Source organism: Lysinibacillus sp. GW821-FHT14F06, assembly GCF_058803665.1.
The window spans coordinates 1-57,671 of sequence record NZ_JBXAPF010000009.1 but is presented as its reverse complement, the minus strand read 5'-3'; the positions used below and the strand labels follow the sequence as shown (position 1 = coordinate 57,671).

Here is a 57,671-nt window from a genome sequence, read left to right as displayed (position 1 = left end):
GTCCAAAATACAGTGGTACAGCCTTTAATTTTACCGAGTGTTCACGCTCGATTATATGTGGTTCTCGTTATTCTTTTTACTATTGCACTAATTTTGATAGCAATTGTCAGTCGGTATATGATTCGTAATTTCACTGCGCCAATCGATAATGTAACAGAAACAGCGCTGGAGCTGGCAAAAGGGAACTACCGTGCACGTGCCCATGAGAACGAGCAGGAACGCATGATGCCATTAAGTCATTCTATTAATATTTTAGCGCGAAATTTACAGGACATTACGACAATACGTGAAGTAGAAGAGGAGCGTCTAAAAACATTAATTGAGAATATGGGAAGTTCACTTATGATGATTGGACGTGAAGGCAATATATCAATCGTGAATCGTGTATTTTTAGAGCGCTTTGGTATGCAGATTGACGATGTTCAAGGGAAGGTCTTTCGTACAATAGGCTTACCTAAATCACTGGAGCAATTTATTGACCATGTCTTTCTAACAGAAATGCCTTATCGACAGCAAATTAAAATGGAAGTACAACAGGAGCTATACAATAAGGAAGTGTATGGTGCTCCTGTTATTGGCGATCATGGTCGCTGGCTTGGTGTTGTCATTGTCATGCATGATATTACAGAGCTTGTCCGTTTAGAGCAAATTCGGAAGGACTTTGTGGCAAACGTTTCCCATGAATTGCGTACACCAATTACATCGATTAAAGGTTTTTCAGAAACTTTATTGGACGGTGCCTATAAGGATGAAAAGATGTTACTATCCTTTTTAGAGATTATTTATAAAGAAAGTAATCGTCTACAAATGCTGATTCAGGATTTATTGGAATTATCGAAAATCGAACAGCATGGTTTTACCGTGAATATTATGTCGATGGGCTTGCAGGACGTACTTATTAGAGGTGCTGAATTAACAGGACCACGTTTGGATGAAAAAAATATGAGTTTCCATGTAGATATCGAACGAGATGTTGAAGTGATGGGAGATGCCAATCGTATTATCCAAATCGTAACGAATTTAATTACCAATGCGATTACGTATTCTCCAGAAAATACAACTGTAACAATCCGTTTAAAGGAAAATGATAAGTATGGGATAATTGAAATAGAGGATCAAGGAATTGGTATCGAAAAACACGAAATTGCTCGTGTCTTTGAACGATTTTATCGTGTGGATCGTGCCCGAAGTCGAAACTCTGGAGGGACAGGCTTAGGGCTTGCTATTGTGAAGCATTTAGTAGAGGCACATCATGGACGTATTCAGGTAGAAAGTGAAGTTGGAGTTGGAACTAAAATGATTGTCATGATTCCGAAGAATTAACAATCTCTTTACAAAAGCAACATGTAACATTCACAAAGGGAGCTTATACTTATTTAGTAGAAACCCCCTATATAATCGACAAGTCTGTAAATAAATTATGTATCATTCATTACATTTTGATGGCGCAGCTTTGCAATCGCCACGGAAGAATCTATTGCCAAATTTTTTTGGTGATAGATTCTTTTCTGTTTTACACTTGATGAAAATAGGTGTAAAGTATAGTAGCATAAAGTTTAACTTACAATTTCATTGTTAAGTTGAACTAAATAATTGGGCTTTTATGGACAGTGAAATGAATACAGCTATTACTGTGTTTTCCTTAGAAGCAGGACAAAATTGAAAGAAGGATGACCATGAAAATCGTCAAAAGTATCGTGCAAATCGGCTATCTTTATATACTATTATTTGTTGGAAATAGTATTGCACGTCTACTTCACTTGCCGATTCCTGGGAGCATAATTGGACTAGTTTTATTGTTTTTACTTTTGCAGTTTCATGTGATTAAGCTTGAATGGATTGAACTAGGAGCAGGATTATTGCTAAGTGAGCTATTGTTGTTTTTTATTCCATCTGCAATTGGTGTAATCGATTATGATGCACTATTTGGTGTACAGGGTGTGAAGGTTGTGCTAGTGATTGTCGTGAGTGCTATTGTTGTTATGTTTACAACAGGCTTTACAGCACAATGGCTAGAGCAACGAAAGAAGGGTGATACTGCATGAGTTTTTTCGTAGCTATAGCAAGCTTAGCGGGGACCGTTGCCATTTTTTACGTGTGTAAAATGTTTTATGTAAAATATAAGAAAGAGTGGCTAACGCCTATGCTAGTCACACCAATAATAATAATTTTACTATTATTATTAACAGGTACATCCTATCAATCCTATAATGCAGGAGCAAATATTTTATCTAATTTATTAGGACCAGCAACAGTTGCATTTGCTGTTCCAATTTATAAAAATTTTAATTTATTAAAAAAGCATGCTCTTGAAATATTACTTAGCATCGCAGTTGGTTCAGCCGTCGCTATTATCTCCTCATTTATGATGGCATTAGTTGTTGGCCTAAATAATGAGCTTGTTCATAGCCTAGTACCACGCTCAGTTACTACACCAATTGCGATGGATATTTCTAATATGATAGGCGGCTCTCCTACCCTGACTGCGGTTTTTGTGATGACAACGGGAATATTAGGAAGTCTGCTTGCTCCGTTAATCATAAAGGTTTTTCGCTTTCATAGACCCTCATCTAGAGGTTTAATGTTAGGAATGGGAGCACATGGTACAGGTACCTCTAAAGCCTTCGAATTTGGTGAACTTGAAGGAACCTTTGCCAGCCTTGCGATGATTGTAGCAGCCTTAATTAGCCTCGTGCTTTCTACAACATTGTTCCCAGCGTTTGAGCATTTAGTTGTTAATATCCTGTTGCCTTAAATGGTGACAGGATATTTTGTTTTGGATGGAGATGCTGACAAACGAGTTAGTCAAAAAGAAATCGGTATGTTAGTCAAGAAACACTTGATGAACCTCACCTCAATATTAATGTAATAGGGCATATGTCAAACTGCCTACAATAAAATATTAGTTTATTAAAATATTTTGAAACCTTTTAAAAAGTGTTCCGTATACAATAGTACTAAGCATAAGGGAGGAACAGACATGAGTGTGAAAAGGACACTAATGATGGTGGTACTTGGAATTTTCGGCATTGTTGCACTTATTGCTGTATTTACATCTTGGTACACAGTAGATGAATCAGAACAAGCAGTTGTTATAACATTCGGTCGTGCTGATGATACAGTAACAGAACCAGGTTTACATTTTAAATTACCTTGGCCTGTTCAATCAGTTGAGATTTTATCAAAAGAAACATTTAGTTTACAGTTTGGCTATAAGCAAAATAAAAAAGGGGAATTGGAAGCTTATGATGCTGAAACGAAAATGATAACGGGAGACGAAAATATTGTCTTAACAGATCTTGTCGTTCAATGGAAAATTACAGAACCGAACAAATTTCTATTTAATGCTCAGGACCCAGAAGAGATTTTACATAGCGCTACGTCGAGTGCAATTCGATCAATTATCGGAAGCTCCAAAATCGATGCTGCGTTAACAGAGGGAAAAGCGGACATAGAAGCAAACACAAGAACATTACTTGTTTCGCTTATTGAAAAATATGATATCGGGATAAGCATTTTGGGTGTTAAATTGCAGGATGTAGAATTACCAAATGCTGATGTACGTGCTGCTTTTACAGCAGTTACAGATGCACGTGAAATGAAAAATACAAAAATCAATCAAGCAGAAAAATATGAAAATCAACGTACAAATGAGGCAGAAGGTGAAAAAGACGCCATTATTTCGAAGGCAGAAGGTGAAAAAACAGCCCGTATCGAGCAGGCTCAAGGGGATGTAGCTGTCTTTAATAAAATGTATGAGCAGTATAAAGGCAATCAGCAAATTACCCGTGAGCGTTTAATCTTAGAAACACTTGAGAATGTGTTACCGAAAGCACAAATTTACATGATGAATGATGATGGCAGCACAATGAAATACTTACCTCTTCAAGCACTACAGCCCGTAGAACAAAAGCAAGAGCAGAAGCAAGAGCAGAAAAAAGAAGGGAGCGGTAACTAATGGATCAAAAAAATAAGGATCTTGAAAAATTCCTACATTTTTTATCAGGCAAATCCAAAAATACTACTCCAAAAGAAGGGAATTCAGAGGATAATGTAATCAAGATGTCGAAAAAGGGTCCGATGAATCCAAAGAAATATATTTCCATTGTTGTAACCTTAACAGCTGTTTTTGCCATTGCTATAATATTATTTGCAAATATTTATATTGTAAAAGAATCTGAGTATGCTGTAGTTAGGCAGTTTGGGGAAGTAGTGAAATTTGAACGTGAGCCAGGTCTTAAAATGAAGGTTCCATTTATTCAAAGTGTAACGAGATTACCAAAAAACCAAATGACTTATGAAATATCGGAAGAGGAAATTAATACAAAGGATAAAAAGAGAATTATTATTGATAATTATGCGGTATGGCGTATTACAGATCCAAAGTTATTAATTTCAAATGCAGGTACGATTGAAAAAGTAGAATCTCGTATGGAAGAGTTTATCTATTCTGTTATTCGCTCTGAACTTGGACGAATAGAATATACACAAATCATTAATGATGAAAACTCTTCTCGTGGGAGTATAAATGACCAAGTTACTGAACGTGTAAATGAATTACTGGCACAAGATAAATATGGTATAGAGGTTGTAGATGTTCGAATTCGTCGTATTGATTTGCCAAAAGAAAATGAGCAAGCTGTATTTACAAATATGATTTCAGATCGTGAATCAATCGCTCAAAAATATCTATCAGAAGGTGATGCTGGGAAGCGTCGTATTGAAGCTCAAACAGATAGAAAAGTGCAAGAAATGCTGGCAACAGCTAAAAAAGATGCTGCATTAATTCAAGCAGAAGGAGAAGCGGAGGCAGCGAAAATCTATAATAAGTCATTTTCACAAGATCCGGAATTCTATTCACTTTATCGTACATTAGAATCCTATAAGAAAACTGTCGGTGAAGATACGGTTATTATTTTGCCATCTACTTCACCGTATGCAAAAATATTATCTGGCTATATCAAATAATTTTCTAATCCTTGCAGGGATTCACATAAGAAGTCGCCACCATTTTGGTGTGGCGACTTCTCTGCTTTTTGATAATGTGTAAACTTATAAATTTTTATTATTATAAATTCATATATTAAGAAAATAATAGAAATTTATAATTTTATATATCGTAGATTACTATAATCTGATAGAATAATGATGTTTAGAATGAAAAAATGGAGGTAATAGCTGTGAAATTTCAAATTAGCACCTGGCTACAAAATTTAGGCATAGCCTGTAGTATTGCATCGTTGTTTACACTTTTCTTCCGTCTATCAGATTTTGAATGGTTAACGAAAAGTGTTTATCATATACCAGTATTTTTTGTCACTTTGTTTTTATTAAGTTTAATTATCGCTGAGGATGTCCGAAAAATATGTAAAAGAATATTTTGGTATGAAAAAAGAAAGGTCAAGCGTCCTATCTGGCAAGTTGGTATTGGTTTTATTTTCTTTTTAGCACAAATTAGCACGGTAATGGTATTTAGTAAGGAGCTGACACAGCCACAATTGGGTGGGATGCCCTTATTTTTAGTGTTTGCTTTTATGAATGCGTTTATCTTAACCGTTATATATGAAGAAATTTTTTATCGTACATCAAATTAATAGCATGGATCAATGAACTTTCATTCAAAAGAATCTTACTTTTGAATGAAAGTTTTTTTATTATTGTGAGCGAAGGGCTGACCAACTACAGCTTGAGGTTATGGTTGTATGGACACAGCGCTTTCTGATTAATCATAGCTAAATCGAATCGTATATTCTATTTGATAGAGTGCTCATTTTAAATATTAATACTGAAATCATTAACATTCATCAGTATTGCCTTCTTTTTATCTATAGTACATTTAGGAAGTATTTACTTACCACTATAAGTAGTTATTACATGGATTAAGAAAAAAAAGAAAAGGTGGAAGTTTTTAAGTACCCATTATCCTGTGCAACCAGAGCTAACGAAGGGAGTTTGGTTGTGACAAAAATGGTAGTAAAGTGTGGAGATGTAATGTCGAAAAGCGTCACAAGTACAGGGAACTTAAACAATTGTGGTCTAACTAATTATTAGCGTTCGTTTTAAGAAAATTCTTTTTTTTAACCTAATTTTAACCTTTATTATGTATGATGATGAGGATTTTCCAATTGTAGATAACATTAAAAGTTTTAGGAGGTAATGATGAAGAGGTAGCTTTTCAACAAAGAAATCAACAAATAGCTAAGCTTAATGCACAATTTGTAGGATTAAATAAGGAAAAAGCCCTTTATCTAAAGAAGATTTAGAAAATCATACAGCACTGGATAAACAAAGCACCGACCTAAAAAATCATAATGACAGCCAGAGTAACTCGCAGCAAATGGAGTTACTGCGTCTACAAAGCATGAATAATAAACGTAATGAGGATTTTGATAAAAAGATGAATTTTATAAAAATGTAGGACAGTCGCTCATCTACTTTAAACATTATGTGTTAAGGTGTGATGGCTTTCTTGCTAGGAGGAAAATTATGAAAAAAAACAAGCTATTTATTGTAGCGGCATCTACTGTGGTGGGAGTAAGTACTATAATAACAGGCACAAGCACTACAGTAGAGGCAGCAACGACCAATTTTTCAGATGTACAAGAGACAAATAGTCATTATGCAGCCATTATGGATTTAGCACAGCGTAATATTATTCATGGTTTCCCAGATGGCACATTTAAGCCAAATGAGTTTGTCACATTTAAGCAAACAGCGAAAATCATTGCAGGTATACTCAATTTAGATGCAAGTGATGAACAAGAATGGGCAGCTTTGCAAGCAGCAGGTCTTATGGATAGCACAGTAAACCCAAATGATTCTATTACACGCAATGACATGGCAAAGGTTATTGCGAAATCATTAGGGCTTACCCCATCTGGTAGTGTGTCAATCCCCTTTACAGATGTGATGGCAGAACATCAGCAGGCAGTGGCAGCACTATTTGAATATGGGATTACAAAAGGAACATCAGCTACTACTTTTAGCGGAGACAAATTTGTGACAAGAGGACAGCTTGCTTCCTTCATTGTAAGAGCTGAGCAGTTCATAAAGCGAGCATCGACAGATACAAATATTGCGGGAGCAACCGTTACAGTGGAGCGCATCCACAACAACAAGATAACAATTGAAGGGCATGAATGGTCAATTGGCAAGAATGCAAAGACTATTTTAAATGATAAAAACGCTGCTGCTTTAGTAAATGCACAGCTAGATGTGATTGTGGTCAATGGTGAAATCACTGAGGTATTAGCGATTGACTTACACACATCTGGACAGCAAGGTGCAAAAGTTGTGCTAGATGGTGGCAATACCTCTATCGGAAATATTGCGGTTCATGCAGATTTTGTTGAGCTAAAAAACATGGTCGTTACAGCGGATTTACGTGTCACAGGGCGAGCAACACATTTAACACTGAATCAGCTAAAGGTAAAAGGGGAGCTACTACTAGAAGAAGCTGAAGCATCAAGAACGGCATCACTTACTAAAGTAGCCGTTATTAATGAAAATCCTATTTCGGTGGAAATGACTAGAAGTGAATTAGTAGCTCTAATTGTAAAAGGAAGGGCATTTATTAATTCAGATTCACCGTTACCAGTCGTAACTCATTTAGGCAGTAATTTACAGATTATTGCACCTAGTGTGAGCATACTTAATTGGGAGTCACCACCTGAAGGTTCACAATTAAGTGGGACGGCGACTATTGGAACAGTCGTGATTGGCGCTGAGTATGAATTTAGGTTACAGCAAATGCAAAAGCAGCTCGAAGCCAGTCAAGACTTTTTACGAGAACAGCAACAATTGCAGGAGCAGGCAAAAAAAGCAATATTGACTAAAATTAGTGATTTAACAACTGAGACAGTAGGCTTGCAGCAGCAGATTAATGATTTAACAAAGGTAAAAAGGACACCAGCACAAGACAATCAATTAGCTCTATTAAGACAAAAATTGCAACAGATAGAAAATGAGCTACTTTCTCTAAGAGTACTATCAAACCAGCCGCAACCTAGCAATAACCCAGCAGGTATACCCAATTTGCCAGGATTATTTCCTTCTGTCGAACAAACAAAACAAATAGAGGAAATAATACGACAGATACAAGAAGCGTCAAGAAAGCAGCAACAACAAAATGAAGACTTTAAAAATCTAATTCAGACTGCTTTACAAATTAATGGGACATTAAACATTGGGAATTTCATTGTACCATCACCTGCTGTTTCAACCGTCACTCTAGGACCAGATGTACGCATTAATAATGTGATGACAGATATTTCTAGAGAAGCACTACTTGCAATGTTTTCCAATGTTCGTCAAGGGCAAATTAAAACATTAACATCTGCGAAGGGTCAACAAACACCTTTTAACCCAACGCCTTTAGAGGCTACAGACAGTGGTTCAAGTAGTAACAGTGGTAGTATCTCGGGAGGTAATAACACGGGTGGAGGAAATACAACAACACCTGTAGATACGACAACCCTGAAGAAGATGATTAGTAATGCCAAGGAACGACATGCAGCATTGCAAAATGGAGATCACCCTATATCTGTAAATGGCTTCGATGTACCACAGGCACAGCAATGGCTACCTAAAAAAGCAACAGATGAACTGCAAGCAGCAATTACAGAAGCTGAAGCAATGGTAACTAAAGCAGCGCAAGGACCAATGGGTTACCAACGGGTAGCTTCTTTAACAAATACAAATATTTTACTAGCGAATACACAAACAGATATCAATTATATGGCAGAAAAATTAGAGAAGTTAATGAATATACAACCAATCAATGGGTTGAAGGAGATAGCAACGATTCAACGCCTATTAAATGACAAGGAGATTACGAGTATCCCAGACATCGAAGAAATGACTGTGGGTAGGGTATATGAAGCGATAGAACAAATGTTAAGGGATGAATTCGAACAGGAACCTCTAACTGTAGAGGAGCAGGAATTGATTGTCGCAATGTTAAGGGAGTTTAAATTTAATATTCAAATCATTGACAATCAAGTAACAATTCCATTAAATGAAGCCATTTCATATACAGAACCTGTGACAGGGCAAACTTCAGAGCTTGTACCAGCAATATCAGCACAATTGACAATTGTTCAACCACTACCGCTTGTTATTAATGAAGTCTCTTATGTAGATGCTGAGAATATAAGGCTAACATTCACTTCAAATATTGAGATACCGGAAGGGGAGCAATTTATATTTATGATAAATGATTCATTAACCCCGCTTTATGGAACAGTAAGTAGCAGTACAGATAATAGTGTAGTCATTCGAATTGATGGTCCTGTCCCATTATTTGCAACCTTTGTGCACATTGAACGTGAAAGTAAACCTGAATATAATCTTTTGAAAGAACCATTTACAATGGAGAACACAAACGTTTGATAGTAATAAAGAAAGTCAATCGCTATGAGCGGTTGGCTTTTTTAATATGAATGGCAATCCTAGGGGACTAAGATCGCACAATAAGGCGCATAAGGTTTTTTTGTGTGAAATGCATTGTTATTGTTGGCAAAATGGCTGTTTTCTCGATAAAGTAGAAAGAAGAAGCATTTTCAAACATACGTTTTCGTTTTACAATGAGTAGAAGACAATGCAGGAGGATAAAATCATGACAAAGGAAAAATTACTATTATTGGACGGTAATAGTTTAGCATATCGCGCATTTTTTGCGTTGCCATTGCTAACGAATGATAGTGGCATTCATACTAATGCTGTGTACGGCTTTACAACAATGCTACAAAAAATATTAGAGGAAGAACAGCCAACGAAAATATTGGTTGCTTTTGATGCTGGGAAAACAACATTCCGTCATGAAACCTTTACAGAATATAAAGGTGGGCGACAAAAGACACCACCAGAATTATCTGAGCAATTCCCTTATTTACGTAAGCTCATTGACGCATATGGTATTAAACAGTATGAATTAGAGCTATATGAAGCGGACGATATAATAGGAACACTTGCTAAAGAAGCTTCATCACAGGACATCAATGTCATCATCGTTTCAGGAGATCGGGATTTAACACAGCTCGCTACTGAGCAGGTAACGGTGTACATTACTAAAAAAGGTATTACTGAAATTGAGAAAAATACACCAGCTTTTATCCAAGAAAAATACGGTTTAACTCCCCAACAAATCATTGATATGAAAGGCTTAATGGGGGATTCTTCTGATAATATTCCTGGTGTACCTGGCGTCGGAGAAAAAACGGCAGTTAAATTGCTGAAAGAGCATGGTTCAGTAGAGTCGTTATATGCAGCAATGGATACTTTAAAGGCCTCAAAAATGAAAGAAAAATTAGTAGCCAATGAAGAGCAAGCAATCATGAGTAAAAAGCTTGCAACCATTTTTACGGATGCACCGATAGAGGTTGCACTTGCTGATCTTGCTTATACTGGCCCGAATGAAGAAGCGTTAATGAATGTTTGGCGGGAGCTTGGCTTTAAATCACTGCTAGAAAAAAGTGATTTTTCTGTCCAAGAAGAAGAACAAGCACCATTTGACTATGAAATTGTGCAGGAAGTAAAGCCAGAGCACTTAAAGGATGTTATGGCAGTGCATTTGGAGCTAGAGGACGAGCATTATCACACATGCCAACAACTAGGTATTGCTCTAACAGATGGAGCGAAACCAATTTACGTACCTTTTGATATAGTAGCTAAATCAGATGTACTTCGTCTATGGTTAGAAGATGCGACAAAAATAAAGTATATGTCAGATTCAAAGGCTGCCCAAGCAGCATTAAGACGAGCGGGGATTCGTTTAGCGGGTGTTGATTTTGATTTATTGCTTGCTTCTTATATCAATAATCCCGGACTAAGTGGAGATGATGTAGCAACACTTGCGAAGGAACTTGGCTACCGTGATGTGCAGGCAAATGAGACCGTTTATGGTAAGGGTGCCAAACGAGCTATACCTGCCATTGATGCACTAGCAGAGCATGCTAGCCGCAAAGCCTTCGCTGTGTGGTCAGTACAGCCAAAACTTGAATCATTGCTAAAGGAAAACGAACAATTTGAGTTATATAAAAACCTTGAACTCCCGCTAGCTTCTATATTAGGCGAGATGGAAAGTGAAGGGATTACAGTTAATCGTGCTACTTTAGAAAAAATGGGACAAGAATTGAATGACAAGTTAGTTGTAATTGAGCAAGAGATTTATGCGGAAGCTGGTGAAGCCTTTAATATTAATTCACCAAAGCAATTAGGCGTTATTTTATTTGATAAGCTTGGACTGCCAGTTATTAAAAAAACAAAAACAGGCTACTCGACGGCAGCAGATGTATTAGAAAAATTAAAATCGGAGCATGCGATTATTGAGCATATTCTTTTATATCGTCAGTTAGGTAAATTACAATCAACCTATATTGAAGGTTTGCTTAAAGAAATTCATCATGAGGATGGCAAGGTGCATACCCGCTTCCAGCAAGCATTAACAGCTACAGGACGTCTAAGCTCTACGGATCCAAATTTGCAAAACATTCCTATTCGTTTAGAGGAAGGGCGAAAAATCCGTCAAGCATTTGTACCATCAAAAGAGGGCTGGATACTGTTTTCTGCTGACTACTCACAAATCGAATTACGTGTTCTGGCACATATGTCAGAAGACAAAAACCTTGTAGAGGCCTTCCGTGAAGGGATGGACGTTCATACACGTACTGCTATGGATGTATTCCATGTATCAGCAGATGAGGTTGATAGCAATATGCGTCGTGCAGCGAAGGCCGTTAACTTTGGGATTGTCTATGGAATCAGTGATTATGGTTTATCTCAAAACTTAGATATTACACGTAAGGAAGCAGCGACATTTATTGAAAAATATTTCGCAAGTTTCCCAGGCGTTAAACAGTATATGGATGATATTGTGCGGGATGCGAAGTTTAATGGTTATGTCACTACGATTTTAAATAGACGTCGATATTTACCTGATATCACGAGCTCCAATTTCAATATACGTAGCTTTGCAGAGCGTACTGCCATGAATACACCTATTCAGGGAAGCGCTGCAGATATTATTAAAAAAGCCATGATTGATATGGATGCTCGCTTGAAAAAAGAGAATATGCAGGCAAAACTTCTTTTACAAGTGCATGATGAACTAATTTTTGAAGCACCTAAGGAAGAAATTGCATTGCTTGAAAAAATTGTTCCTGAGGTTATGGAGCAAGCCATAGAGCTTACAGTGCCGTTAAAAGTGGACTTCAACCATGGAGCAACTTGGTACGAAGCAAAATAAGGAGGGGTTCAAATGCCTGAATTACCAGAGGTTGAAGGTGTCGTCCAGGCATTAAAACCTAAAATTGAGGGACGCACAATCCAACAGGTGCAGCTATCTGAGGTGATTCGTTTTTCCTTTGGAGAAGGAAAACAATGTATTGTCAAGCAAGCTGAGCCTGATGCTTTTGAAATGTCCTTAACTCAAATGACCATAACAAAAATTGAGAGACGTGCAAAGTATATCTTTTTCCATATGCTGAAAGAGAATGTACCTTATGTGCTTGTTAGTCATTTAGGGATGACAGGTGCATGGTTCGTAGTAAATTCGCCAGAGGAAATCAATGAAGCGAAATTTCAAAAGCATATACATGCAACTTTCCAAATGGCAGATGGTGGCTATTTAATTTATTCAGATATTCGCCGTTTTGGTGAACTTCGTTTTTTAGAAAAAATTGAAGACCATGTACCGTTAACAAAAATGGCACCAGAGCCATTTGATGAAATAGCTTGCGATTATTTTATTGCTCAATCAACATCACCGAAATATGAGAAAAAATCCGTAAAGGAAGTCATAATGGATGGACAGGTAATTTCGGGTTGTGGCAATATTTATGCAACTGAGGCATTATTTGCTCAGAAAATTCATCCAGCTCGCAAAATGAACCGTATTAGTGAAAAGCGTAAGCGTGCACTATTTGAAGCGATTGTTACGGTTTTACGCCAAAGCATTGACGCAGGAGGTTCAACGATTTCAGATTATCGGAATATTAATGGTGAGGCTGGAAGCATGCAGAATCGACTGCAGATGTACGGGAAGAAGATGTGTCCAGTGTGTGATACGGCAACGAGCCAAATGACGATTGGAGGGCGCACGTCCGTCTTTTGCCCAAATTGTCAACATTAAAGGGGATTAAGCAATGATTATCGGATTAACAGGAAGTATTGCGAGTGGAAAAAGTACTGTTGCGAAAATGATAACAGCTCTTGGTTTGCCAATTGTCGATGCAGATATTGTAGCACGTGATGTTGTGGAACCAGGAGCAGAGACACTTACATTAATCGCTGAACAATTTGGACAAGATATTTTGCTAGAAGATGGCACTTTAAATCGGGTTAAACTTGGTGATATTATTTTCCATGAGCCTTCAAAGCGCAAAATTTTAAATGATATTATGCATCCAGCTATTCGTCAGGAAATGCTGCGTCAGCGTGATGCTTATATAGAGGCTGGCAACAAGCATGTAGTAATGGATATTCCACTCCTATTTGAAAGTAAGCTGCAGCATTATGTTGAGCGTATCATTGTGGTATCGGTGAGCGAGGAGGTTCAGCTTCGCCGCTTAATGAAGCGCAACAATCTGTCGAAAGAGGATGCATTAGCACGAATGCATTCACAGCTCCCGATGTCAGTGAAGGAAAAGGGAGCGGATGCAGTAATTTACAATAATGAAAATTTAGGACAGACAGAGGAGCAATTGAAAAAAATCCTTACAAAATGGAACGTTTTAGAAGTGAATTAAAGTACCTGTAAATAAAGTCATTTTTTCATTATTTGATGCGTAGCAAGCAAATCTTGCTATGCATTTTTTATGTTTGCATACACATAATAAGGACAAAATTTGACAAAATTATTTTTCAGAAAATAAGAACTTTAATATTATTAGTATATAATGTTCATCTTTTTTAAAATTGTGTTATACTAATCACCATAAAGTATATAATTAATCTGAGTATGTACTCACAGGAGGATTTTGTAAATGACAGTATCAATTGCTATTAATGGTTTCGGACGTATCGGACGTATGGTTTTCCGCCAAGCGATCGTACAAGAAGGTTTAAATATTGTTGCAATTAACGCGAGCTATCCAGCAGAAACGTTAGCACATTTGATTAAGTATGACACAAATCACGGAACATTTGAAGGTACGGTTGAACCAGCAGGCGATGCTTTAATTGTAAATGGTAAACGTGTTCAAATTATTAGCGAGCGTGACCCATTAAAATTACCATGGACTACAATGGGTGTAGATATTGTTATCGAAGCAACTGGTAAATTTAATGATCGTGAAAAAGCAGCAATGCACTTAGAAGCAGGTGCGAAGAAAGTTATCTTAACAGCACCAGGTAAAAACGAGGACGTAACAATTGTTTTAGGTGTAAATGACGATAAGCTTGATATTGCAAAACATGATGTTATTTCAAATGCTTCTTGTACAACAAACTGCTTAGCGCCAGTTGCAAAAGTGTTAAATGACACATTTGGTATCGATAATGGCTTAATGACAACTGTTCATGCTTATACAAATGACCAAAAGAACCTAGACAATCCACATAAAGATTTACGTCGTGCACGTGGTTGTGCACAGTCAATTATTCCAACATCTACAGGCGCTGCAAAAGCATTAAAATTGGTATTACCAGAATTAGAAGGAAAAATTCATGGTATGGCACTTCGGGTTCCAACACCAAACGTATCTTTAGTGGACCTTGTAGTGGACTTAAACACAGACGTAACAGTAGATTCTGTCAATGCTGCATTTGTGAAGGCTGCTACTGAAGGACCAATGAAGGGAATTTTAAACTTCTCAGTTGAGCCTCTAGTATCGTCTGATTACAATACAACAACTTACTCTTCTACAGTCGATGGACTTTCGACAATGGTAATGGGTAGCCGCAAAGTAAAAGTACTTGCTTGGTATGACAATGAATGGGGTTATTCTGCACGTGTAGTGGATCTTGTGAAAAAAGTGGCAAACGCTTTAGAAACAGTTAACGCATAATAATTATACTTAGCACATTGAAATCCAGGTGGTTTCAGTGTGCTTTTTTGTTAGAGTAATAGTTTCTTGGATTAGCTTTTAATGGAAATTTCCTTTAAAAATTGATGGCATCTATACTTGTACTTTCTGCTTTCAGGGTTTATCATGAGCACACTAGCGTGAATGCGCTTTTCTTACATGTGGAAAATTTGTTATAATAGGAATATTAAATTGTTGTGAAATCAGGAGAGTAATGATATGAGATGTCCATCTTGCCATTTTAACGGAACGCGTGTAGTGGATTCGAGGCCAGTAGATGATAATAAAGAAATTCGTAGACGTCGTGAATGTGAGTCATGTGGCTTCCGCTTTACAACGTTTGAAAAAATTGAAGAGACACCACTTGTTGTTGTAAAAAAAGAAGGTTCACGTGAGGAGTTTAGCCGTGAGAAGGTACTTCGTGGGCTTATTCGTGCATGTGAAAAACGTCCAGTTGCTCTAGATGTACTTGAGGAACTAGTATTATCAATTGAAAAAGATCTTCGTCGTATTGGTAATTCAGAAGTACGCTCTGAGGATGTTGGGGAAATGGTAATGGACCGCCTAGCGAAAATCGATGAGGTTGCTTATGTCCGCTTTGCATCTGTTTATCGTCAATTTAAGGATATCAATGTCTTTATTGAAGAAATTAAAGACATCATTCAACGTCAGACAGAGCAAAAATCTTAAGAAATTCAGAGAGGGTGAATGTCGTTGATTCATTTGTATAAGGAATTGCAGCCTGCCGATTCTTTTGACATTCGTTTACCTCATGCACTTTCTACACAGGAACGTCAATTAGTAACATTATTTTATCAGCCATTAACTGGAGCAGAGCCGATTAGCCTTTATTTAACACTTTGGGCAGAAGCCGAGCAAATGCCATATCAGCAAATGACACATTATTATTTAATGAATGTTTTAGGGCTTCCGATTGGTAAAATATTTGAGGCACGAATAGCGCTTGAAGCGATTGGCTTATTACGTACATGGAAGAAAGAAGATGCTGGAGAGCGAAGTTTTTTATATGAGCTGATACGTCCACTTGATGCAGATAGCTTTATGAAAGACCCGCTGTTATCCATGTTTTTATTTAGTAAAATTGGAGAGCAAGCTTATCGGAAGTTACGTCAGCGCTATATTGCTCCTGCAAGAGATGCTGAATTTAAAGATGTATCTCGTGCTTTTATTGATGTTTATAAACCTGTAAATTCAAATATCCCAGATGATTTACAAGCTAGTAAGAGTAGCAAGGATAATCAGTCAAAAATATATCCATTTTATTTTGATCAGTTTGATTTTGAACTTCTTAAAGCAGGGTTATCGGAGCAATTAGTGCCTGCCAGTTTACTTACATTAGATGTTCGTGAATCGATTGCCAAGCTTGCATTTTTGTATCATTTAACTGCACTGGATATGCAAAAAATAGTGATTCTGGCTTTAGATGATGATGTAGGTATTTCACAGGAACGGCTTCGTAAGGCTGCGGCAGATTTTTATAAGCTGACGGTTTCAAAAGAGCCGCCAAAATTGATGAAAGTAAACGAGCAGGCCCCTATAGAAGGAATAGGACAAAAAACAAAGGATCAGGAGCTACAGCAATACCTAGAAACTACACCTCCTATTCAAGTACTGCGAGATATAAATAACGGAAAAGAGCCTCTACAAACCTCTGTCCAACTTGCTGAAAGCTTAATTGTCCAGCACGGTATGCCAGTAGGGGTTGTCAATGCTCTTTTAGAATATGTAATGCTTACTACGGATATGAAGCTACCTAAAAAGTATGTAGAGACGATTGCGGATCATTGGGTGCGCAAAAATATTCAAACAGCTAAGGAAGCAATGGAACTCGCACGTCAGGAGCATGATAAATACACTACTTGGAAAAACAAGCCGCAAACACCAAGTAAAAGTAGTCAAAATATCAAAGGTCGTTCAGGAAAGCAACGCGAAGAGAAGGTACCTGAATGGTTTTACAAACGTAACGATCAGCCAGAGGAAAGCATCTCAAGCACGATAGATTTTGAAAAAGAACGTCAAAAGATATTAGAAATGCTAGGAAAAAGTGATAAGTAGGGAGGGTGAACGACAATCGAACAAATTAATGGACCATTAAAAAGAGTAGTTAATGTACCATCATTTCAAGAGCGATACGAAGCGATGCGTCGAGAAATTTTAGAAAACCCTCGTGTGCAAGATTTTTTAGCAGCGCATGCAAATGAATTAAGCTATGATTCCATAGAGCGTAATTTACCGAAGCTTCATGAATTTATAAGTCAATCTACTGTTTGCTGTGGCTGTGACAATACAGATCATTGTACAAACTATTTAAAAGGTTTTATACCAACTTTACGTGTAATTCGAAATACTGTTGAAATGGATTATGTGCGTTGTGAGCAAAAAATACGTGAGGATGAGCACCGGAATGTAGCCAATATGATTGCGAGTATGCATATGCCTAAAGATGTGCTCCAAGCTACCATTCAAGATTTAATGATTGACGACGAATCTCGCGTTATGATTGCGCAAAAAGCGGCGCAATTTGTCAAGACTACAGTGGAATTAGGGAAGCTTCCTGCGAAGGGCTATTATTTATACGGAAAGTTTGGGGTAGGAAAATCCTTTGTGCTGGGTGCCTTGGCTAATGAGTTAGCCGCTATAAAAATCCGTTCAGTAGTCGTTTTTGTGCCTGAATTTTTACGAGAAATGAAAAATGCCATTGGCGATAATACATTGAATGAAAAAATAGACTATGTGAAAAAGGCACCTGTGCTGATGCTTGATGATCTTGGAGCCGAAACGATGACCGCTTGGACAAGGGATGAAATTTTAGGAACTATTTTCCATTATCGTATGGCAGAGCAATTACCAACATTTATAACTTCTAATTTCAATTATGATGAATTGGAACATCATTTAGCACAATCACAAAAAGGTGATATCGAAGTTGTTAAAGCAGGACGAATTATGGAACGTATTAAAGCTTTAACAGAGCCGATTGAAATGCGTGGCAAAAATCGACGGATGTAAGATTGTCAGTTGCATTTTACGACAATCGAGCGTATACTGTCTCATATAATAATTAACTTCTTTCAACAGTTTCCAAACACCTGTAGCTGACGCTTCGCTTTCGCTACAAAAAACACTTGCTGAATGAAGTAAAAGCCTTTGGCGGATGTTATGGAATCGGAAAGGAGTTCATAAAGGATGTTAGCCTAAAACCATCGCAACCATGCGATAACGGTTAACTGACCTGCATCGTGCAGGTCTAAGCACAAAGCCGATTCCAGACGCAATATGCCGAGGCATAATTGATCAAAAATGCATTGATGAGGATAAGAATTTTGTGTATCAACTTTTTAGAGAGGGAAGTCATTGGCTGTAAGCTTCCTAGTATGAGCACATCATTTACTACCTACTGAGCAGCGAAAGGGATAATCTTTCGCCGGTCCCTAGCCCGTTAGCTAGCCTTGAGCTTCGTCTGACTATTTAAGGAGTCGGAAGGAAGAAGGGTGGAACCACGAGCATACGCTTCGTCCCTTTTGTGAGGGACGAGGCTTTTTTATTGTTGAAGAGATAATAGTGCTCAAATAGAGATGAAAGTCGCTCAAAAAAAGTGTGAATCAGTTCCGGACCAAAACCTGAAAAAAAGCAAACCCGCTTCATTCAAGAGTCAAAAAGGCTTTGTTTCTCATCATTCATTACGTATTTTATAAAACCGAGGAGTGTAAAGATTATGTCAGAAATGATTAAATTAACTTTCCCAGATGGCGCTGTGAAGGAATTTGCAAAAGGTACATCTACTGATGATGTAGCACTATCAATCAGCCCAGGGCTACGAAAAAAAGCTTATGCAGGTAAAGTCAACGGTATCTTAGTGGATTTAAAAACACCAATCGAAGAGGATGCAGCAATTTCAATCATCACGCAAGACGATGAGGAAGCACTTGAAATTTTACGTCACTCAACAGCACACTTAACAGCGCAAGCGATTAAACGATTGTTCCCAGATGTGAAACTTGGCATTGGTCCAGTGATTGAGGGAGGCTTCTACTATGATATTGATGCTCCGACACCTATAACTGCTGAAGACTTACCAGCCATCGAAAAAGGAATGAAAAAAATTATCGCTGAAAACTTAGAAGTTGAACGCAAAAATGTAAGCCGTACAGAAGCACAAGCAATCTATGAAGAAATCGGCGATGAATATAAACTAGAATTACTGGAAGCGATTCCTGAAGATGAGCAAGTATCAATTTATTATCAAGGGGAATTTTTTGACCTTTGTCGTGGTATTCATGTACCATCCACTGGAAAACTTCGTGAATTCAAGCTTCTTTCATTAGCAGGTGCTTACTGGAGAGGGAACTCTGATAACAAGATGCTTCAACGTATTTATGGAACAGCATTCTTCAAAAAAGAGGAATTAAAACATCACCTACAAATGCTAGAGGAAGCAAAAGAGCGTGATCACCGTAAAATTGGAAAAGAATTAGAGTTATTCACGAATTCACAAAAAGTCGGTCAAGGTTTACCACTTTGGTTACCAAATGGTGCAACAATTCGTCGTGTCATTGAGCGTTATATTGTGGATAAAGAATTATCACTTGGCTATAAGCATGTTTATACACCAGTATTGGGTTCGAAAGAGCTTTATCAAACTTCTGGTCACTGGGATCACTATCAAGATTCTATTTTCCCGCCAATGGAGATGGACAATGAGACATTAATTATGCGTCCTATGAACTGTCCTCACCATATGATGGTTTACAAAAATAGCATGCATTCATATCGTAACCTCCCATTACGTATTGCAGAGCTTGGAACAATGCACCGTTATGAAATGTCAGGAGCTGTTTCTGGTTTACAACGTGTACGTGGGATGACTTTAAACGATGCCCATATCTTTGTTCGCCCTGACCAAATTAAAGCGGAATTCCAAAAAGTTGTGCAGTTAATTTTAGAGGTTTATAAAGATTTCGACTTAAATGATTATTCATTCCGTTTATCTTACCGAGACCCAGCAGATACTGAGAAATACTTCGATGATGATGAAATGTGGGAAAAAGCACAAAGTATGTTAAAAGAAGCAATGGATGAGCTTGGTTTAGACTACTTTGAAGCGGAAGGTGAAGCGGCATTCTATGGCCCTAAACTTGACGTGCAAGTAAAAACAGCAATTGGTAAAGAAGAGACTTTATCGACAGTTCAACTAGACTTCTTATTACCTGAACGATTTGATTTAACATATGTTGGGGAAGATGGTAAACCACATCGTCCAGTCGTTATTCACCGTGGTGTAGTATCAACAATGGAACGTTTTGTTGCCTTCTTAATTGAAGAATATAAAGGTGCATTCCCAACTTGGTTAGCACCAGTTCAAGTAGAAGTGATTCCAGTATCGAATGAAGCTCACTTCGACTATGCAAAACAAATTGAAGAGCAATTAACAGCAGCAGGCTTACGTGTTGAAATGGATGATCGTGAAGAGAAGTTAGGCTATAAAATTCGTGAAGCACAAATGAAAAAAATCCCTTATATGCTTGTCATTGGTGACAAGGAAGTAGAGGCTAATGGTGTGAATGTACGACGTTACGGCTCTAAAGATTCAGAAACAATTAGCTTTGAGGATTTCTTAGCAAACATTAAAGCAGAAATTACAAAATAGCATCTATAAAAAATGGCTGGGGTACTTTTAATAGAAATGTCTTATTTTTGCGGCATTGAATTGCCCCAGCTAGTAATTTAGATGTTTAGATTAAAAATGATTTGGCTATTTTATTAGCAATAAGCTAAATTACCATTTGACAGTTTATCCTATACATGCTAATATAATTAAGGTTAATGAATACAAAGTTTGTGGTTGAAGTAGAGGCTGCCCGCTTCTCACCTGATACAACGCTTTAAAAGCTGTGAACAGGTATGACACGTTGAATTGTTTTGCGCAGACTTGCGCATGCACATATAGCGGGCGGACATCTTCAAAGTGTCCGTCCTTTTTTTATGGACATGACAAGAGGATGTACCGTTCAACCGGGCAAGGCTTTGCCCAAACCATGTATTCGCGACAATTACTTGGAGGTGGATTACTATTAGCAAAGACATGTATGTAAACGAAGGCATTCGCGCACGTGAACTTCGATTAATCGATCACAATGGTGACCAGCTTGGTGTAAAGACACGTAATGAAGCGCTAGAAATCGCCGCTCGTGTAAACTTGGATCTTGTCCTTGTGGCCCCTCAAGCCAAGCCGCCAGTCGCTCGTATCATGGACTATGGTAAATTTAAGTTTGAACAGCAAAAGAAAGACCGTGAAATTCGTAAAAATCAAAAGGTCATCGTTATGAAAGAGGTTCGCTTGAGCCCAACAATCGATGAGCATGATTTCCAAACGAAGTTACGTAATGCGATTAAATTCCTAGAAAAAGGCGATAAAGTTAAATGTAGCCTACGTTTCAAAGGTCGTGCGATTACACATAAAGAAATTGGTCAACGTGTGCTAGATCGCTTTGCTGAAGCTTGTGCTGAAGTATCAACGGTAGAACAAAAGCCGAAGATGGAAGGCCGAAGCATGTTCTTAGTTCTTCAACCAAAGAACGAGAAATAATATTAGACGAACAGTTTAGGAGGAATTTGACATGCCAAAAATGAAAACTCACCGTGGAGCTGCGAAACGTTTCAAAAAAACGGGTTCAGGTAAATTAAAATATGACCGTGCTTATGGAAGCCACTTATTCGCAAACAAATCTACGAAACAAAAACGTCACCTACGTAAAGCAAACGTTGTGTCATCTGGTGACTTCAAACGCATTAAATCATTACTTGTTTACATGAAATGATTAACTACACAAAATAAACTAACATTCATTTTTTAATGAAAAGCAGGAGGTAATTTCTATGCCACGCGTAAAAGGCGGAACAGTGACGCGCAAACGTCGTAAAAAAGTTTTAAAATTAGCTAAAGGTTACTATGGTTCAAAACATACATTATATAAAGTTGCTAACCAAGCAGTGATGAAGTCAGGTCAATATGCATACCGTGACCGTCGTCAGAAAAAACGTGATTTCCGTAAATTATGGATCACTCGTATCAACGCAGCTGCTCGCATGAACGGTCTTTCATACAGCCGTTTAATGCACGGTTTAAAAGTTGCTGGTATCGAAGTTAACCGTAAAATGTTAGCTGACTTAGCTGTAACTGATGCAACAGCATTCACTCAATTAACAGATGCTGCTAAAAAAGCAGTCGCTAAATAATTAAGTGATATAATGCTTCTTACGTGACTGAAACGAAGCGAATCTCAGTTTAAATCTGTGACGAAAGCGAAGCGACAGTCGCAAAAAAAGCAGTCGCAAAATAATATGTGATTTCTCAGGACTGATGGATTTATCCGTCAGTCTTTTTTATGTTAGATTAGTAGTAAATCATTTGCAAAGGAGACTTTAATGGGACAAGCATTAGTAGCCTATATGGCAATTGTTTCTATAGTCCTGCTTATAATGATGGGCATGGATAAATCCAAAGCGAAAAAGCATGAGTGGCGAATTGCGGAACGTACGCTTTTTACACTGGCGATTGCTGGAGGTGCAGTAGGCGGCGTGTTAGGAATGTATTTATTTCGTCATAAAACACGCCATAACAGCTTTGCTTTTGGCTTCCCACTGTTAGCAGCTGTTCAAGTTTTTATCGTTGTACAGCTATGGTGAGATTGGGGAGACAATAATACGTTAATTAAAAACACATCCTCATGAGGAGGATGTGTTGCGCATAAGCTGTTCAATGGGCTGCTTCCAATTAATTTTTGCGCTTGGATAGTTCAATAGAATTTCTTGCTGTAAATATTCAAAATCACTTTTATTGAAACCCTGCAGTGTCGCAGCATCACGAGCACCAACGAAAATTGTCACAACCTCAAAGGCTTCTTCAGTAGTACCGAGGTATTTTTCACCTTCAAAAAGTGCACCCTTATAGGAAATAAAGAAATTTTTTCGGACATTTTTAACATCATCGTAAAAATAATAATGGCCTTTTTCATAGGCTTCATCAAGTTTTCGCTTAGGATCGGTTATATAACGAATCGCTTTGTAAAATACATAGATTATAAGCGCAATTACAGCAAGTCGAATTAGTAATGGCAACATGTTTCATTTCCCCCTTGAAGAAAGGTTATTCTTCCCTATACGATTGAAGGGGGAAATTAGTTTCACTTTTTATAAATTATTTTAGAAATTTAGGAGAAAAAAATGAATTTACAACAATTGTTTAAAATGCAGAAAGAGCTTGATGATTTTATTGAAAAAACACAAAAAATTGAGCAGGATGTTTTTAATGAAAAAGGTTTAGCATTAATGGTTGAATTAGCAGAACTAGCTAATGAAACACGCTGCTTTAAATTCTGGAGTACAAAAGGGCCTTCAGAGCGTGCTGTTATTTTAGAGGAGTATGTGGATTCGATACATTTTATACTATCCCTCGGTCTATTAAAGGGTTATACAACGCTAGAAAAATGGCCAGTGATTGAAGAAAAGCGAGATTTAACAGAAATTTTCTTAATGACACAGGACTATATTTTAACCTTTATTCGTCAGCCATCAGAGGATAGATATTTAACGATTTGGCAATGCTATGGTTTACTTGCGTATAATTTAGGCTTTACGTTTGAGGACGTGGTGGCAGCGTATATAGAAAAGAATGAAGAAAATTATAATCGCCAGCGTTCAGGATATTAATGTGAGAAATACATCAATTTTCAGACGATTATACTAGGAATATTTCGGTAAACGAAGTATAATAGAGAAGATTTCGAAAGTAGGAGGCAAAAGGATGACACAGCTAGATCCAACATTACAAATGTTTAAAGATTTAACGGATGCGAATGGAATTGCAGGGAATGAACGTGCACCACGTGAGGTCATGAAAAAATACATTGCACCATACGCAGACTCAGTAGAAACAGATAACTTAGGAAGCGTTATCGCAAAAAAAGTGGGCGAAGAAAATGGTCCCAAAATTATGGTGGCAGGGCATTTAGATGAAGTCGGCTTTATGATTACACAAATCGATGATAAAGGGTTTATCAAATTCCAAACTGTAGGTGGCTGGTGGAGCCAGGTAATGCTTGCACAGCGTGTTACAATTACAACGCGAAAAGGCGATGAAATCATCGGGGTAATTGGTTCAAAGCCACCGCATATTTTACCAGCAGATGTACGAAACAAAGTCGTAGACATTAAAGATATGTTTATTGATGTGGGTGCAGCTTCAAAGGAAGAAGTGCTTGAATGGGGCGTGCGTCCTGGTGATATGGTGACACCATATTTTGAATTCAATGTCATGAAAAATGACAAGTATCTTTTAGCAAAGGCATGGGATAACCGTATTGGCTGTGCAATTGCTATTGATGTTATGAAGGCGTTGCAAAATGAAAAACATCCTAACATCCTATATTCTGTAGGGAACGTACAAGAGGAAGTCGGTCTTCGCGGTGCGAAAACGGCGACTCATAAAATCCAACCTGATATTGGCTTCGCTGTCGATGTAGGTGTAGCTGGAGACACGCCAGGGGTAACAGCGAAGGAATCAACAAGTAAAATGGGCGCTGGTCCACAAATCGTTGTCTATGATGCATCAATGGTATCTCATCGTGGCTTACGTGAATTCGTATTAGATGTGGCTGATGAGCATAATATTCCATATCAATTCGAGGCCATGGCTGGTGGCGGTACAGACGCTGGCTCTATTCATGTAACAGCTAACGGCATACCTGCACTATCAATCGGTATTGCAACACGCTATATCCACTCACATGCAGGTATTCTACATCGTGATGATTATGAGAATGCTGTAAAATTAGTGGTAGAGGTTATTAAAAAATTAGACAGAGATGCTGTGAATAAAATTATTTTTGACTGATACTGTAAAAGAACGTAGGAAAGAACTAAATAGATACATCATATTTTGCCTTCTAACAAAAATGTTAGGAGGCTTTTTTATTGATCCAAGACAAATTATTCCTAGGAACCTGTATAGTAGAGGTTAAAATAAACTACCTATACTAAAAAGTTATCGGCACTGCAACTCCTTTTGTTTATCAAGGGCTATGTGCTAAATTACATGGTCAGTTGTGAAAGCATAACAAAAGGACTTGCGATTATGAAAATTAATCATAAACACAAGTCCAATTCTTATTAAACTAAAGTGCCCTATTAAGGAATATAGATTTTTATGAATAACTTTCCTCTTTATTGCCATAAATTACATAAGAAAAATATCCGAGTAGTAAGCCTAGCCCTGAACCAAAACTTAGTGTAGATAATAATGAAATTGAGAAAAACATGCTAAGAATCAAACCGATTGTACAACCAAAAAGCATTCCGAGTGGCATTAAACTATCTAATAAATTTTGAGCCACTTTTGATTTTTTCTTACCTAATTTTCCTTGCTTATGTTTATGTTCAAGCCTTTTAATAACAAAGACCATAATTCCTCCGATTATTGCAATGGGTAGAACAATACCAACAAGTTCCGTGAATAACTCCATGCTGTCATCTCCTTTCATTGTATCACCTAACATTACACTTTCCGCAATCTATGGCTACTAAGTGTGAAGAACCTACATGTTGGATTTAAAAACTGAATAATCAGCTATTTAATTAAGATAGTATCACTTTATTGTTGTTTCTTCCATTTATAAGGGATATTTGCCCAATCATACAACATTGCAAACAGAAATATGAAAATTGTGATTGTTATAGTTTCTACCCACTTAATATCATTTTGAATAATTATTTTCCATCCAATTGATAATATGAAAAATAACAACGCAAATCGAATGTTTTTCTTTAACATACATACCTCGTTTCATTTTTTACCTGCCATAAAAACTATTCCTTTGTTAATTTGGAGCGAATGTTGGTGACTGCATATACATTGACTGTTACCATAGGCGATAATTGCCCTGTTATTGAGTTCGCTCAATTGTTTTCATAATCATTAATCAGATAATACTTGTAGATGCAATTACATACCATACTGTTTTAGATAAGTTTCCCCAAGAGTCAACTATTGCAATAAATATCATGATTAGTAATAGTGTGTAAACTAAATAACTTCGCATACAGTAACCTCCAAAATTGCCCTTTTCAAAACTGATTGAAAAAATAATAACTTATAGAAATCATAACATAGCGGAGAAAAAGTGCAGTAAGGGTGACGTTGGACAGGGATAAAACAGACTGTCCATAGATAGCCTATTTAATAAATTTATCTAGTTTTTTGCATTTCTTCATTAGATTCTTTAGCAAATGGTGTTAATATAATCCCTGCAAAAAATAAAATGTAACCTGTCCATTTTATCCATCTATAATATTGGTGGTCTTTTAAAAAATAAAATGAAGTAAGGATAATAAAGATACCCATAATAATAATACCGATAGCAATCATCCACTTTAAAGTAATCGGAATTTTCGACATTCTTATGTCTCCCCTTTTATGTATATTTTTGGAGATAATTTAACATGTTCAGATGTACCATATATAGGGTTATCTGTAAAAAATATATACTATATAAATGTTTTTTTACTATATCATCCGAAATTTATAGGTAGTTAATAAAGAAAATGTGTAATAAAGAGACAGTAAAGGGTAATGAATCCCCTTAATCTTTCTTACGTTTAAATATTAATTCAAAAAAAGAAGGAAAACCGGTACCTTTTGTTCCTGGTGCAAAGATTTGTATTAATTCCCAACCTTCTTTTTCATAATCAAAAACAACTTTATGATAATCTTCCTCAGGAGTTAGTTTGAATGAAGATAATTGAATTTTCACGAATTTATGTTCGTACAAGATTCAACCTCCTTATTATTACTTTCATTTACGTTTTTTAGTAATGTAAAGTTTCAATAAATATATTGAAGTTGATGAATAGTTCGAGGTTTTTTCGAAAGACATTGTACAGAAAGGTGATTAAGTGAAAGAAACAAAAGTCAAATATTGTGCTGAATGTGAGAAAGATTTCATTGATAGTGAAGTGGTCTTTTATACATGGTATGAAAACCGATGCTTCTGTGATAAATGCAAACAACTTATGAATGAGCGTGTCACACCATCATATTTAGATTGGTAGCCACGAAAAGTTGTTAAATAGCTGAACCATTAGAAGATCATGTTAGAAAGAAATTGTCCAGCAAGGGAGTAAGTGAAATGGCAGTTTACGAATTTGAAAAGGTGATATTGCAGAATTCCCTCATTGTGGTAAATAGTTCGAAATGAATGATTTAAATGAAGAAGATTACAACGATTTTGACAAATATTTTGAACACGTTTTGCGAAGGTTAATTAACACTTGATAAATATTGTTCAGCAGCATTAAGAAAAGCGTTGCCATAAAGCAACGCTAAGTTCGAGGGTTTCTAAATAAAATTACTACACTAGAAACAAAGCATATCAATCCAATATATATGCTACTTGTATTGACATATCTTCTATGTTGTCCGTAAAGATTCTATATCCCCCTACTGAACATATTGCCAAACTACTAACCGAACTAGTTAATGTACTACGTTTACGTTTGTCAGTCAAAAAAACATCTAAATAATGGTATTTGTATTATGTTAACACGAAATTAATCATTAGTTAACTTATTCGAAGGATTTCCCCTGGTGAATAATATAAAGACTAGAACCTTAATGAACAATATGAGGTTTAATCGATAGATATTTTTCAGTCAAAAAGCCGATTAGAATATTCCAATCAGCTGCTTTTTTAATTTAATGACTTTACCTTCAATCCCAACAAAGAAGCAAAACCAATAGCTTGTTCAGTGGAAACTTCACATCCATTCAAACTTTCTGGGGTTACATTAAGTTTTTCAAAATTACATGTACTAATATCAATTCCTTTTAAAGAAGTTTGAGAAAAATCAACATCATTAATATCACTTTCATAAAATTTCACCTTATTTAGTGAACATTCATAAAAATTTGCACCTCGAAGTATTGAATTGTCAAATATCACATGCTTGAAACGGGTTACAGCAAAATTGCATAGATTTGCAATACAATTTTCAAAAGAAACATTTCCAAGATTAGTTTCAGAAAAATCAGATCCTAATAATTTGCAGTTTTTGAAATTGACTCTATGTATAATACCTTCACTTAAGTTTGCATTAGATAGATCACAGTTTTCAAAAATTACATCAGTTAAATCAATTTTTCTAAAAGAAACATCAATGAATTTTGCATTTTTAAAGATAACTTTAGATACAACTAATTTTTCAACAACCTCTTTTTCAATTACTGTATCAGCAATAATACAATTTGATAAATATGGGTCTTCATCATAAAAAATATCTTGAAAATTAGCTTTTTCTAGATCTGAGAGAATTTTTGGTAATTCAATATTGAAACCTTGTGACATTTCAGCACACCTTTCAAAAAGTTAGTAATATCTATACATAAATTTAAAGTAAAAAAATAAAATGAAAAGACTTTCATATTAAGTAAAAGTATGTGCAAATCTAAATTTCTATCACATTACTGCACAATATGAAAGATGTTCAGTAGTAAAGATAATTGCTAGAAATAGGTGTTTATAAAAAGAAAAGGTGTCTTACCTAGATGAAAACACCCGAAGATAGATTAATCCCAAATATCTGGGATTGTAACTTTTGCAGATCGTAAATAATCGAGTAATTGACCAGTATGAATTGATTCATGATAGGCAATTCTCAGCAACATATCTCCTAAGTCTCTTATGTACCCAACATCTGAACGGTCAATTTTAATAATTTTTAAATCTTCATCTGAAAATGATTTAATAGTTTCTATAAATTGATTTCTAAACGGTACTGCAATAATTAATTCATCTTCAACAGTGTTGAATGGTAGTTTTTCAAATGGGGATTCAAATACAGGTATACTGCCTTTATTTTTAATAGCCTGATGATAATAATATTCACTTTCTAGAACATGTCTAATCATCTCAATGCAAGACATAGCTTTATCATCTGGTCTCCAATTTAATTTATCTTGGGGGATAGACGTCCAAAGCTTAATGCTACGTCTTCGGACTTCATTGAAATTTAAAAGAATTAAATCGATTGTGTTCATTATTTACCCTCCACTTGTTAGTATATTTTAAATTATATACGAATGTACGTTCTTTTAGAAGTCGGTTTTTTAGTTTAGAATTTTTCGCTTGTTTTAATAAATGCTACTAAACAATTTGAGCAAAAACTATTAAAGGGTCACTTTGGTGGAAGTGACCCTAAGTAACAATTCGGGAGGGACCAAGTTAAACTAGTTTAGCTTAACACTACTATTTATATGCTTAGCTAACTTAGGTTATATAGTTTATTGCCCTTGAAAAAAGATTTAAAAATAAAAAAGCTATGACGGTCAACCAACGCCATAGCCTATATAAAGTGCGTGCGATACACTCAAATTATTGTGTGTAAAATAAGGTTCTTTATACATTAAAAAAACCCAGCTTTAAACTGGGAGACGGTTTGTCAGGTAAATATATTATTTTTCAGGATAAGCTACATGTAATGGTGGAGGTACAAGCCAACCTTTATTTTTGTTCAAACGTAAAAGTTTAGCACCAAGTTGAGCTTTTGCCATATGGAATTGACCATACATTAATGCGATATCTTCACGAGTGGAAATACCCATTGCTTGACTACATGCAACTAATCCAGCAGCTATGTCAGCAGTAAGAGCAGCGCTTATTTCTGGGTCATTAAACTTTGCACCTGGAGGGATATCTTCCAATCTTGCTACAGGTCGTTCAGGTGAAGCAGGTGGTAAAGCAATACCATTCGTTTTTAGAATTTTTTCTAATTGTTTTACTTCTTCTCTGCAAGTTTCGATGATATCTTCAATAATTTTTTTTAGATCTTCATCACCAGCGTGATTATAAAACGTTTGATAGCCAGAAATCATTCCATAGTCTGCAATTAAACTTGACCAAATACTAAATACTTCACCGTAATGCAATGGTTCATCTTTTGGATTACCACCAAGAATACCCATACTTACACTTCCTTTTCTTGTTTTTCGCCACTAAAGCAAAGTTAGTATGGATATAATTAAAAAATTAATACACAAAATGCAATATTGCTGAACAATAAAAGAAACAAAATAATGGTCTTTAACAAATTGTTGTGTTTTTTTATAGTTGTAACTTAAAGAATAGAGTATTCCTTTACTCCATTCAAGAAACACCCTATTGTCACTATAAAGAATTTTGTAAAAGCTGTAAGATATCTTTCCCCATATGAACAGGATTTGTTGCTAGTATAGGGGATCGATAATTGGATAGAATCACAACACCTGTTTGCTGTTTTATATTAAACCCTAGATAACTAGAGAAACCTTTCGTGGAGCCATTATGCCAAATAATATCATCTTCAAGTAACCATCCTAATCCGATGCTTACATCTTTTGAAATAGTATGAGTAGCTTGGTGTGTGAATTGATAGCCTGAATTTTGATTGCCTACATGTATTTTTATAAATTTTAATAAATCATCAACGGTGGATCGTATAGCGCCCGCTGCCATAAATTCATTCATTTGAAGTGGAGGCTTATTATGTCCTCGAATAGAGTGTCCCTGTAATATAGTATCTTCTTTAGAGGAGGGGATAGAAATAAAGGTATTTGTTAAATTTAATGGTTCTACGATTCTACGTGTGATAGCTGTTTCAAAGTCAGTATGAAGTTCATTTGCTAATAAATATCCTAAAAGGCCCATTCCCACATTAGAATACCTAAACTTAGCTTTAGGCTCATGGATATGGGTTTTAAAATAATGTATTGTCTCATCCAATGAATAGGGACAAAAAGGGTCACGAGGTGTTTGGCTATCAAAAAGATTATAGATGTTCTTCAGTACACCTATTCCCGGTAGACCAGATGTATGATTTGCTAGATGTTTCAACGTTATGGGATGATTATCTGGAATTGCAGAAAAATAGTTGCCGATGGAGTCATCTACCTTCACGATTTCTTCCTGAATCATTTCCCCAAACATGGATGTAGTCAAAACTTTAGAGATTGACCCAATTTCATAGATGTAGGGCTTTTTATCATACTTGACATTTGAGCCATTGAACATAAACGTAGCATCTTGGTCACGATAAATAACACCTATGGATAAAGCTACATTCGGGCGAGATTTTATGTAAGGATAAGCAATTTTAAAGATATCCTTTTTTAAATCATTTAAATCCACAAGTATTCCTCCTTTTCACTCGCTAAATTTTTTCCTGTGCCTTCGAGATAATAGCGTGTAGTTTCGTCATTATTTCTTTTAGTTGTAATAAATCCTCTTTTGGGAGCTGTGAATAGTATTTATTGATAATGGCAAGCTCGATTTCTTCCTGCTTCTGAAAATAATCATGCCCCCTCGTGTCTAACTCGATAATAATTTCTCTACGATCCTTTTTACTTATGGTTCTTATAATAAAGCTTTCCTGCTCTAGTCTGCCGATTAATTGACTAACAGCACTAGCAGATGTCCCCATCAGTTTTGCTAATTCAAAGGTCTGCAAGGGACCATGTGTCTGAAGAAGACTTAAAAATAGTGCTTGCTTTGTAGTTAATGTTTCGTCTAACAAGGCGGAGAACTCCTCTGTTAGCATCGCATTTGTTTCATATTCTACTTGGTTAAGCTCTCTCACAAGTTGTATAAGCTCATTGTCCATTTATTTCACCACCTAAATAGTTAATTTGTATTAATTATAAATGTATGTTAATAATATGGCAAAGATCTTTAGAGTGAAATGATTGAAAAATGGAAATATGCATAAAAATTCGTTATGACGCATTATTGACACATTTTATTGTAGATTTCTAATTTTTAAAAATAAACATAAAAATTCAGTTGATTTTATATTTATGCATGCTATACTTATTTTAACAGCAACAGAACAAGGAGCGAAGGCTATGAAATTACTTGAGGAAGTACAGTTAAAGTTAGTGTCTAGCTTAAAGGGTAAAGACCTACTAACTTTGTTAGACTATACAAGTGAAGAGGTTCAGCAGCTAGTTGAATTAGCAACACAGCTGAAAATCATTACAAAAGAAGGAAAATGTCCGAAGCTATTAGAGGGTAAAACACTTGGTATGATCTTTGAAAAACATTCAACTCGTACTCGTATTTCATTTGAAGTAGGCATGAATCAATTGGGCGGAAAAGGTATGTTTATGCATGCACGTGATTTGCAAATTGGACGTGGCGAGTCAATCTATGATACGGCACATGTGCTATCAGGCTATTTAGATGGTATTATGATTCGAGCAAATTCCCATGCTATGGTGAAGGAGCTTGCCGAGCATGCAACTATACCAGTTATTAATGGATTAACAGATATTTATCACCCATGTCAGGCATTAGCAGATTTAGAAACAATCGCTGAAAATAAAGGTGAACTAAAAGGACTTAAAATTGCATATGTTGGAGATGGCAACAACGTGGCGCACTCATTAGTAGTCGCTTCTGCACATGTAGGAATGAACGTGGCAGTGGCAACGCCAGTTGGCTATGAATGTGATACAGAGGTTATCGCAAAGGCACAAGCTATCGCAATGGCAAATGGCAGTACAATTACCATCACGAATGATCCAGTAGAAGCGGTATTAAACGCGGACGTAGTGTATGCAGATGTTTGGACATCCATGGGACAAGAAGAAGAAGCTGCAAAACGTCTTCAGGACTTTGCAGGTTATCAAATTAATGATGAACTTGTTTCCTATGCAAAGCCAAATTATATGTTCTTACACTGCTTACCTGCACATCGTGAAGAAGAAGTGGCGACATCTGTTATTGATGGCCCTAATTCTTATATCTTTGAGCAAGCAGAAAATAGACTACACGCACAAAAAGCAGTACTTGCATCTATTTTAGCTTAATTTTTGACATATGCTTCTCGGGTTGAGAAGTACTATATATACAAAGTTCACATTGATAACAGAGGGTGTCAATGTGAATAACATAACAGTGGTGCACAGACAGAGGGATGTAAGCCACGCGCGATGTACGTTGTCAAGATGGATGGCCACATCGCTACATAGTAAAGTAACCTGGGAGACGCTGGGTTACTTTTTTGTTGTGTTATTTTTGTGCGTATACTTGTATAATCGTAAATCAAACTAGTACATTACCTAGTTTTCCAATTTTATTTATAGAGAATAAAAGCATTTATCTATATAATAGGATAAATAAGTAATTAGGGGAGGGCTTTAGGTGAATATTGATCATATTGAGGCATTTTTATATGTCGTGCATTATAAAAGTATCCATAAGGCTGCTAATGCGTTATTTTTATCCCAGCCAACTGTAACTGCTCGCATTAAATCACTAGAAAGAGAGCTAAATGTTGAATTATTTCATCGAGATGGGCGCAGTGTAATTTTATCGGATAAGGGCAAGGATTTTTTACCATTCGCGACACAAATTGTGCAAACCTTCCAGCAGGGAAAGAAGCAGTTAGAGGAAACTCAGGAGACTGACGAAGTATGCATTGGCACGAACGGGGTGACAGCACAATATTTTTTAGCGTATGCATTACCTAAATGGAAAGAAAGCTTTCCACATTTACGCTTTCAGATTGTGACAGGATCAACAAATATGATATTAGAAAAGCTGCAAAGTCATCAAATCCATTTTGGGCTTATCCAATATGTCCATCGAGAAGGAATTAGCAATGAGCTATTATTAAGTAATGCAGTTAAACTCGTGATGCATCGCGAACATTCTTTTCAGCAGAATTCGCTAATTAAGGTAAGGGAATTAGCTCGGCAAAAAATGGTGTTTTTTGAATGTGGGGCCTTTGATTGGAATTATGTCCATAAGCTATTTGAGGTAGAGGGTGTCACTGCTAATATTGAAGTACGTACAGATCATTTAGAAGTAGCGAAAGAATTTATTCGGACGAAAGGATATATGAGCTTTTTACCACATCTCTGTGTAAAAAAGGAGCTTGAAAGTGGGGAATTTGTAGAGATTGATGTCAAGCACTTACTGGATATGAATCAACATATTTTTTTAACATATAACAATAAAGATAAACTGGCTCCTGCCTTTTGGGAAAAGGTAACAGAAACTGCTGAGCAATTTGAAGGCAGTTATGAAAAAATAGATTGATAAAATATTTTATCAAACAGTAAATTTTTTTCTATTATGTAGCCTATTGCATATTGCTGCAATGAGCTGTAATATCTTCCTCAACCTTATTTTATTTATGGAACCATAAATGAAATATTATTTTTTCATCAAAAACATACTTAACCACTATGTTTAGTAAAAATAAAATTCGAGGAGGAAATGAATATGGTGAGACAGGACAAAGTTCGATTTGGTGCAATTATTCACGGTGTAGGTGGCAATATTTCAGGCTGGCGTCATCCAAAGGTCGCAAGTAATCAAAGTGTAAGCTTACCGTTTTATATCCAACAGGCACAAAAGGCAGAGCAAGGAAAATTTGATGTAGTGTTTATTGCTGATGGTTTGTTCATCAACGAAAAATCCATTCCTCATTTTTTAAATCGCTTTGAGCCTCTAACGATTTTATCAGCATTAGCAGTAGCGACAAAAAACATTGGGCTAGTTGGCACCGTATCTACCTCCTACAGTGAGCCTTTTACAGTTGCACGTCAATTTGCCTCATTGGATCATATTAGTGGAGGACGTGCTGGATGGAATGTAGTGACAACGCCATTAGAAAGCACTGCATTGAACTACAATAAAACACTGGAACAGCATCCTAATCACGCAGAGCGCTATCAAATTGCTGAAGAATATTTGGAAGTGACAAAGGGCTTATGGGATTCATGGGACGATGACGCTTTTATTGCGGATGTAGAACAGGATGTGTTTTTTGATCCAGATAAACTGCATACCTTACACCATCAGGGACAATATTTTTCTGTACAGGGACCACTTAATATTGCGCGTTCTAAGCAAGGTCAGCCTGTTATATTTCAAGCAGGCTCGTCTGATGCAGGTATCCGCTTAGCTGCTAAGGATGCTGACGCGATTTTTACACACGGTGCATCCTTAGAAGAGGCACAGAAATTTTATCAAAGGGTAAAAACAGAGGCTGCAGCCTTTGGACGTGATTCACAGGAAATTAAAATCTTCCCAGGGATTTCTCCAATTATTGGTGAGACACTGGAGGAGGCTGAAGCTAAATATCAGGAAATCGTTGAGCTGGTTTCGATTGAACGTGCACTTGCTTATTTAGGACGATACTTTGATCATCATGATTTTACACAGTATGATGTGGATGCTCCATTCCCAGAGCTTGGTGATATAGGAGCTAATAGCTTTAGAAGTACAACTGACTATATAAAAAAATATGCCAAACAAGAAGAACTGACATTACGACAGGTTGCTTTACGTGAGGCAACACCTAAAACAGCTTTCTTTGGAACAGCAGAGCAAGTCGCTAATCTAGTGCAGGAATGGTTTGAAAAAGAGGCTGCGGATGGCTTTATTATTGCTGTAACTGTACCTGGTGCACTTGACGATTTTGTAGATAAGGTTGTACCGATTTTACAAGCAAGAGGGCTTTATCGTGAAGAATATGAGGCGGATACATTACGTGGTAATTTAGGTTTACCATTTAAGGAAAGCCGTTATGTCAAACATACTGTCTCTTAAAACCTAGTAAATTTATTTGAATAAAAAGATTAAGGAGGGAATGTATGAGCTATTCATTAGGCATATTAGATCAAAGTCCAATTATTGAGGGTGCAACAAACGAACAGACCTTACAAAAAACAGTGGCACTTGCACAAAAAGCTGAGCAATTGGGCTACTCACGCTTTTGGGTATCAGAGCACCATAATACAGATTCATTAGCAGGAACATCTCCTGAGGTTTTAATATCTTATTTACTAGCTAAAACAAAATCAATCAACATTGGATCGGGTGGGGTTATGCTACAGCATTATAGCCCCTATAAAGTAGCAGAAAATTTCCATGTTTTAGCATCCTTGGAGCCAGGGCGAGTAGATTTGGGTATTGGGAAAGCACCCGGAGGCTTACCTCTTTCTACAAAGGCCCTCCAATATGGCACGCTCAATAATGGAGAGGATTTTGAAGAAAGATTAATATTTTTACAGCAATTAATTGAGCAATCAATACCAGAAGAGCACGAATTACATGGCATAGAAGCAACACCGATTCCGAAGACAAAGCCAGCATTATTTTTACTCGGTGCTAGCCCAGAAAGTGCTGCTCGTGCAGGTAAACTAGGAATTGCATTCGTCTTTGCTCGCTTTATTAATAGTGACAAAAACATTTTGGCACAAGCGGCTACAACCTATCGCAGTCACCATCCAAACGGACATTTTGCGATTTCCATTGCCGCACTTGCTGCTCCAACCAACGAGGAAGCGAAAGAGCTAGTTGGTGATCAAAAAATTACAAAGGTGCATTTAGCAAGTGGCAGAAGCCTGACACTACAATCAGTAGAGCTAGCAGAGAAATTTGGTCAGGAATCTGGAGAGGAATATACGGTTGAGCAGTATGAGGCCGATATTTTATATGGTACATCAGAAGAAATTAAAGCCATTTTAGATGACTACCATGTGCAATACCAAATCGACGAATTTATTTTGCATACGCCAGTCTTAAAGCATTTTGAGCGTGAGCGATCTTTTGAGTTATTGAGTCCAGTACATTTACAGCAAAAAGAAGCGGTAAGCTAAGGAGGAAAACATCATGAAAAAAAATAGAGATGTAATAGTTTGGTCGAAGCAGGGCTGTAGTTACTGTAATGAGGTAAAAACGTATTTACAAGAGGTGGGTATACCTTACAAAACAGTGGATGTAACACATAATGATGCCTTCCGTGATATTCTCGATACAAAATATGGAATTCGCTATGTACCTGTTGTAGAAATTGGTTCAAGTGAAGATGGTATCTATCAAGCAGTTACAGAACTTGGTCTTGAGCATTTAAAGGCTGCACTAGCAGGAGAAAAAATACAGTCATAGGACGCAGATATAATTTTAATCATGGTTAAGTAGCACTATTTGAACTAATGAGCGCCTTTTTTCAGTTTTTTCAATCAATTATTTTTTAACCCACTGATATCGTTTGACAATTACCTGCAACTGTTGTTCTAACAGTTGCAAGTTTACTTATTGCAGTAATTGAAGGTATTACACTTTGCTGGGTTCATCACAGGCTGTTGTAGGTGCAGGAGCACGAGGTTTATACATTGCTAATACAAATGAGGAAGCGTTTGAGAGGTATCGGCCCTATTATGAAGGCTTTATGAGCACTGAAGCCTCAAAGGTGAATAATTCCCCATTTAAAAATTTAGAGGATCATATTGAGCGTGGCTCCGCATTAGTTGGTAGTCCAGATGCAATTATTGAAAAAATGATCAAGTATCATCATGCATTTAAGCATCAAGTCCAGATGCTTAGTGTAGAAGGGCTTGAATTGTCTGAGCAAAGTGAACAACTAGAGGCTTTGCAACCGAAATCATGCCTGTACTCAAAAAAGAACTTCCAAGCACGATTTGGGACAAAAACAAAATTTCACACTGCAATAAATACTACTATTCAACTAAGTTTATATTGATAAAAGCGAGGGATATTATGAAAAAAATAACATTTTTGAGTTTACTGCTGTTTACGTTACTTTTAACGGCTTGTACCAGCACAGAAAAGCTTGAGGGAGATACAAGTAAAAATGATACGGCACAGAGTGGAAAGGAAGTTCAAAAAATTATTGTAGGTACAGGTACACAATTTCCAAATATCTGCTTCTTAGATGACAAGGGAAATTTAACTGGTTATGATGTGGAGCTTGTTCGTGCAATTGATGAGAAGCTGCCAGAATATGAGTTTGAATTTAAGACAATGGAATTTTCAAATTTATTACTTAGTTTGGAAACAAGAAAAATCGATTTTATTGCGCATCAAATGGAAGTGAATAATGAACGCGAGGAGAAGTTCCTATTTAATAAAGAGCCTTATAATGTATTTCCATTAAAGGTAACGGTTAATGCAAAAAACAATGATATTCAATCTATTGATGATTTAAAAGAAAAAAATGTGAGTGTTTCTCCAACTAGTAATTCAGCAGTCTTTATTGAGAAATACAATAAGGAGCACAATCTAGGTGCTAATATCGTCTATTCATCAGGCTCAGTTGATGTAAATAATCAACTTGCGACAGGCCGTGTGGATGCCATTATTACAACACCATTTGCCGTGAAGTATTATAACGAAAACAATGAAGCACAGCAAAAGGTAGTGGGAGATGCATTATTAAATTCAAAAGTGTATTTCTTATTAAATAAAGATGAGGTTACCTTACAGCAACGCCTTGATGATGCTATCCGTGAATTGAAGGAAGATGGCGTTGTTAGTGAGCTAAGTAAAAAGTGGTTAGGTGATGATTATTCGGTGGACTTCTAAATAAATCAGAGAGGATGAAGGAAGTATGGCAAATGACTTTGACTTCGTGCTTATAGCAAAAGTACTTCCAATATTACTTCAGTATTTACCAGTAACACTTGAAATTTTAGTGTTCTCTATTCTTTTTGGCATGCTGCTTGGTATAGGTATCGCTATACCAAAGCTGCTTCATATCAACATTCTAAGGCAAATAATAACAATCTATATTTCGTTTATTCGTGGCACACCGATATTAGTACAATTATTTTTGGTATTTTATGGAATACCTGCTTTATTAAAGATTGTGCATATTGATGTAACAAGAATGGATGCCATGTATTTTGTCATTATTACTTACACGTTAAGTAATGCTGCTGCATTTGCAGAAATCTTTAGAGCCTCGATTTTAACGGTGGACAGAGGGCAAATAGAGGCTGCATATTCAGTAGGCTTAAATGGTACACAGGCATTTGTGAGGATTATATTTCCTCAGGCTCTTCGTGTTGCCTTTCCCAATATAGCGAACACGATGATTAGCTCCTTAAAAGATACATCTCTCGCATTTTCAATTGGTGTCATGGATATGGTCGGGAGAGGAGAAACGCTTATTGCCTCTACTACAAGGGCCCTAGAAATTTATTTGGCACTATCTATTGTCTATTATGTCATTGTGATGCTACTAGAAAAGTTATTAAAGAGTAATGAGCGCTATCTTAATCGCTATATGCCAAAGGAAGCTGTATCTAGTTAGGAGGTAAAAGTTATGACTATAGATTCTGCATTTATTTTCGAAGCTTTTAAAGAAATTAGTAAAGTATTGCCGTTGACCTTATTTATGACAGTTACACCAGTCTTATTGGGCATTATCATCGGTGTCATTGTAGCCTTTGTTCGAATCCAACAAACTAAATTTTTCGCACCGTTGTTAAACTTTTATGTATCTTTCTTTAGAGGCACACCTATTATTATGCACATAATGCTCGTTTATTTTGGAGTACCTATCATAGTGGATGTCCTTGCGAAAGCATTCGAACTAGATATTCAATCAAGCTCTATCCCTATACTATTTTTTGTTTTACTTGCATTGACATTGAGTGCAGGTGCCTATGCCTCCGAAATAATTCGATCAGGGATTTTAAGTGTACCTAAGGGGCAGTTAGAGGCAGCTTATGCAGTTGGTTTAACATTTTCGCAGGCAATGCGACGGTATATATTACCTCAAGCATTTAGTAAGTCAATCCCTAATTTTACCAATGTTTTTATAGGCTTTTTACATGCCACATCGCTAGCTTTTTTTCTTTCAGTAAAAGAATTAACAGGTGTAGCAAATATTGTAGCCTCTATTAATTTGAAATTTTTGGAGGCATTTATCGCTGTCGGTCTTATCTATTGGGGCGTTTCAGCCATCGTTGAATGGCTTGCTCATCGCCTTGAAAAAAGAGTGACTGCCTATAATAAGGGCGGCATATGACGAAATATTTCTGGTTCAACAATAAAGAAAGGGGAATAAACAATGACAGTAGTGGAAATAGTGATTGAACAGTTGAAAGATGAGGACCATGCACGTTATTTAGAGGTTCTTGTAGAGAGTTATTCACAATATGAGAAAGAATATAATAACCCAGAGGATTGGGCTTCATATTTAATTGCTATTCGTGCATCTGTAGGCAATTCTGATGCAGAAACAATTTTAGTGGCAAAGCAGGGAGATGAGATTTTAGGAGGGCTTCAGCTATTTACGGATTCTGAAAAGGCTTATGGTTTGCCCGAGCTTACTATACATTCTACCATTGTACGTTTACTTGGCGTGCATCCTAAGGGAAGGGGATTAGGCATTGCGAAAAAATTATTACATGAAAGCTTTGCCTTCGCACGTGCTCGTCAGGATCAAGCTTTATATTTACATTCGGGCGATATCATGCAGGTTGCCATCAATCTTTATTTATCATTAGGCTTTGTACGTGATGAGTCTAAGGATTTTCACAAGGGAGACAAACTGGTAAAAGGCTTCCGTTATGATTTGTAAAATGGAGTAAAGTATATTTAGTAACCTTCAGTACAAATATCTAATTAAAAGATTATTGATTGGCACAGCGGTGCTCTGATTCCTATAGAGTGTTAAATACTGCTGAGCCAAGTAATCTTCATTTATCAAGGTAGTTCACTGCTCTCAAGGAATTGCTCATACCTTACATACATGTTTTGCTCATGGTCAAAGGGAAAGGAACCAAGTTGGTTTCTTTCCCTTTGGCATTTTCATTTAAGCTCCTTATAGTTTTCCATAGGCTAAATAAGGGAAAAATCCCTCAAAAAATCGTTCAGTGGCAGGCATAAAATAAGAGCCGAAATGGAAATCAGGATCTAGTGTTGTAATAATCCATGTTCCGTTAGTAGAAACAGAATCAATGTAAAGTACAGCACCGCCATCCTCTGTTGTTACTAATATTTCCGCATTCTTAGGAGGCCAAAATACACCATGTTGATGCCAAGTACAATCAGCCAATGTTAAATAGTCTGCAAACATTGGATGGGTTGGTTTTTGTAACACTAAACCGCTAGAAGCACCATTGTCAAGCCACCACCAGAAATTGGTTGGTCTCTCCTCCCACTGCTGTTCTGGTAGCCAGTTCCATGGCTGTGGTCCAAATGCTACGACAATACCACCTCTTTCTGCAAACAAATGGATTTTCTCCACACTGTTAAGTAGAAGCCTGTTATTTAATTGTGAGGGAACAATTAATACGTCCAGATCATCTATTTCTGTTTCAAGAAAATGTGGATGATAAATGATTCGCTCTATATATTGATTAAATTTTGGTTCATGGAATGTTCGATAATGGGATTCATTACCACTGTAGATAACACCGATTTTTCTCATAGTTGTGGGTGCTCCTTTAAAGTTTGTACTTCTTCTTCTAGCCATGTTAAAAATTGAGGGCGAATACAGTCGGTTGATTTATTTTCATTGGAGTATCCTAATAAATCTCGCCCTGCATGAACTAGAATGGTGCCCTTTGTTGTTGCTCGATCAACATATGTAACAGGTTTACCATTTGCAAACGTAAGTAGTATTTCTGCATTTTCAGGTGGGTGATGATAGCCACGAGCAAAAAAACCTGCTACACCTTTTTTAAACGTCATATCTTCGGTTGTTACTCCATTGAAGATGGCTGTATTTGCGGTTGGAAAAACCTCATAGTCCTTATAATTTTGAATCAACTGAGGCATGAATAGTCCACAACCCGGCAGCCATTCACGAAATAAATGTCCGCAATATACCACAATTTTATTTTGTGCTAAAAAGTTAGCAATCTTCTCACGTTGGCTGTATAGAAATTCTTGATCAATGAAGTTAGGAATCATGAGAACATCCACTTTTTCTAAATCTTCTTGTACAAAATCATATTGATCAATGATTTTTGCTTCACTTCCAGTATCTTTTTGCATGCGACCATTTACTCCAAAAGCATGTCCAGGATCTAACTTTAATATGGTCATTAAGGCATTCATAGTCATTCCTCCTTGTTTATAATAGTTCAATGTTAAATGATATTAGAAAAATGTTTTGTGTGCAGTATAAAAGATGCATATGTCATTAATTTGACGTAAAAACCCTGTAAATAAAAGGAATTAAACAAATTATAATTGACATTGAAAATCATTATCAATATACTGTAGTAGGTATTTAATTGCAAATGATAATCATTATCAAAATAAAGAAAGGGTGAATGCTTTTTGAAGCCAATAGCTTATGTCGGTATTGATATTCAATTTTCAAGATTGACGGATGAGGATAGACGGCGCGGATTAACGTTTTTATATTTGTATGATTTACCTTATACAGATTTACGTGCCTATGCAGGATTAATTATTACAAATTTAGTAGAGGAGCAATTTTTGTTAGAACATAAAGTTATTCTAGATCAATACTTATATCAAGGTGGCGTTATTTTTTCTCTTACAGAGACTTCATTACCATGGTTGGTTGGTGTGCCAGAATGGAAACGGTCACCGATTCCACTAAAAGACCGTGAAATTATCATTAAAGAACCTATTCATCCTTTGTTTGCAGGAATAAATGCATATGATATTAACTATCGAAAAGGGGTTAGAGGTTTTTTCTCAAGAGGCTATTTTGAGAAAATTCCATTACATGCTGAGGTGCTTGTGACAGATCAAAGCGGTGCAACCATTATTTATGTTGATCGTGATTCAACAAATGGCACGATTTTTGCAGGAGCAGGGACGGATATTTATCGTGTTTTTATAGACGAAGAAAATTCCTCTCGTCAGTTAAGTTTACACATGCTGTCATGTATCCGTGAAGAGTATAAGCGCAATCAATTAAATGGGGTGAATGCACAATGATTGGGATTGTGACAAATGGATTACCTTTTCAGAAACGCTTTTTTGCAGAGCAGGAATTTCATTATTTATATGATGATATTTTACATATTCGTGAGTTACATCGGTATAATCTAGCGGATTATGACACTTTGATTTTATCGTGTCGCTTAGATCTTCCACATTTGAAGCGTTATCAGTCACAGTTAATAACTTTTTTAGAATCTGGAAAGAGACTTATTATTTTTGGTGAGATTTTAGATCACTGGTTTCCTACAATCGATTGGGAGGATTCGGAGGTTAATTTTAGCTGGTGGGTGCGTGATGGTGGTGATCTTCCAATGAATGAGCAAAATACCACACATCCGTTATTTAAATATGTCACGCTACGGGATATGAAATGGCATTATCATGGGTCATTTTTGCCACCAAAGGGTGCTAAATCATTATTAGATATACCAGATGGCCGCTCACTATTTTATATAGACAACGTCAGTTTTGCTGGCGAGTTAGTAGTGACAACGCTTGATCCAATGTTCCATATTGGACTTGGCTTTATCGATCAGTCTAAGCCCTTCTTACATGGGATTGCAAAATGGTTAAGAGAGGAAGAAAAACAATGAAAAAATATAGTTATTTGGCAACTTTAGCATTAACAGCAATGCTAGTGGCTTGTGGTAATCAGGATGAAGCATCAGTATCTAAATCATCTGCTGAATCTTCAAAATCAGAGGTACAAACTACTGCAGAAGAAAAGGTTGTAACGGATCAGCTTGGACGAGAAGTAACTGTACCAGGTAATATCGAGCGAGTTGTGACAGGCGGTATTTTACCTTATTTCTCTACATGGTATGTTGCTACAAATTCAACAAAAGAAATTGTTGGTATGCACCCTAACTCCTATAATGCTGCAAAAAATTCAATTTTAGCTAAAATCTCACCAGATGTATTAAAGGCAGAAACCTCTTTCGTGCAAAATGGGGAAGTAAATGTTGAAGAGTTAATGAAAATAAACCCTCAGCTATATGTTGAAATCTCTACTAATGAGGATTCCATTAATAAAATTACTGAAGCGGGTATTCCTGTTGTGGCTGTAAAAGCGATTGATGCAGCTGCTGCGGAGCCATTGGCAACATTTAATAGCTGGCTAACGTTAACAAGTCAAATGACAGGAACAACTGAGCGTGCGGATCGCTTCTTAGATGAGGGCAAAAAGGTTCAGTCTGAGCTTGATGCGAAATTAAAAGACGTAGCCGTTCAGGACAAGCCCCGTGCTATGATGTTGTTTATGCATAATGATAAGTCAATAACGGTGGGTGGCAAAAACTTTTTTGGTAATCAATGGCTTAATGCAACAGGTGCTATAGATGTTGCTGAAAATGATGTGCAAGGAAAAAAAGAAGTGAATATGGAGCAAATTTACGCATGGAATCCAGATATTATTTATATCACGAACTTTACCGAAACACAGCCAGAAGATCTGCTTAATAATAAGGTCAATGGGCAGGATTGGAGCCAGATCAAAGCAGTTCAAGACGGTAAAGTGTATAAAATTCCTTTAGGTATTTATCGCTGGTTCCCACCAAGTGGAGACGCCCCATTAATGCTAAAGTGGTTGGCACAAAAAAATCATCCAACATTATTTGATTATAAAATAGAAGATGAGATTAAGACTTATTACAAGGATTTTTACGAATTTGATATTTCTGATGATGAAATTCATTCTATATTAAACCCTTCTTCAGATGCAGCAAAGTATTAAGGATGAAGCAGTCATGAAGAAATGGAAAATAGCACTTTTATGGTTGCTGCCATTTATGATAGCAATCGTTTCTCTAGGTGTTGGACGATATGAAGTTAGCCTTGAGCATATTATTAAAATTTTGACCTCTCAAGTACTTCCTGTGGAACAGACATGGACGCAGATGGAGGAAACGGTCGTATTGAACATTCGTTTACCACGAATTTTGCTAGCGTTATTAATTGGCGGTGGTTTATCTATAGCTGGTGCAGGCTTCCAAGGGATGTTTGGAAATCCACTTGTATCACCAGATATATTGGGAGTTTCTGCTGGCGCAGGATTTGGAGCATCCCTAGGCATATTACTATTTGGACAAAACTTTACGGCACAAATATTGGCATTAATCTTTGGGTTAGGGGCAATTGGTTTTACTTATTTAATTGCTGGCGCTAAGAAAAATGCGCCTATTTTTATGTTTGTGCTGGCTGGTGTGGTGACCTCAGCCCTGTTTAATGCGCTAATTTCATTAACAAAATTTGTGGCTGATCCAGAGGAAAAACTACCTGCGATTACTTATTGGTTAATGGGGAGTCTTGGCACGGCAACCTATAAGGACTTATTTATTGGAGGACCGTTAATATTAATAGGGATTTTAGTATTGTACTTATTGCGTTGGCGTTTGAACATTTTAACATTGCCTGAAGATGAAGCAAAATCAATGGGTGTACCGGTGACACGGTTAAAATGGTTAGTAATTCTTGGGGCAACTTTAATTACAGCAGCATCTGTAGCAGTTGCAGGAATTGTCGGTTGGGTAGGCTTAATTATTCCACATGTGGCGCGTATGCTTGTTGGGAATAACAATCAATTTGTATTACCAGTATCCGTCGCAATCGGTAGTATATATTTATTAATCATTGATGATTTAGCACGCTCATTAACAGCAACGGAAATACCATTGTCTATTCTAACAGCCATTATTGGCGCCCCATTTTTCGCTTATTTATTACGCCGTTCAGGAGGTGGCTGGGCATGAAAATTGTAGTGGAAGACGGCAATTTTCATTACGAAAAACGACGAAAAAAATTACCAAACTTATATGCGCAAGATATCCATTTTTCCTTAGAGCCTGGTGAAATAATGGCGATCTTAGGTCCTAATGGGGCAGGGAAAACAACACTGTTAAAGTGCATTACAGGACTTCTTGAATGGAAGAAGGGGAAAACTTTAATAGATGGTCATCCACTAGAATCATTCAATCGTAAAGAACTTTGGAAGCGTGTTGGCTATGTACCTCAAGCCCATAAAATGGTCTTTGGTTTTTCTGTAGAAGAGCTTGTTATCATGGGTAGAGCCCCTTATATTAGTACACTTTCACAGCCGACTGCTAAAGATTTGGAAGCTGCTCATCAGGCGTTAGAGACGATAGGTATAGTACATCTTGCTAAAAAATCATGTAATGAAATCAGTGGCGGAGAGCTACAATTAGCCTTAATTGCAAGAACCCTTGTTTCCGAGCCAGAGGTTTTGATTTTAGATGAACCAGAGTCTCATTTGGATATTCAAAAGCAAATGATTATTTTACAAACGATTAAACGATTAGCCAGGGAGCGTGGGATTTCTTGTATTATCAATACCCATTACCCTAACCATGCATTTTATCTAGCAGATCGAGTGTTAATGACGGCGAAAGAAAAAGGGATCGTCTATGGAAATGTACAGGAAGTCATGACAGAAGTAAGGATGAAAGAATACTTTGGAATTGAATTAAAAAAAATAATAGTTGAAGAGGAAGATTACCTTGTTGAGACGATGATACCTCGTGCATTAGGTACAGAGCGTGGCAATCTTTAATAAAAAAACACGATCCCGTCTTAAAGACGAGATTGTGTTTTTTACAAGATTACATAGTGAAAATTTTTCCAGGGTTCATAATATTATGGGGATCAAGTGCTGCCTTTATGCTTTTCATCACTAAAAGGGATGTACCATGCTCTGTCGATTGGTATTTCATTTTGCCAATACCAACTCCATGCTCACCCGTACATGTGCCACCACGCAGTAAGGCATATTGCACAATATGTTCATTAAAGCGATCCGCTTGTGCGCGTTCGGCAGAATCATTTGGATCAAGCATTAGTAGTGCATGAAAGTTTCCATCTCCGACATGACCAACAATGCCACCTGCTAGCCCAACCTCTTCAAGTTGCTCACGTGCATATAAAATGGTTTCAGCTAATTTAGAAATCGGTACACATACATCAGTCGACATAAGCTTTTTCCCAGGATAAGCATGAATATATGCATAGGCTAAGGAATGGCGTGCCTGCCAGAGCTTATTGCGCGCTGCTGTATCATGCTCGAATTCAACTGAAAGACAATCAAAATCCTTGAAAATTTCTGTTGCAAATTCTATGTCAGCATGCATACCAGCTTCATTGCCGTGGAATTCTAAAAATAATGTAGGTTTTTCTTCATAAGACGTTTCGTTGTAAATATTTGCCTGTTTAATAGAGGCTTCATCGACCAGCTCAACACGGCCAATTGAAATTCCGACCTGCAATAATGCAGTTACTGCACTAACAGCATCGCCAACTGTTGCAAAAACTGCACGCCCTGCAGTTACAAATTCAGGAATTCCATAGACCTTCAACGTTAATTCTGTAAAGCAGCCAAGTGTGCCCTCTGAGCCAACAAATAGGCTATTTAAATGATAACCAGAAGATGATTTAGCAGCAAGGCTCCCTGTATGAATAACCGAGCCATCCGCTAGCACAACCTCTAAATCACGGACTTGATCACGCATAACCCCATAGCGCACTGCGGTGGTACCACTTGCATTGGTAGCAGCCATACCCCCTAATGTTGCATCAGCGCCAGGATCGACTGTAAATTGGAGTCCGTGTTTTTTTAATTCTTTATTCAATTGATCTCGAGTTACACCAGGTTGAACTTTTACCAGCAGGTCATCTGGCCGAATGTCTAAAATAGCATTCATTTCAGAGAAATCGATAGAAATACCATTGGCAATGGGGATTGCATTTCCTTCTAAGCTTGAGCCAACTCCGAAAGGTACGACTGGTACACGTTCCGCATGCGCGATTTTCAAGATGGCACTGACATCTGCTGTGGAACGAGGAAAGACAACGATATCTGGTAAGCTCATTGCATGATGAGACTCGTCCTTTCCATGAAGCTGTCGCACCGTTTCGTTTGTTGACACTTGTTCTTCTAATAAAACCTTTTTAAGTTGATTGATGATTAATTCTACAGCAACAGTCATTCCAATCCCTCCAAAATTTTCTGATAAGTAAAACTTTATCATGCATTTCTTGGAAATGGAATGAAATGTTTAGTAATTTTGTCTGAATGTAGTTGTAGTTGTTGTACAGGCAAAAAATGCGTCAGGATCTTGCATTCCTTACAGGAGACAACGGGCAGGTCTTCTAAAATATAGTATGCCTAAGTCCTCTATTCCAGTAAGTGTTTGGACACCTAAACCACACTATCTGCACTGTTTACTGAAATCAGTGAGCAAATGCTTTTTCTAGCTTTTGTACAAATGCATCCTGCTCAGCAGTACTAGATTGCTGCCACCACTTTTCAAAAAATACACCAAGCCCTGGTAGTAAATGCTCTTCACCACGACTGATCGCATCTTCAACAATATCTTTAAATTCAGCCGCTGTTTGACCATGTACGTTTGTTGTAATCGCATCTCTTATTTGAAAATTCATCTATTTCGCCTCCTTAGTGATAATTTGTCCAGCCTTTGAAGAAATATGTATAGAATGACAGATAAAACATACGATTTTTTATTATTCTATAAGAGTTCTCAATAAATATAGGCAGGGATTTATACAAAATTTCTAATCATATCAACAAAAGGAGTATTCGCCTCCTTCATAGTATAATAAGTAATATAGAAGCACCTAGGAATAAAGGACTGTGCATAGTCGTTAGGATAATAGGATGCCGCAGTGTCATAAGCTATCACCTGAACAGCCATTTGAAGAAGTATTAGAAAAAGTCCAGCCAATGATAACATCAATCTTTTTAAAGCTCCATATCTATAAAGATTATGATTATTACCGACATATTGCTTCGATAGCGGTATGGGAAGCTTGGTGTAAAGCAGATCCATTAAAAGGAATATTTACGGCTTATATCTATACAACCGTTAAGGGAGAGCTATTGAAGGAACTGACAAAAGAAGTGACATTCAAAGAGCTTCATACACCTATGGATGATGAAACCATAAATTATGTTCGGGATTTTGAAATCAATCAAAAACGCCCTGCGTATTTAGAAACCTTATTGGTTGATTTAAAGGAGGAAGAAAGAGCTATATTAATGCTTTTTTATATAGACGGTTATAATTATGTGGAGATCGCACAAGCATTACATTTATCAGTATCAGCTGTAAAAAAAAGACGCACTAGAATCATGAAAAAACTACGTGAGATGAGATCCTTTTTAGTAAAATAAAGGGATAAAGGAGCAAAAGTATGCTAATATCTAAATAAAATGAATATTAGCATACTTTCAATATTTGCATACAACTTCCAAGAAAAATGCTATGATTTGTAAGATGTCAAAAAAAAATACAATTTTTAAATTGATATTTTCAATAGGTAGATATATTTACCTATTGAATTTATTGATATGTACTTAGTATGGAGGGTTTGGATTGGAAAATTGGTTTAAGCATTTAGAAATTGAAAAGAAGGAGTTTTGGTATATTGTATTGCCTTTATTGCTAGTAATACCCTTATTAGGTTTTAGTAATCAGGTATATGGTATTTTTAAGGAAGAAAGTTATCTTTATTTGAATTTAGTTATACAAATACTCATTATTGTTTTTACTATGGCAATTGCCATTCAATCTTGGCTTGTTTTCTCACATCTACCATCAAATCAAACATTATACATAGGTAATTTGTTTTTTATCACCGCATTATTAGAATTGGCTAGTTTAGTAATTCATCAAAACTATTCCATTCATTCGAACTATGCGATAATGAGTATACATATCATAATGCGTTTATGCTTGGCTATTGGCTTTTTATTTATTATTGTAAAGCCAAAACAAAATATAGCGATGAATTATCGTTATTATACATATGGAAGTTCCTTATTATTGGTATTATTCAGCCTTTTTCTAGTGTATTTATCTTCAAGGCAATTATTGTTTGAGAATCAGTTGAATAAAGTAAATGATTTTGTTCATTTATTGTCTGCTGTTTTTCAGATTGTCACAATAGTGATTCTAAGTAAATATTTTAAAAAGCTACCAAAGCGTGTAATGTGGCTTATTAGTGCTGCCATCTATTTAATTTTTAGTGATATTTTCTTTGTTATTAGTAAGGATTTGCAATCTATTTGGGGATTTTCAGCACTGATTTATCAATTTTTTGCATTCTATTTTTTCTTAAAGGCCATTTATTATACAACTGTAGAAAAACCTTATCAGCAGCTTTTGAAAATCAAGCAGGATTTGGAGTATTCACAGCAAGAGCTTCATTTTCAAGCCTATCACGATGATATTACACAACTTCCGAATGAGCACTTATTATTGAAAACCTTAAAGGAAAGTTTACATGCAAATAACTATCAAAAGGCGATTATTGCCATCGAAATTGATCGATTAGCAGCAATTCGTGCATCAATAGGAATCAGCTATTCTAATAAGATGATGAAACTTGTTGCTGAAAGGATACAAGCAATATTACCTCCTCATTATTTTGCAACAAAGCTTAATGAAGGCCAGTTTATTATTTATATTAAGCATGTCAAAACAAGAGAAGAGCTATTACAATTCTGTTTAAATTTAAGAAATGTAATGAAAAAGCCCTTACAAGTACAGCTATTTTCACTTAATGGTAATCTTAATATAGGTATTGCCCTCTATGAAGAAGATTGTACAGGTGAAGAGCTTTTAATGCATGCACAATTAGCAATGAGAGAAGCCAGTCAGCTCCCTCAAAGATGTTTATTTTATAAATCTTATATGTCTAACGGAGTTACTGATCGTATTCTGATTGAGCAAGAGTTACATAAGGCATTGGCTAATCAGGAATTTTATTTGGATTTTCAACCACAGGTAAATTTAAAAACAGGTAAAATTGAATCTGTGGAAGCACTTGTGCGCTGGCGTCATCCAACACGTGGGTTTGTGGCTCCAGATCAGTTTATATCAATTGCTGAGGAATCAGGACTTATCATTCCGTTGGGAAAATGGATTTTAGAAACTGCTTGTGCTCAAGCTAAAGCTTGGGAGGAGCAAGGATTACCACCTATGAAGGTAGCCGTAAATCTTTCACTTGGGCAATTGTTTCAACAAGATTTAGTGCAGATGGTACAGGCAATCTTGCAGCGTACACGGTTAGAACCAAAGTATTTACAATTAGAAATCACGGAAAGTATGACGATGAATATTGATCAAATGACACAGCTACTATATGAATTAAAGGCACTGGGCATTCAAATTGCTGTGGATGATTTTGGAACTGGCTATTCCTCACTTTCCTATTTAAAGGATTTTCCGATTGATTGCTTAAAGATTGACCGAGCGTTTGTTCGGAATATTCAGCATAATCCAAATGATGAAGCACTTGTGTCCATGATTTTATCGATGGCGAAGCATTTGCGACTAAAGGTTGTTGCAGAGGGAATTGAGGAAGCCGAGCAGCTTGCTTTCCTTATTGAAGGAGATTGTGACTATATTCAGGGCTACTTATTCAGTAAACCGATTTCAGCTGAACAAATCTCTACTAACTTTAAAGATTTACACAGACATGCATTTGAAATTTTAACACAATTTACATATGTAGAAGATTACATTATTTGAGGTAAAGGTATGAAGAGCATACTATTAGCACTAGGCTATATAATATTTAGTACAACTTTTTTGTACGTATCTTTAAAAGCTTTGATTTTTTCTACAATGAGTAATTCCTTTCCGAATATTCCATTTGTTATTATAGGAATTCTAATGATCATGATTACAGTAACAGTAGGATTATTCCTACGAAGATTTGCTAATGATAGTAAAAATCTGATGCTAGTCTTAACAGTCATTTCGTGGATTTTAGTGTTATTCCTATTTTGGCATTTTTAATATCATATTGGTAAAAATCCGCTACAATATGATGCACGGAAGTAAGTGTTTACCTTCTATAAATGGAGGATTTTGGATTATTAGAAAAAGAATACTTCCACTTCTAAAGCAATTTTTCCTATTTAGCAGATGCGCAAATAAATCAAAATAAAGCCCCAGCAGATGTCACGGATTTTGATGAGGCTCGAAAAAATCCGAACGTATTGTTTATCTGTCGAAAGCGAAGCGACAGCAACAATTATGCTGGGGTGTAATTGATTAATGCATAAGATACTCTTCTTTTAATTCTCCTATATCCACCTCAGATCGCTCCTCTAAAGAACGTCGTAAATGAACAGTTGCTGTTTTCCCATCGTCATGAAGCTTATCAATCCAGATAGATACGCCATTATAACTTACTTCGTACTCTAATGGAGAGGCGACTATTTCTTGTGCACGTTTAAGATCCACTTGAAGTCCCCCTTATTTTTTTGACTTACCCTCTTTAGAAACTGAATGAATAAGTTCCATAAATTCTTTAGAAAACTCTTCACTCACTTTGTTGGGCGCTATTTTTTGGTTTTTTGGTGTTTGAGGTAAAGCCCCTTTGTTGGCGCTTTTCCCTTGTTTATTATCTCTTCCCATGTTAGTTTCTCCTTTCGTTTTGATATTTCTTAATATGGCTTTTGAATCGGATTTTTATCAAGGGGAAATCTAGGGAACAGAAAGAATTTAATGTAAAACAGCTAAGAATTATTTTTGGGAAAATAGGTAACCTTATAGTGAGAGTTTTTTTATGGAAAAATCATTATTTAATAGCACCCAATTTTGTGGGAAAGGAAAACCTAATGCCCAATAGCTAATCCCTCTGAGATTATATTGTCGTACCATATCAAATTTAGCTTGTGCACTTCGAGCATCTTCAAACCAAACTTCGTGTTGTTTCCCATGTTCATCTACATAGCGAAAATATGGTGATTGTGCAACTCGATCATATTGAATGGTTGCACCATATTTTATTGCCCGATTCACAGCCTCTTGAGGACTGAAGGTTTCTGCTTCTTGCCCTTTAACATGTGGTAAAAGCCAATCACGAGCATAAACCTCAAAGCCTAAAAGTATTTTTTCAGCAGGCATAACAGATAATGCATATTCCACAACTTTCCTCATTTCATTAATGGGAGATATTGCTTGTGGCGGACCAAGTCGATACCCCCATTCATAGGTCATCAATACTACAAAATCTGCAATTTTCCCATGTGCTTCATAATCATGTGCCTCATACAATGTTCCTGCCTGTGTTGCACTTGTTTTTGGTGCAAGTGCGGTAGATACTAAATAACCTTTAGGGTGAAGACGGTCAACAGCTAGTTGAAGAAAGGCAGTATAATTTTCTCGATCTGCTGGAAGGACGTATTCAAAATCAATATTTAAAACTTTATAGCCCTTCTCCTGCATTACTTGCAGCGTATTCGTAATCACTTTTTCACGTAATGCTGCGCTTGATAAAATAACATGTGATAAGTTAGAGCCTGTTTCAGTAGAAGTTAGGTTTGTAAGGGTTAACATAGGTGTAATGTTTTTTGCATTGGCAGCAGCAATCATTTCTTGATCATCGGGCGGTTCTAAAGTCCCATCCTCCTTTATCAAATAAGCAAAAGGACTGAAATAAGTAAGAAGATGACCGATGGCGTTTATAGACTGAACCGCTTCTTTTGGTGTTTCATACGTATAGGCGTTTACTTCAATTATAGGCTTTGCTCTCGGAATGATTAAATGTGCTCCCACATAAATCAGATTTGGATTTGAAATGCCATTTTCAACGGCAATGGCTTGAACAGTCGTCCCATATTGATGAGCAATTTGGGATAACGTCTCTCCAGGTTGTACGATATGAATAACGGGTGGAATTACTAACTGAGTGCCAGACGTTAACAAATCAGGGTTAGTTAAATGATTGACAGAGACAATAGATTGAATCGATACGTTATATTGTTGTGCAATCGACCATAAAGTTTCTCCTTTTTTGACTGTATGAGTTGTATAGAGAGAGGGAATAACGAGTGATTGTCCGATTACTAATTGGTCTGGATTAGATAATCCATTTAATTGAATAATCTCTTGTATAGGTACGGAATAGTGGTTTGCTATTTGCCATAGTGTTTCACCTGCACTTACCACATGTATAATCATTGGACACCTCCAAAGTAGTTTTCATATTGCATCATATGTATAAAGGGAGAAAATGAGTATTTTTCTGAAAAAGCCTTATCTCTTTTCTGTGGATTCAGTGAAGCTACTTGAGTCTCTTCATAACTAATAAAATATTTTATAGTTCAAATTCTTTCCAAGTGATTTGCATAGGATAGAGCATATGCATTGATTATTTGAGAAAGGAGCTGTCTTTTGAAGAAAGTAAAGCTCACTGGAAGAATCGTTACCCCTGATGATCCGGGATATGAACAGGCAAGAACTAATAATAACTTAAATAATCCAAAATATCCGAGCATCATTGTGTTTTGTCAAAATACAAAAGACGTAATAAATGCTTTAAGCTGGGCAAGGGAAAATAATGAACCATTTCGAATAAGAAGTGGCAGGCATAGCTATGAAAATTATTCATTATTAAATAAAGGTCTTGTTATTGATATTAGTGATATGAATGGCATTCATCTCAATCTTCAGGAAATGACAGTGAAAATTGAAGCTGGAGCAAATCTTGGAAGCGTGTATCGTAGATTAGGGGAACAAGGTGTCACAATCCCTGCTGGAACAGAAAGCAGTGTGGGCGTCGTGGGTTTAACACTTGGGGGAGGTATCGGGATGCTATCTCGTCCATTTGGGTTAACTTGTGATAATTTGATTGAAATTGAGATGGTGGGTGCAAGTGGTCATGAAGGAGCAACAATTATTCAAGCAAACAGGCAGAAAAACAGTGATTTATTGTGGGCTAGTTGTGGAGGTGGTGGTGGCAATTTTGGTATCGTAACTGCACTTACCTTTAAACTACATCCAATTAGTAATGTTGCTATTTTTTCTATTACATGGAGTTGGGAGGATTTTGAACGTGCCTTTGATGCTTGGCAAAAATGGGCGCCGTATACAGATAAACGCTTAACGTCCCAGATTGAGCTTAAATCAAAGGAGATAGGTGAAATTGTTGCGCAAGGAGAGTTTGTCGGTTCTGCTTCGGAGTTAAAGAAATTACTACGTCCTTTAAGGAAAACAGGAACACCTATTAATATATGGATAAAGGAAGTCCCTTATTTAAAGGCTGTAGAATTTTTTGATATACCAAGTGGCAACCAGCCAGCCTTTCGTAAAAGATCTGGTTCTTTTATTGAAAGACCATTTCCACACGTTGCCATTGCACAAATGAAAGAATTCTTAGCTAAACCACCAAATAGAAATACAACGATATGGCAGCAATCTTTAGGAGGTGCTGTAGGCCAAGTTGCACCTAATCGTACAGCCTATTATTATAGAAATGCTTTAATGGCACAGGAGTACAATACTTCTTGGAAAAAACCTAAAGAAGAAGACAAAAACATACTGTGGGTGGAAAATGTCAGACAGGCTTTGTCTCCATACACTACTGGAGATTATGTCAATTTCCCTGATCGCTTTATTAAAGATTGGCTGACTGCCTATTATGGCCGTAATATTCGTAGATTAAGAGAGATCAAGTCAAAATATGATCCTTTCAATGTGTTTCATTTTCCTCAAATTATCCCAACCAATCGAAAATGGCTTTAGATAATGAATAAAAAGGGCAGGATGCTGAAAATTAGCTATGCATGCTGCTCTTTTCTATGAATAATTCTCTTGATAATTATTGTCCTGCACGTCAAAATGAAGATATTACATATTTTTCTAAAGGGAGTAAATGCGATGATTGATGTAATGGTTCGTAATAATGTGAAAATAATTGGTAACGGAAACCAGCCTATTATTTTTGCACATGGCTTTGGCTGCGATCAAGATATGTGGAGGTTCATTACACCTGCTTTTGAAGAAAATTATCAAGTAATATTGTTTGATTATGTTGGTTCTGGTAATTCAGATTTACATGCCTATAACTCTGAAAAATATAATTCTTTACAAGGGTATGTCCAAGATATTTTAGACATTGTCGAAGCATTAAAACTGAGAGATATTCTATTCATTGGACATTCGATTAGCTCGATGATAGGGATGTTAGCTTCGATTGAACAACCTGCATCTTTCAAAAAATTAATAATGATTGGACCATCACCGTGTTATTTAAATGATGGTGATTATCGTGGCGGTTTTGAACAAAGTGACATTACAGAGTTATTGGATATGATGGAAATGAATTTTGTCGGCTGGGCAAGCTATATGGCACCGATTGCTATGAACAATCCTGAGGTTCCTAAATTATCACAGGAATTAGAGCAAACATTTATGGCTGCAAATCCTGAGATTGCTAGAGAATTTGCAGAAGTGACCTTCTTATCAGATTATCGTGATGACCTTGCAAAAATGAATGTACCTACACTTATTATGCAGTGCTCTGACGATAGCATAGTACCTATTGAGGTAGGGGAATATTTACATAGTCATCTGAAAAATAGCACATTCCAGTTGATGAAGGCGAAGGGACATTACCCGCATATTAGTCATCCAGAGGAAACGATACGCTGTATCACAGAATTTTTGTGAAAGGATATTTAAAATGGAAAAAAGATTGAACTATGCGCCTTGTGGTTTTCTTTCTATCTCCCATGAAGGGATTATCACAGATATAAATCAAACCTTTCTTCAATGGATGGGCTATGAGCAGGAGGATTTGATAAATAAACATATAGAAATTCTTATGTCTACTCCAAATAAATTGATATTTCATTCTTATTTTTATCCGAACATTAATTTAAACGAACATATTGAGGAGCTATTTATCAGCTTGAAGCATCGTGATGGATTGTCCATTCCTTTTCTATTGAATGCTAAGTTATTTACAGAAAACAAATTGGAGTATATAGATTGCATTCTAGTAAAGATGAAAAAGCGAATTGACTATGAACTCGAATTACGTTCAACAAAAAAACAAATGGAAGCTGCCTATCTGGAGAAGAACCAGGCTTTAGCAAAATTAGAGCAAATTCATTTAGAAATCGAACAAAAACAGGCTGAGTTACTTTCTATGAATGCAACATTAGTAGAATTATCCATAACAGATAAACTAACTGGTTTGAAGAATAGGAGATTTTTCCAAGAAAAACTAGAAGAACAGTTGTCCAACTATGAAAAATCAGCTTCTCATTTCTCACTTTTTATTTTAGACATTGATCACTTCAAAAAGGTAAATGATACATTTGGCCATCAAGCAGGAGACGAAGTTCTTGCACAATTAGCACAACTATTAATAAATCAAGCACGTTCACTAGATATCGTTGCACGTTATGGTGGAGAGGAATTTGTTGTAATTTTACCTGAAACTAATCAGGACGAGACAAAAGTTATTGCAGAACAATTGCGACAAGCTGTAGAAGAAGCAGAGTGGCAAACTGGGCGAATCACAGTGAGTGTCGGTATAGCCACAGTTAACAAAACGGATAATGAGACTACCATTTTACAAAGAGCTGACAAGGCTTTATATGCTTCTAAGGAGAATGGTCGAAACCGCGTAACACATAGTACGGATTTAACAAGTATTTAGAGGGAAACTTTTTTCAAATTATAAAAAAGATGATGATTAAGAGGATTACTTAATTGTCATCTTTTTGTGTGCGCCCGGCATGTGCATGAACTATAGGGTGTAAGTCCCGAACCCCGAAGACAGAAGTAGAGGTTAGCCAAGAGCAAGGGTGTCCGAGGCGACTCGGAATCTGAAGGAAGCTGGCGGCAAAACACCGGTCCGAGGAACACGAATCTCATAGAAGGCTAGGTATGACTGGATGAGTTTGCACAACAAAACAAAGTCCTTTCTGTCGAAGGTCATATCGAGTAAATGAGGCGGATAGATGGTGTGAAAGTGCATGCGCTTACCCGGGGAGATCTGATGGAAACGTGAAGTACCC

At 36.6% G+C, this 57,671-nt stretch carries 59 protein-coding genes (1 of these 59 running past the window's edge); 42 read left to right on the top strand and 17 right to left on the bottom strand.

What is annotated here, in order from left to right; genetic code table 11:
* The 19 genes from pnpS to AC1RNS_RS10570 form a co-directional block, all read left to right on the top strand.
* Positions 1-1,323: the 3' portion of a two-component system histidine kinase PnpS gene (gene pnpS / locus AC1RNS_RS10660; protein ID WP_492992492.1), read on the top strand. 213 nt of this gene lie to the left of the window's left edge; only the last 1,323 of its 1,536 coding nucleotides appear in the window; its start codon lies off the left edge, out of view; the stop codon is at positions 1,321-1,323.
* Between the two features lie 353 nt (positions 1,324-1,676).
* Positions 1,677-2,045, top strand: a complete 369-nt coding sequence (locus AC1RNS_RS10655) for a CidA/LrgA family holin-like protein (RefSeq protein WP_492992491.1) — start codon at positions 1,677-1,679, stop codon at positions 2,043-2,045.
* Complete coding sequence (locus AC1RNS_RS10650) at positions 2,042-2,755, top strand: LrgB family protein (RefSeq protein ID WP_492992489.1); 714 nt, start codon at positions 2,042-2,044, stop codon at positions 2,753-2,755. Before AC1RNS_RS10655 ends, AC1RNS_RS10650 begins: the two co-directional genes overlap by 4 nt.
* Before the next feature lie 225 nt (positions 2,756-2,980).
* Positions 2,981-3,958 (top strand): FtsH protease activity modulator HflK, encoded by a 978-nt coding sequence (gene hflK, locus AC1RNS_RS10645; protein ID WP_492992488.1) that lies wholly within the window; start codon positions 2,981-2,983, stop codon positions 3,956-3,958.
* Complete coding sequence (gene hflC, locus AC1RNS_RS10640) at positions 3,958-4,968, top strand: protease modulator HflC (protein WP_492992487.1); 1,011 nt, start codon at positions 3,958-3,960, stop codon at positions 4,966-4,968. Before hflK ends, hflC begins: the two co-directional genes overlap by 1 nt.
* 212 nt (positions 4,969-5,180) lie before the next feature.
* A complete protein-coding gene (locus tag AC1RNS_RS10635; RefSeq protein WP_492992486.1) occupies positions 5,181-5,594 on the top strand; it encodes a DNA polymerase I in 414 nt (137 codons plus the stop codon).
* An 892-nt stretch (positions 5,595-6,486) separates the two neighbouring features.
* Positions 6,487-9,390, top strand: coding sequence for an S-layer homology domain-containing protein (locus AC1RNS_RS10630; RefSeq protein ID WP_492992484.1), 2,904 nt, complete (start codon positions 6,487-6,489; stop codon positions 9,388-9,390).
* A 226-nt stretch (positions 9,391-9,616) separates the two neighbouring features.
* Entirely contained in the window at positions 9,617-12,244 is a 2,628-nt protein-coding gene (gene polA, locus AC1RNS_RS10625) for a DNA polymerase I (protein WP_492992483.1), read from the top strand.
* A 12-nt stretch (positions 12,245-12,256) separates the two neighbouring features.
* Positions 12,257-13,129 (top strand): bifunctional DNA-formamidopyrimidine glycosylase/DNA-(apurinic or apyrimidinic site) lyase, encoded by an 873-nt coding sequence (gene mutM, locus AC1RNS_RS10620; protein WP_492992481.1) that lies wholly within the window; start codon positions 12,257-12,259, stop codon positions 13,127-13,129.
* Between the two features lie 13 nt (positions 13,130-13,142).
* Positions 13,143-13,745 carry a dephospho-CoA kinase gene (coaE, locus tag AC1RNS_RS10615; RefSeq protein ID WP_492992479.1) on the top strand — a complete coding sequence of 201 codons (603 nt, stop codon included), beginning with the start codon at positions 13,143-13,145 and terminating at the stop codon, positions 13,743-13,745.
* A gap of 237 nt (positions 13,746-13,982) precedes the next feature.
* Positions 13,983-15,005 carry a glyceraldehyde-3-phosphate dehydrogenase gene (locus AC1RNS_RS10610; RefSeq protein ID WP_492992478.1) on the top strand — a complete coding sequence of 341 codons (1,023 nt, stop codon included), beginning with the start codon at positions 13,983-13,985 and terminating at the stop codon, positions 15,003-15,005.
* A 237-nt stretch (positions 15,006-15,242) separates the two neighbouring features.
* Positions 15,243-15,713: a transcriptional regulator NrdR gene (gene nrdR / locus AC1RNS_RS10605; RefSeq protein ID WP_492992476.1), complete on the top strand. Its 471-nt coding sequence runs from the start codon at positions 15,243-15,245 to the stop codon at positions 15,711-15,713.
* 18 nt (positions 15,714-15,731) lie between these two features.
* Positions 15,732-17,099 (top strand): replication initiation and membrane attachment family protein, encoded by a 1,368-nt coding sequence (locus AC1RNS_RS10600; protein ID WP_492992474.1) that lies wholly within the window; start codon positions 15,732-15,734, stop codon positions 17,097-17,099.
* 24 nt (positions 17,100-17,123) lie between these two features.
* Entirely contained in the window at positions 17,124-18,053 is a 930-nt protein-coding gene (gene dnaI, locus AC1RNS_RS10595) for a primosomal protein DnaI (protein ID WP_492992617.1), read from the top strand.
* Positions 18,054-18,759: 706 nt separating this feature from the next.
* The gene (thrS, locus tag AC1RNS_RS10590) at positions 18,760-20,691 is read left to right on the top strand and encodes a threonine--tRNA ligase (RefSeq protein WP_492992473.1); all 1,932 of its coding nucleotides are present in this window, start codon (positions 18,760-18,762) and stop codon (positions 20,689-20,691) included.
* 435 nt (positions 20,692-21,126) lie between these two features.
* Positions 21,127-21,630 carry a translation initiation factor IF-3 gene (infC, locus tag AC1RNS_RS10585; RefSeq protein ID WP_016994853.1) on the top strand — a complete coding sequence of 168 codons (504 nt, stop codon included), beginning with the start codon at positions 21,127-21,129 and terminating at the stop codon, positions 21,628-21,630.
* A 31-nt stretch (positions 21,631-21,661) separates the two neighbouring features.
* On the top strand, positions 21,662-21,862 hold the full coding sequence (gene rpmI / locus AC1RNS_RS10580; RefSeq protein WP_069513721.1) for a 50S ribosomal protein L35: 201 nt from the start codon (positions 21,662-21,664) through the stop codon (positions 21,860-21,862).
* A 58-nt stretch (positions 21,863-21,920) separates the two neighbouring features.
* Entirely contained in the window at positions 21,921-22,280 is a 360-nt protein-coding gene (gene rplT, locus AC1RNS_RS10575; RefSeq protein ID WP_492992471.1) for a 50S ribosomal protein L20, read from the top strand.
* A gap of 189 nt (positions 22,281-22,469) precedes the next feature.
* Positions 22,470-22,730: a DUF1294 domain-containing protein gene (locus AC1RNS_RS10570; protein ID WP_492992469.1), complete on the top strand. Its 261-nt coding sequence runs from the start codon at positions 22,470-22,472 to the stop codon at positions 22,728-22,730.
* A 39-nt stretch (positions 22,731-22,769) separates the two neighbouring features.
* Here AC1RNS_RS10570 and AC1RNS_RS10565 read toward each other — a convergent pair whose 3' ends face one another.
* Positions 22,770-23,165 (bottom strand): sigma-w pathway protein ysdB, encoded by a 396-nt coding sequence (locus tag AC1RNS_RS10565; RefSeq protein WP_492992467.1) that lies wholly within the window; start codon positions 23,163-23,165, stop codon positions 22,770-22,772.
* A 102-nt stretch (positions 23,166-23,267) separates the two neighbouring features.
* On the opposite strand from AC1RNS_RS10565, the gene AC1RNS_RS10560 reads away from it, so the two are divergent.
* Positions 23,268-23,753, top strand: coding sequence for a dUTP diphosphatase (locus AC1RNS_RS10560; protein ID WP_492992465.1), 486 nt, complete (start codon positions 23,268-23,270; stop codon positions 23,751-23,753).
* A 94-nt stretch (positions 23,754-23,847) separates the two neighbouring features.
* Positions 23,848-24,936, top strand: coding sequence for a M42 family metallopeptidase (locus AC1RNS_RS10555; protein WP_492992463.1), 1,089 nt, complete (start codon positions 23,848-23,850; stop codon positions 24,934-24,936).
* Between the two features lie 310 nt (positions 24,937-25,246).
* Here the strand turns inward: AC1RNS_RS10555 and AC1RNS_RS10550 are convergent, their stop codons facing one another.
* The 8 genes from AC1RNS_RS10550 to AC1RNS_RS10515 form a co-directional block, all read right to left on the bottom strand.
* Positions 25,247-25,564 (bottom strand): hypothetical protein, encoded by a 318-nt coding sequence (locus AC1RNS_RS10550; protein WP_492992462.1) that lies wholly within the window; start codon positions 25,562-25,564, stop codon positions 25,247-25,249.
* A 722-nt stretch (positions 25,565-26,286) separates the two neighbouring features.
* The gene (locus tag AC1RNS_RS10545) at positions 26,287-26,496 is read right to left on the bottom strand and encodes a hypothetical protein (protein ID WP_492992460.1); all 210 of its coding nucleotides are present in this window, start codon (positions 26,494-26,496) and stop codon (positions 26,287-26,289) included.
* Positions 26,497-26,680: 184 nt separating this feature from the next.
* Complete coding sequence (locus AC1RNS_RS10540; protein ID WP_492992458.1) at positions 26,681-26,869, bottom strand: DUF4177 domain-containing protein; 189 nt, start codon at positions 26,867-26,869, stop codon at positions 26,681-26,683.
* Positions 26,870-27,787: 918 nt separating this feature from the next.
* Positions 27,788-28,441, bottom strand: a complete 654-nt coding sequence (locus tag AC1RNS_RS10535; protein ID WP_492992456.1) for a pentapeptide repeat-containing protein — start codon at positions 28,439-28,441, stop codon at positions 27,788-27,790.
* A 221-nt stretch (positions 28,442-28,662) separates the two neighbouring features.
* The gene (locus tag AC1RNS_RS10530; RefSeq protein WP_492992454.1) at positions 28,663-29,133 is read right to left on the bottom strand and encodes a DinB family protein; all 471 of its coding nucleotides are present in this window, start codon (positions 29,131-29,133) and stop codon (positions 28,663-28,665) included.
* Between the two features lie 414 nt (positions 29,134-29,547).
* On the bottom strand, positions 29,548-30,057 hold the full coding sequence (locus tag AC1RNS_RS10525) for a DUF3231 family protein (protein WP_492992453.1): 510 nt from the start codon (positions 30,055-30,057) through the stop codon (positions 29,548-29,550).
* Between the two features lie 202 nt (positions 30,058-30,259).
* Positions 30,260-31,258, bottom strand: a complete 999-nt coding sequence (locus AC1RNS_RS10520; protein WP_492992452.1) for a serine hydrolase domain-containing protein — start codon at positions 31,256-31,258, stop codon at positions 30,260-30,262.
* Between the two features lie 22 nt (positions 31,259-31,280).
* Entirely contained in the window at positions 31,281-31,730 is a 450-nt protein-coding gene (locus AC1RNS_RS10515; RefSeq protein WP_492992450.1) for a MarR family winged helix-turn-helix transcriptional regulator, read from the bottom strand.
* Between the two features lie 241 nt (positions 31,731-31,971).
* Here AC1RNS_RS10515 and argF point away from each other — a divergent pair, with 241 nt between their 5' ends.
* The 10 genes from argF to AC1RNS_RS10465 all read left to right on the top strand — a co-directional run bounded on the left by argF (position 31,972) and on the right by AC1RNS_RS10465 (position 40,472).
* Positions 31,972-32,937 (top strand): ornithine carbamoyltransferase, encoded by a 966-nt coding sequence (gene argF / locus AC1RNS_RS10510; protein WP_492992448.1) that lies wholly within the window; start codon positions 31,972-31,974, stop codon positions 32,935-32,937.
* A gap of 334 nt (positions 32,938-33,271) precedes the next feature.
* Positions 33,272-34,171 carry a LysR family transcriptional regulator gene (locus AC1RNS_RS10505; protein WP_492992447.1) on the top strand — a complete coding sequence of 300 codons (900 nt, stop codon included), beginning with the start codon at positions 33,272-33,274 and terminating at the stop codon, positions 34,169-34,171.
* A gap of 186 nt (positions 34,172-34,357) precedes the next feature.
* A complete protein-coding gene (locus AC1RNS_RS10500) occupies positions 34,358-35,689 on the top strand; it encodes an LLM class flavin-dependent oxidoreductase (RefSeq protein WP_492992445.1) in 1,332 nt (443 codons plus the stop codon).
* Positions 35,690-35,733: 44 nt separating this feature from the next.
* Positions 35,734-36,741: an LLM class flavin-dependent oxidoreductase gene (locus AC1RNS_RS10495; RefSeq protein WP_492992444.1), complete on the top strand. Its 1,008-nt coding sequence runs from the start codon at positions 35,734-35,736 to the stop codon at positions 36,739-36,741.
* Positions 36,742-36,754: 13 nt separating this feature from the next.
* Complete coding sequence (locus AC1RNS_RS10490) at positions 36,755-37,030, top strand: glutaredoxin family protein (RefSeq protein ID WP_492992442.1); 276 nt, start codon at positions 36,755-36,757, stop codon at positions 37,028-37,030.
* Between the two features lie 175 nt (positions 37,031-37,205).
* On the top strand, positions 37,206-37,625 hold the full coding sequence (locus AC1RNS_RS10485; protein ID WP_492992441.1) for a hypothetical protein: 420 nt from the start codon (positions 37,206-37,208) through the stop codon (positions 37,623-37,625).
* Positions 37,626-37,642: 17 nt separating this feature from the next.
* On the top strand, positions 37,643-38,467 hold the full coding sequence (locus tag AC1RNS_RS10480) for a transporter substrate-binding domain-containing protein (RefSeq protein WP_492992439.1): 825 nt from the start codon (positions 37,643-37,645) through the stop codon (positions 38,465-38,467).
* 25 nt (positions 38,468-38,492) lie between these two features.
* Positions 38,493-39,197, top strand: coding sequence for an amino acid ABC transporter permease (locus AC1RNS_RS10475; RefSeq protein ID WP_492992438.1), 705 nt, complete (start codon positions 38,493-38,495; stop codon positions 39,195-39,197).
* Positions 39,198-39,209: 12 nt separating this feature from the next.
* The gene (locus tag AC1RNS_RS10470) at positions 39,210-39,917 is read left to right on the top strand and encodes an amino acid ABC transporter permease (RefSeq protein WP_492992436.1); all 708 of its coding nucleotides are present in this window, start codon (positions 39,210-39,212) and stop codon (positions 39,915-39,917) included.
* Between the two features lie 42 nt (positions 39,918-39,959).
* Positions 39,960-40,472, top strand: coding sequence for a GNAT family N-acetyltransferase (locus tag AC1RNS_RS10465; RefSeq protein WP_492992435.1), 513 nt, complete (start codon positions 39,960-39,962; stop codon positions 40,470-40,472).
* 243 nt (positions 40,473-40,715) lie between these two features.
* On the opposite strand, the gene AC1RNS_RS10460 is transcribed toward AC1RNS_RS10465, so the two are convergent.
* On the bottom strand, positions 40,716-41,324 hold the full coding sequence (locus AC1RNS_RS10460) for a hypothetical protein (protein ID WP_492992434.1): 609 nt from the start codon (positions 41,322-41,324) through the stop codon (positions 40,716-40,718).
* Positions 41,321-41,956 (bottom strand): hypothetical protein, encoded by a 636-nt coding sequence (locus AC1RNS_RS10455; RefSeq protein ID WP_492992433.1) that lies wholly within the window; start codon positions 41,954-41,956, stop codon positions 41,321-41,323. Before AC1RNS_RS10455 ends, AC1RNS_RS10460 begins: the two co-directional genes overlap by 4 nt.
* A gap of 225 nt (positions 41,957-42,181) precedes the next feature.
* On the opposite strand from AC1RNS_RS10455, the gene AC1RNS_RS10450 reads away from it, so the two are divergent.
* From AC1RNS_RS10450 to AC1RNS_RS10430, 5 genes are read left to right on the top strand one after another with little or no spacing between them, the layout of a single operon-like run.
* A complete protein-coding gene (locus AC1RNS_RS10450; RefSeq protein WP_492992431.1) occupies positions 42,182-42,814 on the top strand; it encodes a hypothetical protein in 633 nt (210 codons plus the stop codon).
* A complete protein-coding gene (locus AC1RNS_RS10445) occupies positions 42,811-43,413 on the top strand; it encodes a hypothetical protein (RefSeq protein WP_492992429.1) in 603 nt (200 codons plus the stop codon). The genes AC1RNS_RS10450 and AC1RNS_RS10445 overlap by 4 nt, the downstream gene beginning before the upstream one ends.
* Positions 43,410-44,552 carry an ABC transporter substrate-binding protein gene (locus AC1RNS_RS10440; RefSeq protein WP_492992427.1) on the top strand — a complete coding sequence of 381 codons (1,143 nt, stop codon included), beginning with the start codon at positions 43,410-43,412 and terminating at the stop codon, positions 44,550-44,552. Before AC1RNS_RS10445 ends, AC1RNS_RS10440 begins: the two co-directional genes overlap by 4 nt.
* A gap of 13 nt (positions 44,553-44,565) precedes the next feature.
* Entirely contained in the window at positions 44,566-45,567 is a 1,002-nt protein-coding gene (locus tag AC1RNS_RS10435) for a FecCD family ABC transporter permease (protein ID WP_492992426.1), read from the top strand.
* Positions 45,564-46,385, top strand: coding sequence for an ABC transporter ATP-binding protein (locus AC1RNS_RS10430; protein WP_492992425.1), 822 nt, complete (start codon positions 45,564-45,566; stop codon positions 46,383-46,385). The genes AC1RNS_RS10435 and AC1RNS_RS10430 overlap by 4 nt, the downstream gene beginning before the upstream one ends.
* A gap of 49 nt (positions 46,386-46,434) precedes the next feature.
* Here the strand turns inward: AC1RNS_RS10430 and AC1RNS_RS10425 are convergent, their stop codons facing one another.
* The gene (locus AC1RNS_RS10425) at positions 46,435-47,814 is read right to left on the bottom strand and encodes an FAD-binding oxidoreductase (RefSeq protein ID WP_492992424.1); all 1,380 of its coding nucleotides are present in this window, start codon (positions 47,812-47,814) and stop codon (positions 46,435-46,437) included.
* A gap of 244 nt (positions 47,815-48,058) precedes the next feature.
* On the bottom strand, positions 48,059-48,268 hold the full coding sequence (gene sspI / locus AC1RNS_RS10420) for a small acid-soluble spore protein SspI (protein ID WP_427548201.1): 210 nt from the start codon (positions 48,266-48,268) through the stop codon (positions 48,059-48,061).
* 235 nt (positions 48,269-48,503) lie between these two features.
* Between sspI and AC1RNS_RS10415 the strand changes: the two genes are divergently transcribed.
* The 3 genes from AC1RNS_RS10415 (at position 48,504) to AC1RNS_RS10405 (ending at position 51,651) form a co-directional block, all read left to right on the top strand.
* On the top strand, positions 48,504-49,019 hold the full coding sequence (locus tag AC1RNS_RS10415; RefSeq protein WP_492992422.1) for an RNA polymerase sigma factor: 516 nt from the start codon (positions 48,504-48,506) through the stop codon (positions 49,017-49,019).
* Positions 49,020-49,272: 253 nt separating this feature from the next.
* Complete coding sequence (locus tag AC1RNS_RS10410; protein WP_492992615.1) at positions 49,273-51,381, top strand: bifunctional diguanylate cyclase/phosphodiesterase; 2,109 nt, start codon at positions 49,273-49,275, stop codon at positions 51,379-51,381.
* Between the two features lie 9 nt (positions 51,382-51,390).
* Entirely contained in the window at positions 51,391-51,651 is a 261-nt protein-coding gene (locus AC1RNS_RS10405) for a hypothetical protein (RefSeq protein ID WP_492992421.1), read from the top strand.
* A gap of 258 nt (positions 51,652-51,909) precedes the next feature.
* Here the strand turns inward: AC1RNS_RS10405 and AC1RNS_RS10400 are convergent, their stop codons facing one another.
* From AC1RNS_RS10400 to AC1RNS_RS10390, 3 genes are all read right to left on the bottom strand, one after another.
* Positions 51,910-52,101, bottom strand: a complete 192-nt coding sequence (locus tag AC1RNS_RS10400) for an H-type small acid-soluble spore protein (protein WP_492447793.1) — start codon at positions 52,099-52,101, stop codon at positions 51,910-51,912.
* 12 nt (positions 52,102-52,113) lie between these two features.
* Positions 52,114-52,275, bottom strand: a complete 162-nt coding sequence (locus AC1RNS_RS10395; protein WP_492992420.1) for a YfhD family protein — start codon at positions 52,273-52,275, stop codon at positions 52,114-52,116.
* Positions 52,276-52,407: 132 nt separating this feature from the next.
* Complete coding sequence (locus tag AC1RNS_RS10390) at positions 52,408-53,823, bottom strand: glycoside hydrolase family 18 protein (protein WP_492992418.1); 1,416 nt, start codon at positions 53,821-53,823, stop codon at positions 52,408-52,410.
* Positions 53,824-54,036: 213 nt separating this feature from the next.
* Here AC1RNS_RS10390 and AC1RNS_RS10385 point away from each other — a divergent pair, with 213 nt between their 5' ends.
* The 3 genes from AC1RNS_RS10385 to AC1RNS_RS10375 all read left to right on the top strand — a co-directional run bounded on the left by AC1RNS_RS10385 (position 54,037) and on the right by AC1RNS_RS10375 (position 57,310).
* Positions 54,037-55,386: an FAD-binding oxidoreductase gene (locus tag AC1RNS_RS10385; protein WP_492992417.1), complete on the top strand. Its 1,350-nt coding sequence runs from the start codon at positions 54,037-54,039 to the stop codon at positions 55,384-55,386.
* 135 nt (positions 55,387-55,521) lie between these two features.
* Positions 55,522-56,313, top strand: a complete 792-nt coding sequence (locus AC1RNS_RS10380) for an alpha/beta fold hydrolase (RefSeq protein ID WP_492992416.1) — start codon at positions 55,522-55,524, stop codon at positions 56,311-56,313.
* Positions 56,314-56,326: 13 nt separating this feature from the next.
* Positions 56,327-57,310, top strand: a complete 984-nt coding sequence (locus AC1RNS_RS10375) for a diguanylate cyclase (RefSeq protein ID WP_492992414.1) — start codon at positions 56,327-56,329, stop codon at positions 57,308-57,310.
* Positions 57,311-57,442: 132 nt separating this feature from the next.
* On the opposite strand, the gene AC1RNS_RS10370 is transcribed toward AC1RNS_RS10375, so the two are convergent.
* Positions 57,443-57,671, bottom strand: a 229-nt coding sequence (locus tag AC1RNS_RS10370) for a hypothetical protein (protein ID WP_492992413.1), incomplete at its 5' end; no start/stop codon positions are given.

Excerpts from the sequence above, each read along its gene's own strand:
- AC1RNS_RS10490 (WP_492992442.1), top strand. The coding sequence starts at position 36,755 with ATGAAAAAAAATAGAGATGTAATAGTTTGGTCGAAGCAGGGCTGTAGT.
- AC1RNS_RS10610 (WP_492992478.1), top strand. The coding sequence starts at position 13,983 with ATGACAGTATCAATTGCTATTAATGGTTTCGGACGTATCGGACGTATG.
- AC1RNS_RS10440 (WP_492992427.1), top strand. The coding sequence starts at position 43,410 with ATGAAAAAATATAGTTATTTGGCAACTTTAGCATTAACAGCAATGCTA.
- infC (WP_016994853.1), top strand. The coding sequence starts at position 21,127 with ATGTATGTAAACGAAGGCATTCGCGCACGTGAACTTCGATTAATCGAT.
- rplT (WP_492992471.1), top strand. The coding sequence starts at position 21,921 with ATGCCACGCGTAAAAGGCGGAACAGTGACGCGCAAACGTCGTAAAAAA.
- hflC (WP_492992487.1), top strand. The coding sequence starts at position 3,958 with ATGGATCAAAAAAATAAGGATCTTGAAAAATTCCTACATTTTTTATCA.
- AC1RNS_RS10560 (WP_492992465.1), top strand. The coding sequence starts at position 23,268 with ATGAATTTACAACAATTGTTTAAAATGCAGAAAGAGCTTGATGATTTT.
- AC1RNS_RS10600 (WP_492992474.1), top strand. The coding sequence starts at position 15,732 with ATGTCGTTGATTCATTTGTATAAGGAATTGCAGCCTGCCGATTCTTTT.
- AC1RNS_RS10445 (WP_492992429.1), top strand. The coding sequence starts at position 42,811 with ATGATTGGGATTGTGACAAATGGATTACCTTTTCAGAAACGCTTTTTT.
- AC1RNS_RS10565 (WP_492992467.1), bottom strand. The coding sequence starts at position 23,165 with ATGTTGCCATTACTAATTCGACTTGCTGTAATTGCGCTTATAATCTAT.
- nrdR (WP_492992476.1), top strand. The coding sequence starts at position 15,243 with ATGAGATGTCCATCTTGCCATTTTAACGGAACGCGTGTAGTGGATTCG.
- argF (WP_492992448.1), top strand. The coding sequence starts at position 31,972 with ATGAAATTACTTGAGGAAGTACAGTTAAAGTTAGTGTCTAGCTTAAAG.
- AC1RNS_RS10395 (WP_492992420.1), bottom strand. The coding sequence starts at position 52,275 with ATGGGAAGAGATAATAAACAAGGGAAAAGCGCCAACAAAGGGGCTTTA.
- AC1RNS_RS10430 (WP_492992425.1), top strand. The coding sequence starts at position 45,564 with ATGAAAATTGTAGTGGAAGACGGCAATTTTCATTACGAAAAACGACGA.
- thrS (WP_492992473.1), top strand. The coding sequence starts at position 18,760 with ATGTCAGAAATGATTAAATTAACTTTCCCAGATGGCGCTGTGAAGGAA.
- AC1RNS_RS10535 (WP_492992456.1), bottom strand. The coding sequence starts at position 28,441 with ATGTCACAAGGTTTCAATATTGAATTACCAAAAATTCTCTCAGATCTA.
- AC1RNS_RS10480 (WP_492992439.1), top strand. The coding sequence starts at position 37,643 with ATGAAAAAAATAACATTTTTGAGTTTACTGCTGTTTACGTTACTTTTA.
- AC1RNS_RS10465 (WP_492992435.1), top strand. The coding sequence starts at position 39,960 with ATGACAGTAGTGGAAATAGTGATTGAACAGTTGAAAGATGAGGACCAT.
- AC1RNS_RS10405 (WP_492992421.1), top strand. The coding sequence starts at position 51,391 with ATGAAGAGCATACTATTAGCACTAGGCTATATAATATTTAGTACAACT.
- AC1RNS_RS10495 (WP_492992444.1), top strand. The coding sequence starts at position 35,734 with ATGAGCTATTCATTAGGCATATTAGATCAAAGTCCAATTATTGAGGGT.
- hflK (WP_492992488.1), top strand. The coding sequence starts at position 2,981 with ATGAGTGTGAAAAGGACACTAATGATGGTGGTACTTGGAATTTTCGGC.
- AC1RNS_RS10390 (WP_492992418.1), bottom strand. The coding sequence starts at position 53,823 with ATGATTATACATGTGGTAAGTGCAGGTGAAACACTATGGCAAATAGCA.
- AC1RNS_RS10555 (WP_492992463.1), top strand. The coding sequence starts at position 23,848 with ATGACACAGCTAGATCCAACATTACAAATGTTTAAAGATTTAACGGAT.
- AC1RNS_RS10550 (WP_492992462.1), bottom strand. The coding sequence starts at position 25,564 with ATGGAGTTATTCACGGAACTTGTTGGTATTGTTCTACCCATTGCAATA.
- AC1RNS_RS10500 (WP_492992445.1), top strand. The coding sequence starts at position 34,358 with ATGGTGAGACAGGACAAAGTTCGATTTGGTGCAATTATTCACGGTGTA.
- rpmI (WP_069513721.1), top strand. The coding sequence starts at position 21,662 with ATGCCAAAAATGAAAACTCACCGTGGAGCTGCGAAACGTTTCAAAAAA.
- AC1RNS_RS10380 (WP_492992416.1), top strand. The coding sequence starts at position 55,522 with ATGATTGATGTAATGGTTCGTAATAATGTGAAAATAATTGGTAACGGA.
- AC1RNS_RS10515 (WP_492992450.1), bottom strand. The coding sequence starts at position 31,730 with ATGGACAATGAGCTTATACAACTTGTGAGAGAGCTTAACCAAGTAGAA.
- AC1RNS_RS10475 (WP_492992438.1), top strand. The coding sequence starts at position 38,493 with ATGGCAAATGACTTTGACTTCGTGCTTATAGCAAAAGTACTTCCAATA.
- AC1RNS_RS10525 (WP_492992453.1), bottom strand. The coding sequence starts at position 30,057 with ATGGGTATTCTTGGTGGTAATCCAAAAGATGAACCATTGCATTACGGT.
- mutM (WP_492992481.1), top strand. The coding sequence starts at position 12,257 with ATGCCTGAATTACCAGAGGTTGAAGGTGTCGTCCAGGCATTAAAACCT.
- sspI (WP_427548201.1), bottom strand. The coding sequence starts at position 48,268 with ATGAATTTTCAAATAAGAGATGCGATTACAACAAACGTACATGGTCAA.
- AC1RNS_RS10570 (WP_492992469.1), top strand. The coding sequence starts at position 22,470 with ATGGGACAAGCATTAGTAGCCTATATGGCAATTGTTTCTATAGTCCTG.
- coaE (WP_492992479.1), top strand. The coding sequence starts at position 13,143 with ATGATTATCGGATTAACAGGAAGTATTGCGAGTGGAAAAAGTACTGTT.
- AC1RNS_RS10435 (WP_492992426.1), top strand. The coding sequence starts at position 44,566 with ATGAAGAAATGGAAAATAGCACTTTTATGGTTGCTGCCATTTATGATA.
- AC1RNS_RS10425 (WP_492992424.1), bottom strand. The coding sequence starts at position 47,814 with ATGACTGTTGCTGTAGAATTAATCATCAATCAACTTAAAAAGGTTTTA.
- AC1RNS_RS10460 (WP_492992434.1), bottom strand. The coding sequence starts at position 41,324 with ATGAGAAAAATCGGTGTTATCTACAGTGGTAATGAATCCCATTATCGA.
- AC1RNS_RS10655 (WP_492992491.1), top strand. The coding sequence starts at position 1,677 with ATGAAAATCGTCAAAAGTATCGTGCAAATCGGCTATCTTTATATACTA.
- AC1RNS_RS10630 (WP_492992484.1), top strand. The coding sequence starts at position 6,487 with ATGAAAAAAAACAAGCTATTTATTGTAGCGGCATCTACTGTGGTGGGA.
- AC1RNS_RS10545 (WP_492992460.1), bottom strand. The coding sequence starts at position 26,496 with ATGTCGAAAATTCCGATTACTTTAAAGTGGATGATTGCTATCGGTATT.
- AC1RNS_RS10650 (WP_492992489.1), top strand. The coding sequence starts at position 2,042 with ATGAGTTTTTTCGTAGCTATAGCAAGCTTAGCGGGGACCGTTGCCATT.
- AC1RNS_RS10470 (WP_492992436.1), top strand. The coding sequence starts at position 39,210 with ATGACTATAGATTCTGCATTTATTTTCGAAGCTTTTAAAGAAATTAGT.
- AC1RNS_RS10375 (WP_492992414.1), top strand. The coding sequence starts at position 56,327 with ATGGAAAAAAGATTGAACTATGCGCCTTGTGGTTTTCTTTCTATCTCC.
- AC1RNS_RS10455 (WP_492992433.1), bottom strand. The coding sequence starts at position 41,956 with ATGAATGCCTTAATGACCATATTAAAGTTAGATCCTGGACATGCTTTT.
- AC1RNS_RS10415 (WP_492992422.1), top strand. The coding sequence starts at position 48,504 with ATGCCGCAGTGTCATAAGCTATCACCTGAACAGCCATTTGAAGAAGTA.
- AC1RNS_RS10530 (WP_492992454.1), bottom strand. The coding sequence starts at position 29,133 with ATGAACACAATCGATTTAATTCTTTTAAATTTCAATGAAGTCCGAAGA.
- polA (WP_492992483.1), top strand. The coding sequence starts at position 9,617 with ATGACAAAGGAAAAATTACTATTATTGGACGGTAATAGTTTAGCATAT.